Source organism: Achromobacter sp. D10 (assembly GCF_035282245.1).
GTDB lineage: Bacteria > Pseudomonadota > Gammaproteobacteria > Burkholderiales > Burkholderiaceae_B > Achromobacter > Achromobacter insolitus.
In genome coordinates this window covers 109,558-155,323 of sequence record NZ_JAYJLE010000016.1, presented here as the reverse complement: position 1 = coordinate 155,323, position 45,766 = coordinate 109,558, and the positions used below count along the sequence as shown (strand labels likewise).

At 63.6% G+C, this 45,766-nt stretch carries 37 protein-coding genes and 1 tRNA gene; 17 read left to right on the top strand and 21 right to left on the bottom strand.

Annotation, left to right across the window (positions count from 1 at the left end):
- From VCS63_RS28140 to VCS63_RS28115, 6 genes are all read right to left on the bottom strand, one after another.
- Positions 1 to 2,709 (bottom strand): retention module-containing protein (locus VCS63_RS28140; RefSeq protein ID WP_323881675.1); only part of this gene is annotated, 2,709 nt, incomplete at its 3' end.
- Between the two features lie 84 nt (positions 2,710 to 2,793).
- On the bottom strand, positions 2,794 to 3,450 hold the full coding sequence (locus VCS63_RS28135; protein WP_042792886.1) for a helix-turn-helix transcriptional regulator: 657 nt from the start codon (positions 3,448 to 3,450) through the stop codon (positions 2,794 to 2,796).
- A gap of 19 nt (positions 3,451 to 3,469) precedes the next feature.
- Positions 3,470 to 4,891, bottom strand: a complete 1,422-nt coding sequence (locus VCS63_RS28130) for an HlyD family type I secretion periplasmic adaptor subunit (RefSeq protein ID WP_323881673.1) — start codon at positions 4,889 to 4,891, stop codon at positions 3,470 to 3,472.
- A 7-nt stretch (positions 4,892 to 4,898) separates the two neighbouring features.
- Entirely contained in the window at positions 4,899 to 7,064 is a 2,166-nt protein-coding gene (locus VCS63_RS28125) for a type I secretion system permease/ATPase (RefSeq protein ID WP_042792888.1), read from the bottom strand.
- Complete coding sequence (locus tag VCS63_RS28120) at positions 7,048 to 7,260, bottom strand: hypothetical protein (protein WP_042792889.1); 213 nt, start codon at positions 7,258 to 7,260, stop codon at positions 7,048 to 7,050. Before VCS63_RS28120 ends, VCS63_RS28125 begins: the two co-directional genes overlap by 17 nt.
- Before the next feature lie 24 nt (positions 7,261 to 7,284).
- Complete coding sequence (locus VCS63_RS28115) at positions 7,285 to 8,778, bottom strand: TolC family outer membrane protein (RefSeq protein ID WP_112965271.1); 1,494 nt, start codon at positions 8,776 to 8,778, stop codon at positions 7,285 to 7,287.
- A gap of 528 nt (positions 8,779 to 9,306) precedes the next feature.
- Here VCS63_RS28115 and leuC point away from each other — a divergent pair.
- From leuC to VCS63_RS28060, 11 genes are all read left to right on the top strand, one after another.
- Positions 9,307 to 10,710: a 3-isopropylmalate dehydratase large subunit gene (leuC, locus tag VCS63_RS28110; RefSeq protein WP_042796903.1), complete on the top strand. Its 1,404-nt coding sequence runs from the start codon at positions 9,307 to 9,309 to the stop codon at positions 10,708 to 10,710.
- A 25-nt stretch (positions 10,711 to 10,735) separates the two neighbouring features.
- Complete coding sequence (leuD, locus tag VCS63_RS28105; RefSeq protein WP_323881671.1) at positions 10,736 to 11,386, top strand: 3-isopropylmalate dehydratase small subunit; 651 nt, start codon at positions 10,736 to 10,738, stop codon at positions 11,384 to 11,386.
- Between the two features lie 32 nt (positions 11,387 to 11,418).
- Positions 11,419 to 12,495 (top strand): 3-isopropylmalate dehydrogenase, encoded by a 1,077-nt coding sequence (gene leuB, locus VCS63_RS28100; protein WP_042792892.1) that lies wholly within the window; start codon positions 11,419 to 11,421, stop codon positions 12,493 to 12,495.
- Between the two features lie 215 nt (positions 12,496 to 12,710).
- Complete coding sequence (gene asd, locus VCS63_RS28095) at positions 12,711 to 13,841, top strand: aspartate-semialdehyde dehydrogenase (protein WP_042792893.1); 1,131 nt, start codon at positions 12,711 to 12,713, stop codon at positions 13,839 to 13,841.
- A 260-nt stretch (positions 13,842 to 14,101) separates the two neighbouring features.
- A complete protein-coding gene (locus VCS63_RS28090) occupies positions 14,102 to 15,967 on the top strand; it encodes a FimV family protein (protein ID WP_416379215.1) in 1,866 nt (621 codons plus the stop codon).
- Between the two features lie 3 nt (positions 15,968 to 15,970).
- Positions 15,971 to 16,780, top strand: a complete 810-nt coding sequence (gene truA / locus VCS63_RS28085; protein ID WP_042792894.1) for a tRNA pseudouridine(38-40) synthase TruA — start codon at positions 15,971 to 15,973, stop codon at positions 16,778 to 16,780.
- A 51-nt stretch (positions 16,781 to 16,831) separates the two neighbouring features.
- Positions 16,832 to 18,046 (top strand): twin-arginine translocation signal domain-containing protein, encoded by a 1,215-nt coding sequence (locus tag VCS63_RS28080; RefSeq protein ID WP_323881668.1) that lies wholly within the window; start codon positions 16,832 to 16,834, stop codon positions 18,044 to 18,046.
- 57 nt (positions 18,047 to 18,103) lie between these two features.
- Entirely contained in the window at positions 18,104 to 18,778 is a 675-nt protein-coding gene (locus VCS63_RS28075) for a phosphoribosylanthranilate isomerase (RefSeq protein ID WP_076812432.1), read from the top strand.
- 363 nt (positions 18,779 to 19,141) lie between these two features.
- A tRNA-Val gene (locus VCS63_RS28070) sits at positions 19,142 to 19,218 on the top strand.
- Between the two features lie 681 nt (positions 19,219 to 19,899).
- Positions 19,900 to 21,471, top strand: a complete 1,572-nt coding sequence (locus tag VCS63_RS28065; RefSeq protein WP_082900673.1) for a GGDEF domain-containing protein — start codon at positions 19,900 to 19,902, stop codon at positions 21,469 to 21,471.
- Between the two features lie 139 nt (positions 21,472 to 21,610).
- Positions 21,611 to 21,805 (top strand): hypothetical protein, encoded by a 195-nt coding sequence (locus VCS63_RS28060; RefSeq protein WP_042792942.1) that lies wholly within the window; start codon positions 21,611 to 21,613, stop codon positions 21,803 to 21,805.
- 39 nt (positions 21,806 to 21,844) lie between these two features.
- On the opposite strand, the gene VCS63_RS28055 is transcribed toward VCS63_RS28060, so the two are convergent.
- Entirely contained in the window at positions 21,845 to 23,341 is a 1,497-nt protein-coding gene (locus VCS63_RS28055) for a methyl-accepting chemotaxis protein (protein ID WP_164794994.1), read from the bottom strand.
- A 233-nt stretch (positions 23,342 to 23,574) separates the two neighbouring features.
- Between VCS63_RS28055 and VCS63_RS28050 the strand changes: the two genes are divergently transcribed.
- Complete coding sequence (locus tag VCS63_RS28050) at positions 23,575 to 23,970, top strand: YbaN family protein (protein WP_082884576.1); 396 nt, start codon at positions 23,575 to 23,577, stop codon at positions 23,968 to 23,970.
- 7 nt (positions 23,971 to 23,977) lie between these two features.
- Here the strand turns inward: VCS63_RS28050 and VCS63_RS28045 are convergent, their stop codons facing one another.
- Genes VCS63_RS28045 through VCS63_RS28030 form a run of 4 tightly spaced genes read right to left on the bottom strand, consistent with a single transcriptional unit; the run spans position 23,978 to position 28,721 of the window.
- On the bottom strand, positions 23,978 to 25,759 hold the full coding sequence (locus VCS63_RS28045; RefSeq protein WP_063640488.1) for an IlvD/Edd family dehydratase: 1,782 nt from the start codon (positions 25,757 to 25,759) through the stop codon (positions 23,978 to 23,980).
- A 57-nt stretch (positions 25,760 to 25,816) separates the two neighbouring features.
- Entirely contained in the window at positions 25,817 to 26,833 is a 1,017-nt protein-coding gene (locus tag VCS63_RS28040; protein WP_042792944.1) for a TRAP transporter substrate-binding protein, read from the bottom strand.
- Positions 26,834 to 26,855: 22 nt separating this feature from the next.
- On the bottom strand, positions 26,856 to 28,136 hold the full coding sequence (locus VCS63_RS28035) for a TRAP transporter large permease (protein ID WP_042792945.1): 1,281 nt from the start codon (positions 28,134 to 28,136) through the stop codon (positions 26,856 to 26,858).
- A gap of 42 nt (positions 28,137 to 28,178) precedes the next feature.
- Complete coding sequence (locus VCS63_RS28030; RefSeq protein ID WP_063640487.1) at positions 28,179 to 28,721, bottom strand: TRAP transporter small permease; 543 nt, start codon at positions 28,719 to 28,721, stop codon at positions 28,179 to 28,181.
- A 131-nt stretch (positions 28,722 to 28,852) separates the two neighbouring features.
- On the opposite strand from VCS63_RS28030, the gene VCS63_RS28025 reads away from it, so the two are divergent.
- Positions 28,853 to 29,878, top strand: a complete 1,026-nt coding sequence (locus VCS63_RS28025; RefSeq protein ID WP_042792947.1) for a LacI family DNA-binding transcriptional regulator — start codon at positions 28,853 to 28,855, stop codon at positions 29,876 to 29,878.
- Between the two features lie 23 nt (positions 29,879 to 29,901).
- Here the strand turns inward: VCS63_RS28025 and VCS63_RS28020 are convergent, their stop codons facing one another.
- The 8 genes from VCS63_RS28020 to VCS63_RS27985 form a co-directional block, all read right to left on the bottom strand.
- Positions 29,902 to 30,789 (bottom strand): DMT family transporter, encoded by an 888-nt coding sequence (locus VCS63_RS28020; protein WP_063640485.1) that lies wholly within the window; start codon positions 30,787 to 30,789, stop codon positions 29,902 to 29,904.
- 15 nt (positions 30,790 to 30,804) lie between these two features.
- Complete coding sequence (locus VCS63_RS28015) at positions 30,805 to 31,869, bottom strand: histone deacetylase family protein (RefSeq protein WP_323881664.1); 1,065 nt, start codon at positions 31,867 to 31,869, stop codon at positions 30,805 to 30,807.
- A gap of 18 nt (positions 31,870 to 31,887) precedes the next feature.
- Positions 31,888 to 32,178 carry a cupin domain-containing protein gene (locus tag VCS63_RS28010; protein WP_042792950.1) on the bottom strand — a complete coding sequence of 97 codons (291 nt, stop codon included), beginning with the start codon at positions 32,176 to 32,178 and terminating at the stop codon, positions 31,888 to 31,890.
- A 40-nt stretch (positions 32,179 to 32,218) separates the two neighbouring features.
- Entirely contained in the window at positions 32,219 to 33,850 is a 1,632-nt protein-coding gene (locus tag VCS63_RS28005) for an ABC transporter ATP-binding protein (protein WP_323881662.1), read from the bottom strand.
- A gap of 9 nt (positions 33,851 to 33,859) precedes the next feature.
- The gene (locus tag VCS63_RS28000; RefSeq protein ID WP_042792953.1) at positions 33,860 to 34,699 is read right to left on the bottom strand and encodes an ABC transporter permease; all 840 of its coding nucleotides are present in this window, start codon (positions 34,697 to 34,699) and stop codon (positions 33,860 to 33,862) included.
- Positions 34,696 to 35,703 carry an ABC transporter permease gene (locus VCS63_RS27995; RefSeq protein WP_042792954.1) on the bottom strand — a complete coding sequence of 336 codons (1,008 nt, stop codon included), beginning with the start codon at positions 35,701 to 35,703 and terminating at the stop codon, positions 34,696 to 34,698. Before VCS63_RS27995 ends, VCS63_RS28000 begins: the two co-directional genes overlap by 4 nt.
- 102 nt (positions 35,704 to 35,805) lie before the next feature.
- Positions 35,806 to 37,380 carry an ABC transporter substrate-binding protein gene (locus VCS63_RS27990; protein WP_063640482.1) on the bottom strand — a complete coding sequence of 525 codons (1,575 nt, stop codon included), beginning with the start codon at positions 37,378 to 37,380 and terminating at the stop codon, positions 35,806 to 35,808.
- Between the two features lie 140 nt (positions 37,381 to 37,520).
- Positions 37,521 to 38,252, bottom strand: a complete 732-nt coding sequence (locus tag VCS63_RS27985; RefSeq protein ID WP_042792956.1) for a FadR/GntR family transcriptional regulator — start codon at positions 38,250 to 38,252, stop codon at positions 37,521 to 37,523.
- Between the two features lie 314 nt (positions 38,253 to 38,566).
- Between VCS63_RS27985 and VCS63_RS27980 the strand changes: the two genes are divergently transcribed.
- Positions 38,567 to 39,997: a glycosyltransferase family 39 protein gene (locus VCS63_RS27980; RefSeq protein WP_323881660.1), complete on the top strand. Its 1,431-nt coding sequence runs from the start codon at positions 38,567 to 38,569 to the stop codon at positions 39,995 to 39,997.
- 9 nt (positions 39,998 to 40,006) lie between these two features.
- Here the strand turns inward: VCS63_RS27980 and VCS63_RS27975 are convergent, their stop codons facing one another.
- Positions 40,007 to 40,273 carry a hypothetical protein gene (locus VCS63_RS27975; protein ID WP_308022781.1) on the bottom strand — a complete coding sequence of 89 codons (267 nt, stop codon included), beginning with the start codon at positions 40,271 to 40,273 and terminating at the stop codon, positions 40,007 to 40,009.
- Between the two features lie 176 nt (positions 40,274 to 40,449).
- On the opposite strand from VCS63_RS27975, the gene hemN reads away from it, so the two are divergent.
- Positions 40,450 to 41,880, top strand: coding sequence for an oxygen-independent coproporphyrinogen III oxidase (hemN, locus tag VCS63_RS27970; RefSeq protein ID WP_323881658.1), 1,431 nt, complete (start codon positions 40,450 to 40,452; stop codon positions 41,878 to 41,880).
- A gap of 33 nt (positions 41,881 to 41,913) precedes the next feature.
- Here the strand turns inward: hemN and VCS63_RS27965 are convergent, their stop codons facing one another.
- Complete coding sequence (locus VCS63_RS27965; protein WP_238914575.1) at positions 41,914 to 42,654, bottom strand: response regulator transcription factor; 741 nt, start codon at positions 42,652 to 42,654, stop codon at positions 41,914 to 41,916.
- Between the two features lie 527 nt (positions 42,655 to 43,181).
- On the opposite strand from VCS63_RS27965, the gene thrS reads away from it, so the two are divergent.
- Positions 43,182 to 45,134 (top strand): threonine--tRNA ligase, encoded by a 1,953-nt coding sequence (thrS, locus tag VCS63_RS27960; RefSeq protein ID WP_042792961.1) that lies wholly within the window; start codon positions 43,182 to 43,184, stop codon positions 45,132 to 45,134.
- A 20-nt stretch (positions 45,135 to 45,154) separates the two neighbouring features.
- On the top strand, positions 45,155 to 45,706 hold the full coding sequence (gene infC / locus VCS63_RS27955; RefSeq protein WP_076812461.1) for a translation initiation factor IF-3: 552 nt from the start codon (positions 45,155 to 45,157) through the stop codon (positions 45,704 to 45,706).
- The last annotated feature ends 60 nt before the right edge of the window (positions 45,707 to 45,766 follow it).

Sequence of the window (45,766 nt, the reverse complement as noted above, 5' to 3'; positions counted from 1 at the left end):
CGACCAGGTGCCGTCGCCGTTGTCCACGAGCTTGCCGTACTTGGCGTCGCCGGTGTTGATGACAACCGTGCTGGCGTCGGCGCCGAGCGTGTCGTTGGTCAGCACGTTGCCGGTGACCGGAGTGGTGGCGTCTTCCGTGACGGAGGCTGCGTCGTCGGTGGCCACGGGCGCCGTGTCGAGGATCTGGATATCCAGATTGTCGCGATGCGTCTGGCCCGCGAAGTCGGTGACGACCACTTCGAAGAGATCGTGGACCGAGTCGTCGCCGGCCGTGTGGTCGTCGGCGCCGCCCGTCTCCTGGTAGGAGTAGGAGATGGTGCCGGTGGCGGCGTTGTAGCCGGTGACGGTCAGGATGCCCTTGTCGGTGGTGATGACGACCGGGTTGGCGGCGCTGGCGCCGGTGACGTCCTTGCCGCCGACGGTGACGCTGGCGATGCCGGCTTCTGCGGAGACGGTCACGGAACCGGTGATGGTGTCGCCGGAGGCTTCGACCACGCTGTTGTGCGCGCTCGAGACGTTGCCGTCGCTATCCTCGGGAGTGATGACCGGCGGAGCGTCTGTCTGGCCCGTAATGGTGATGGTCAGCGTGGCGGTGCTCGTCGCGCCCTGGGCGTCGGCAACGGTGTAGGTGATCGACGTGGTCGCGGTCTGGCCGTCGTTCAAGTACTGGAATGCGGTGCCCGGATTGAACGTGTACGTGCCGTCGGCGTTGAGCGTGAAGGTGCCGCCATTGGAGCCGGCGACGGGCTTGCCGACATCGGCATCGATGCCATTGACTTGCGAGACATGGAGGGCGTCGCCATCGGGGTCGCTGTCGTTGCCCAGCACGCCTTCGGTACGGTGGTCGACGACCAGGACATTGTCTTCGCTGGTCGTGCCTTGGTCATTGGCGGCGACCGGAGCGGGGTTGCCCACAGTCCAGAGGAAAGTCTGGGAGACGGTCGCACCCGACTTGTCGGTGGCGGTCACCGTGATGAGGTATTCGCCCTTGACGCCCGTATTGGTGTGGTCGGACGCCCAGTTGGCGAACTGGCCGGTGAACGTGCCGGTGGTGGGGTCGAACTTCAGGCCGCCAGGAATATGGTCGACGGAGTAGACCAGGGAGTCGCCGTCGTCGATGTCGCTGAAGAAGCCGGACAGGTTGTAGTTGACGACATCCCCATCCATGTTGTCCTGGTTCTGCAGGGCGACTGCCGTGGGAGCGTCATTGGTGCCGGTAATCTCGACCGTCAGCGTGGCGGAGCTGGTGCCGCCTTCACTGTCCGTAACGGTATAGGTGATCGAGCTGGTTGCCGTCTGGCCGGCAGCCAGGTGCTGGAAGGCGTTGCCGGGGTTGAACGAGTACGAGCCGTCGGCGTTCAAGGTGAACGTGCCACCGTTGGAACCGCCGGTCGCCGTGCCCACATTGCCGCTGGCGCCGTTGACTTCCGAGACCGTCAGTTTGTCGCCGTCCGGGTCGACGTCGTTGGCCAGAACGCCGTTCTGGGCGTCGACGTTGAGCGTGGTGTCCTCGTCCGTGGTGCCGTTATCGTCGGCCGCCGTCGGGGCGGGGTTGGTGACGTCCCAGTTGAATTCCTGGGAGGTCGTGGCGCCGGACGGGTCGGTTGCGGTGACCGTGACGGTGTAGACGCCGTTGTTGCCGCCCTGCGAGGCGGAATGATCGATGGTGCCGGTGATGATACCGGTGTTCGGATCGATGGTCAGGCCGGGCGGCAGGCCCGTCGCGGTAAAGGTGAGCTTGTCGCTGGTATCTGGATCCGAGAAATGGGTGGAGACGTCGTAGCTCACGCCGGTCTGGGCGTCCACGCCCGCCGTGTCGGAAATGGCGGTCGAAACGGGACCGTCGTTGGTGCCGGTGATGGTCACGACCACAGTGGCTGTGGAAGTGGCGCCGCTGGGATCCGTGATGGTGTACGAGATGGTGCTGGTGGCCGTTTCGCCCACGGCCAGATGGCCGTACTCGTTGCCCGGCGTGAAGACATAGCTGCCGTCGGGGAGCACCGTGAAGGTGCCGCCATTGCTGCCGTTGACCGTGACGCCGGCCGGCGTCATCGGACGGCCGCTGACCGAGACGATCGCCAGCGGATCGCCATCGGGATCCGAGTCGTTCGTGAGCAGGTTGCCGCGCACCAGGCTGTTCTGGTCGCCGCGGGCGGCGTCATCCAGCGCATTGGGCGCGTTGTTGACGGTTGTCGGCGTGACCGCATCGTCTTCTTCGCCGGAGGCGCCGGTACCCGACAGGCGGGGCAGCACATCTTCGCCGCGACTGGGGTTCGGGTAGGAGAGGTCCAGCGGAGTGGTGGTTTCCAGAATGCGGGCCAGGCGCACGAAGCTGCTGCCGCCGGCATCGCCGCCGCCCGCCACGATGGCGGCAGTGGGATCCAATTCATCGAACGGGTCGCGGCCGTCACGCAGCGCGGCCAGGAGACGGTCGGAGTCGGTGCCGGAGGGCGGGGCCACCGCGGCTTCGGAGGGGTCGGCCAGGGGCCCCGTCATTTCGCCGTTCACCGCGACTTCGCGGCCTTCGCCGATGACGATCGGCATGCCGTTCTCAACCTGGAGCGAAACCGTGGCGCCCGACGCAGTGACGACGTCGCTGCCTGCGGGGACCTTGCTACCTTGATGCAGTTCGGTCAGAGAGCCGTCGCTATTGCGTATCCACGCGCGACCGGAGATTTCGTTGACGACTGCGGGAGAAGTGTTGGCCATGTTGGTTCCGTTTCAGGGAGTTATCCAAGATGGCCAGATACTAGATTGCGCCGCCGGCGCGGGGTATTGTCCTCAAGGACAGTATCAGGAAGTAATTTTGATTTTGGCGTCGGCGGGAGCGGAAATGCCGTGGACGAGCAGGGCGAGCTGCAGGCGGTCGGTTACACCCAGCTTTTCGAAGACGGCTGACAGGTGGGCCTTGACCGTGCGTTCGGTAATGCCCAGCGCTTCGGCGATCTGCGCATTGGCCTGGCCGCTGGAGGCGTAGCGGGCCACGGTGATTTCGCGGTCGGTCAGCACGCCGCCATCCCACGAGGGCGTGTCCTGGGCGCGTTCCGCAACCAATTTAAGCAGCCGCGATACCAGGGAGCGGCCCATCCAGATGCCGCCGGAGGCGACGACCTCCAGCGCCTGCGACAGCGAAGCCGCCGAGGCATATCCGTGGCAGTAGCCATGCGCGCCGGCACCCAGCACCCGGGTGCCTTGCTCGTCGTTCGGGCTGGGGCTGGCCACGACCAGCTGCAGGTCGGCCAAGGTCGTGGGCCAGATGGGATCCTGCCAGGACGGCAGCCGAGGCAGGTCCGCATCCAGTACCGCCAGCGTGCGGCCCTGTTCGCGCCAGCGCTGCAGGTCGGCCAGGCCGCGCCCGCGGGCCGCCAGCCAGCGCGCCGGGTTCAGGCCGCGCCAATGCTGCCACAACAGGTCGTCGTGCGTAATCAACAGGACAGGAACGGGTTTCATAAAGCCTTGCAGCCCTCCTTTAACGTTCGGTAAAGGCATTCGCCTTGGCGCGCAGTATCGGCTTGAGCAGGTACTGCAGCACCGTGCGCTTGCCAGTCAGGATATGAACCTCCGCCACCATCCCGGGGATGATGGGCAACAGTTTGTCGCCTACCGTGCTGCGGTCGGTACGGACCCGCACTACATAGTAGGAATTGCCTTTCTCATCGGTCACGGTGTCCGCGCCGATCTGTTCCACCTTGCCTTCCAGGCCGCCGTAGATGGCGAAGTCGTAGGCGGTAAATTTCACTTCCGCCTTCTGGTCGGCATGCAGGAAACCGATGTCGCGCGGCAGGATGCGCACTTCGAGGAGTAGCGTGTCGTCCTTCGGCACGATTTCGATGATGTCCTTGCCGGGCTGCACCACGCCGCCAACGGTGTTGTTGAACAAGGTTTTGACGGTGCCCCGGACAGGCGCGCGGACCTCGGCCAGCTTGACCCGGTCGGCCAGCGCCAGCTTGCCCTGGCGCAGCGTCGCCAGTTTCGTGTTCGTTTCCGAAAGTTCGTTGCGGGCCTGGTTGCGGATGTTCAGCTCGGCTTCCTGCAGCTTGCTTTCCGCCTCTTTAATAGAGGCCTGGAAGCGGTCGATCTGTGCCTCGGCGCCTTTTTGCTCACCGCAATAGCGGGCTACGTCGCGTTGCAGGCGCAGCAGGTCCACCTCGGATACCGCGCCGCTCTTGAGCAGCGGCCGGGTCACCTGCAGTTCGCGCGAGGTCAGGCCGCAGCTGGCAGCGGCTTGGTCGCGCTTTGCGATCGTTTCGCGCAAGTCTTCCTGGCGTTGCTTGAGCTGTTCGCGCGCGACGTTGACCGTGGCATTCAGTTCGGTCGTGCGGGCCTGCCACGCATTGCGCTCCATTTCCACGAGCCCCGGCGCCTGTGCCAGGGCTTCTTCCGGCGCGACGAAGGGTTCGCCGGTGGCCAGTGCTTGCAGGCGGGCCGCCTTGGCCAGCAGGGACAGATACTCCGCGTTGTTCTCGCCCAGCGACGAGGCGAATCGCGTGGAGTCGATCTTCAGCAGGATTTCGCCTGCTTCGACTTCCTGTCCCGGACGCACCAGGATTTCCTCGACGATGCCGCCATCGAGGCTCTGGATGATCTGGACCTGACGAGAGGGCACGACCTTGCCTTCGCCACGGACGACTTCGTCGATGCTGCCGGTGCCGGCCCACAGCAGCAGCCCGCCGGTGGCCAGCAAGCTGACCCACAGCAGGATGCGAGAGCCGCGCGCCTGTGATTCATGAATGACCCATTCCGCGTTGCCGACGTAGTCGGAGCGTTGTTGGGGCTTGCCCTTTTCGGTTCCGTCGAGCAGGCGGTCGAAGAAGAACGCGAAGACGCCGCGCAGCTTGCGCCACAGGCTTCCAAACACACCGTGCCGGGTTGCGCCAGGATTGTTCAGCATGGTTTCCTCAGCTTCCCCGTCCGACGCGTCCTTGACGCAGTGCTTCGACCACTTGTTCCTTGGGACCGTCGGCCACGATGTGGCCGTTGTCGATCACGATCAGGCGATCGACCAGGTCCAGGAGGGCAGTGCGGTGCGTGACCAGCAGGATCGTCTTGGTGGCGCTGGCTTCGCCCAGGCGTTTGCGCAGTTGCGCTTCGCTCTGGTGGTCCATATTGCTGCTGGGTTCGTCCAGCAGCAATATGGGCGGATCGTTGATCAAGGCCCGGGCCACAGCCACCGACTGGCGCTGGCCGCCGGACAGGGATTCACCGCGTTCGCCGATCACCATGTCGAAACCGTCAGGGTGCAAATTGGCAAAATCGGTCACGCCCGCCAGGTTGGCGGCCGCCAGGATGCTGGCGTCGTCGGCATAGGGCGCGCCCATCGCGAGGTTGTGTTTCAGGCTGCCATAGAACAGCAAAGGATCCTGCGGCACATGGCCGATGGCGCGGCGCACGTCCGCCGGGTCGATCTGCCGGACGTCGACGCCGTCCAGCAGGACCGCGCCCTCGGTGGGTTGGTACAGCGCCAGCGCCAGCTTTTCCAGGGTGGTCTTGCCAGAGCCGATACGGCCGATGATGCCGACCTTTTCCCCCGGCTTCAGCTTGAAGGACACCTTTTTGAGCACCGGCTGCTTGCTGCCGGGATAGGCGAAGGTCACGTCGCGGAACTCGATGCCGCCATGAAACACCGGGCGGTGGAGGAATTCGGCTTCCGCCGGGCGTTCCACCGGCAGCTTCATGTAATTGTCGATCGACCCCAGCGAGGTGCGCGCGTTCTGGTATTGCATCAGCAGGCCGGCGACCTGGCCCAGCGGCGCCAGGCAGCGGCCCGCGATCATGGAGGCTGCGATGATGCCGCCCATGGAAATGGCGGACTCCTGTGCCTGGTAGACGCCGATAATCACGACCGAGATGGACACCAGTTGCTGGACGGCCTGCACGAACCCGACCGTCGAAGACGAAATCAGCTTCAGCTTGCCCCCGGTCAGGGCAATGTATTCGGTGGCGCGTTCCCAGTTGCGCTGGATGGAGCCCTGGGCATTGAGCGTCTTGACGGATTCCAGGCCGGTCAGCGCCTCGACCAGCGTCGCATTGCGCTGCGACGAAGCCTGGAACGAGGCCATGGTCAGGGATTCCATGCGGGCCTGCGCCGCAAGCGACACCAGCAGGATCAGTACGATGGCGACCAGGGGAGGCAGCACCATCCAGGGCGAGATCCAGGCCAGTGCCAGCAGGAACAGCAGGATGAAGGGCAGGTCGACCAGTGTAGTGATGGTGGCCGATGCGATGAAGTCGCGGATGGATTCGAATGAGCGCAGGTTGGCGGCGAAGGAGCCCACCGATACCGGCCGGCCTTCCAGGCGCAGGTCCAGCACGCGCTCCATGATCTGCGCCGACAGGCGTACGTCGACCCGCTTGCTGGCGCTGTCCACCACATGGGACCGCGCGGTGCTCAGGATCATGTTGAAAATCACGACCAGCGTGATGCCGATGGCCAGCACCCACAGCGTTTCGACGGCGTTGTTCGGCACGACGCGGTCATACACGTTCATGGTGAACAACGGCATCGCCATGGCGAACAGGTTGATCAACAGGGCGGCGATCAGGGCATCGCGGTACAGGCGCCGGTTTTCCATGATGGCGGCCCAGAACCAATGGCGCTCGCGCACCTTGGCGACTTCGGGCGCGCGCGCGTCGAAGCGGAACTGCGGGCGCACAAAACACACCAAGCCGGTGTATTGCGCCGACAACTCGGCTGCGCTCATCTCCATTGAGCTGCCGCCAAGTTCGGGATGGCTGACGACATAGGTGTCGCCGTCTTTCTTCAGCAACAGGCAGGCGCGTTCGCCGTGGAGCAGCAGGATCGCGGGCAGCAGATCCTGAGAAATGCCCTCCAGCGTGCGCCGCACCACGCGCGCGGACAGCTGCGCGCGCGCGGCGGCGCGCGGCAGCAGGGCCGGGGTGAGACGGTGTTCTTCCAGCGGCAGGCCGGCCGAGAGGGCCTGGGCCGTTGCCGTCACGCCGTGCAACCGGGTGATTTCCACCAGGCAGTCCAGCAGCGGATCGTCATGCGCCGCGCGCGCATCAGCGCGCCACTCCCGGGCCGCCATTTCAGATAACTTGTCCATCTTCGTCATCCAGCAGGTCCAGGTGTTCGGAGAGGCGCGCGCGCTGTTGCTTGCGCTGGGTCAGCTTTTGTTGAGCCTGTATAGGCAGGTCGGTCATACGCAAGGTGCCATTGGCGATCAGCGCGTCGATCAAGTCTTCCAGGACGCGGACAAAGTCCGCGTCCAGTTGTGAGAAGTCGTTGCCCTGTTTCTGCATATGGTCTCCTTGCGCTTGCGTCACCTAGGGTTTGGCCTTGGGCGAGTTTACCGGGATGAACGTGGGCGGCAGATTGCCCTCGTTGTATTGCACGCGCACCGGCGCCAGGCGGGCCGAGTCGGGGACCGTCGAATTGCAGAGCTTGATCACTTCGTCGGACACTTCGAGCTTGCCGTTTTCCTCGGGCATTTCGTTGCGGGCGGGCTGCAGCGAAAGCGCCGGCAGCAAGGTGTGAGACAACGACAGCCAGCGGTATTGCGCGAGCTGCAGGTCATACAGCGCGTTGGTCAAGGCGCGGCGCGATTCGAACAGTTCATTCTCGGTGTCCAGCAAGTCCAGCAGCGAACGCTGGCCGATCTGGAACTGTTGGCGATAGGCTTCGCGCACCTTCGTCGTGGCCACTTCGTGGTCGCGCAGGAACGGCAGCTTCTGGTTCAGGCTGGCGACGTTGTTCCAGGCGACGGCCAGGTCCTGCTGCACGTTGCGGCAGGTGTAGTCGCGGATGTCGCGCGCGGCGTAGGACTGCGCGGAGGTCTGGCGCACCCGGGCGGAGTCGGCGCCGCCGCGGTACAGGTTGTAGCTCATGACGACCTGGACGCTGGAGCTCTGGATGTCGCGGTTTTGCGGCGTGGGGTCGTTCTGGTCGCGTCCGGTGGAAGCCACGAACTCGAACTTGGGCGAGAAAGCGCCCTTGGACGAAGCGACGCCGGCCTGCGCGGCCTGCAGTCCGGCCTGCTTGGACAGGAAGCTGGGATTGCGGCGCAGGGATTCGTTGAAGTCGGCCGGCTTGACCGGCAGCTTGCTGGTGACGTCGGGAGTGGGCTGCATCGAATCGGGAGGCAGGGCGCCCGTCACGCGTTGGAAACGCTGCTGCACGTCCAGCAGGTTGGCGGTCTCGGTCATCAGATTGGTCTGGGCCAGAGCCAGGCGCCCGCCGGCCTGTTCCAGGTCGACGCGGCGGCCCACGCCGGATTCGGCACGCTCGTTGATCTGTTTGAGCGTTTCTTCGTGCAGGGTGTAGTTCTGGCGGGCCAGCAATTCCATGTCGCGGTAACGCTGCAGGTCGATATAGGCCTGCACCGCATTGAACGCGGTGGTGTCGCTGGTGGCCAGCAGATCGTAGAAGCGCGCGAGTTTGTCGAAACCCGCTTGCTTGACGTCATTGCTCGTACGGAAGCCGTCGAAAATCAGCTGGCGCAATTCCACGCTATAGCCAGGGCGGCTCCAGTTCTGCGACCCGACGCCGGGCACGTTGTTGCGGTATTCGCGGCCCACATAACCTTGCGCGTTGATCTGCGGGAAAAACGCGCCGCGAGCGACGGCCTGGCCTTCCAGCGAAGCTTGGAAATCGTGGTACTTGGCCTGGATTTCAGGGTTGCTGAGCAGGGTCTGCTCGACGATCTGGTTCAGCGTGACCGCTGGTTGCCCGGCTGTGGGAGCCGATGACTGTGCAAATGCCGCAGGAACGAATGCCAGGGCAAGAACCGAAGTCGTGCTTTTGAGCAAAAACGAAGCCATAGTGATTATTCGCGAGTCGAGTTTAGGAATATGTGGCCGCCATATTGTGTGGAAATGTCAGATTTGACGAGTCAATATTTGTTAATTGTTGACGAAGTTTTCCATTCGGCAATTTGGGGTTCTTCGCGCATCATCTCTTAATTAGCTTGAATTTGCACTAATTTCGCTATATTCCAGATTTGTGATCTGGTTTAATGCTGGATAAATGCGGTTTATTGCGCTTTATTTCGCATATTGGGTGGCCGTGCCGAACAATGATTATATCGGTTTGATAATTTTGTATCTGTTTTAAATCGCCGAATTTGTATCTGTAACTGTTTGGCGACAGAAAATTTGAATGCCGGAAACGGGGCGGATTGACGTCTTGCGATAGTCCAGCATGGTAGTTTTAGTACTAGTATGTAAGGTGCGGTTGTACTAGGTTGAGACCGTGTGCATAATGCGTTCATGCCGCAGTGGCCGGCGCAGCGGATCGGCTTTTCCTCCGCGCGCGGCACGAGCCGGATTGTCTATTTGCAGAGCGCATCCATGGCCCAAACTCTTTACGACAAACTCTGGGACGCCCACGTCGTCCACCAGGAATCAGACGGCACCTGTCTGCTCTATATCGACCGCCACCTGGTGCATGAAGTCACCAGCCCGCAGGCGTTCGAGGGACTGGCAATGGCCGGCCGCAAGCCGTGGCGCACCAGCGCCAACCTGGCGGTCGCGGATCACAACGTGCCGACGCTGAATCGCGCCCAGGGCATCGATGATCCGATTTCCCGCCTGCAGGTAGATACGCTGGACGCCAACTGCGAGAAGTACGGCATCACCGAGTTCCGCATGAATGACCTGCGCCAGGGCATCGTGCACGTGATCGGCCCGGAGCAGGGCGCGACCCTGCCTGGCATGACCGTCGTCTGTGGCGACTCCCACACCAGCACGCACGGCGCGCTGGGCGCGCTGGCCTTCGGTATCGGCACTTCTGAAGTCGAACACGTGCTGGCGACCCAGACGCTGCTCATGAAGAAAGCCAAGAGCATGCTGATCAAGGTCGAAGGCGAGATGCCTTTCGGCTGTACGGCCAAGGACGTGGTCCTGCACATTATCGGCATCATCGGCACCGCCGGCGGCACGGGCTACGCCATCGAGTTTGCCGGCAGCACGATCCGCGCCCTGTCCGTGGAAGGCCGCATGACGGTCTGCAACATGGCTATTGAAGCCGGCGCCCGTTCCGGCATGGTGGCGGTGGACGACAAGACCATCGAATATTTCCGCGGCCGTCCCTTCGCGCCCACGGGCGTGCTCTGGGATCAGGCAGTGGGCTACTGGCGTACCCTGCACACGGACGAGGGCGCCAAGTTCGATGCCGTGGTTGAAGTCAATGCCCGCGATATCAAGCCGCAAGTGACCTGGGGCACGTCCCCCGAAATGGTGCTGCCGGTGGATTCCCGCGTGCCGGACCCCGATCGCGAAAAGGACGATGTCCGTCGCAGCGGCATGGAGCGCGCCCTGCAGTACATGGGTTTGAAGCCCAACACGCCGCTGACGGATATTCGCGTGGATCGCGTGTTCATCGGCTCGTGCACCAATTCACGCATCGAAGACCTGCGCGCAGCTGCCGCCGTCGCGCGCGGCAAGCGCGTGGCATCCAATGTGCGCCAGGCCATGGTGGTGCCGGGCTCGGGCCTGGTCAAGCAACAGGCCGAGCGTGAAGGGCTGGACAAGATCTTCATCGAAGCGGGCTTTGAATGGCGCGAGCCGGGCTGCTCCATGTGCCTGGCCATGAACGCCGACCGCCTCGAACCGGGCGAGCGTTGCGCGTCCACCTCGAATCGCAACTTCGAAGGTCGGCAGGGGCAGGGCGGGCGCACCCATCTGGTCAGCCCCGCCATGGCCGCCGCCGCAGCCGTCGCCGGCCATTTCGTCGACGTCCGCACTTTCCGTTAAGCGTCAAGCACCGAGTATCGACATCATGCAAGCATTTACCACTCACGAAGGCCTGGTGGCTCCGCTCGATCGCGAAAACGTCGACACGGACCTCATCATCCCCAAGCAATTCCTCAAGTCCATCAAGCGCACCGGCTTCGGCCCGAATCTCTTCGACGAACTGCGCTACCTGGACCACGGCGAACCCGGCATGGACAACAGCAAGCGTCCGCTGAATCCGGATTTCGTGCTGAACCAGCCGCGCTACCAAGGCGCTTCGGTGCTGCTGGCGCGCAAGAACTTCGGCTGCGGGTCCAGCCGCGAGCACGCGCCCTGGGCGCTGACTCAGTTTGGCTTCCGCGCCATCATCGCGCCGTCCTACGCCGACATTTTCTTCAACAACAGCTTCAAGAACGGACTGTTGCCCATCATCCTGTCCGAGCTGGAAGTCGCCCGCCTGTTCGACGAAGTCAAGGCCTTTCCCGGCTACAAGCTGCGCGTCGATCTCGACCGCCAGGTCGTGGTGGCGGCCGACGGGCGCGAAATGGGCTTCGACATCGAGCCCTTCCGCAAGTACTGTCTGCTCAACGGCTTCGACGATATCGGGCTGACCCTGCGCCAGTCGGACAAGATCCGCGCCTTCGAGGCGGAACGCCTGGCTCGCCATCCCTGGCTGGAAAGCCGCCCCATCGCCTGACGCCCCATCTCTGACTACAGGATCGTTTTCGTATGACTCACAACATTGCAGTCTTGCCGGGTGACGGCATTGGCCCCGAAATCGTCGAACAGGCCGTGCGTGTCCTGAAGGCGCTGGATGTTTCCTTCGACATCAAGCAAGCGCCCGTGGGCGGCGCCGCGTTCGACGCGTTCGAGCATCCGCTGCCGCCGGCCACGCTGAACCTGGCCAAGGAATCGGACGCCGTGCTGTTCGGCGCCGTCGGCGACTGGAAGTACGACAGCCTGCCGCGCGAATTCCGTCCGGAACAGGCCATCCTGGGCTTGCGCAAGGCGCTGGGCCTGTTTGCCAACCTGCGTCCGGCCATTCTGTATCCGGAACTGGCCAGCGCATCGTCGCTGAAGCCCGAGATCGTCTCCGGCCTGGATATCCTGATCATCCGCGAACTGACGGGCGACATCTATTTTGGTACCCCGCGTGGCGTGCGTTCGTCGCCTGACGGCGCTTTCGCCGGCGAGCGCGAGGGCTACGACACCATGCGCTACGCCGAATCCGAAGTGCGCCGCATTGCGCGCATCGGTTTCGAATCGGCCCGCAAGCGCAACAAGAAGCTGTGCAGCGTGGACAAAGCCAACGTGCTGGAGACCTCGCAGTTCTGGCGCGACATCGTCATCGAAGTCGCGCGCGAATACCCCGACGTGGAACTGTCGCACATGTATGTCGATAATGCCGCCATGCAGCTGGTGCGCAATCCGCGTCAATTCGACGTCATCGTGACCGGCAACCTGTTTGGCGACATCCTGTCCGACGAAGCCGCCATGCTGACGGGCTCGATCGGCATGCTGCCTTCGGCTTCGCTGAATGCGGGCGGCCAAGGGCTGTACGAACCCAGCCATGGTTCCGCGCCCGACATCGCAGGCCAGGGCATCGCGAATCCGCTGGCGACCATCCTGTCCGCCGCCATGCTGCTGCGTTATTCGCTGAACCTGGCGCCGCAAGCCGACCGCATCGAGGCCGCCGTGCGGCGCGTGCTGGCCGACGGGCTGCGCACCGCGGACATCTTCGAGCCGGGCACGACCAAGGTCGGCACGGCCCAGATGGGCGACGCGGTCCTGAAGGCGCTGGCCTGACGTTTTCGGGTTCTGTCTGCCTACTCAAGGGGTGGCCCGGCCGGGCCACCCCTTGTCCATTGTTGCAGCAGCGCCTCGAAAGCATTTTGCACCCCTTGCGGCCCCTATTTTTTATAGCTGCGCCGCAACATCCGCCCGTGCATTCTGATAAATTGTTGAATTGCACGGCTTTTTCCCTTGGACCCTGGTCTCCACACCTTTAAAGAGCGATTGAAATGAATCAAGCAGTAGGCCTTGTCGGCTGGCGCGGTATGGTCGGCTCGGTGCTCATGCAACGCATGCGCGACGAGAACGACTTCGCACTGATCGAACCGGTGTTTTTCTCCACCAGCAACGCTGGCGGCGCCGCGCCCACTTGGGCAAATGGTGCTGGTCCGCTGCAAGATGCCTACAACATTGACGCTCTGAAAAAACTGCCGATCATCGTGACGGCGCAAGGCGGCGACTACACGTCCGAGGTCTACCCGAAGTTGCGCGGCGCGGGCTGGAACGGCATCTGGATCGACGCCGCAAGCACCCTGCGCATGGCCGACGACGCCATCATCGTGCTGGATCCGGTCAACCGTCCGGTCATCGACGCAGCCCTCAAGCGCGGCGTGCGCAACTTCATCGGCGGCAACTGCACCGTCAGCTGCATGCTGATGGGGCTGGCCGGCCTGTTCAACAACGACCTGGTCGAGTGGATGACCTCCATGACGTATCAGGCCGCTTCCGGCGGCGGCGCACAGCACATGCGCGAACTGCTGACCCAGTTCGGTGAAATCAACCAGTCGGTCAAGTCCCTGCTGGATGATCCCGCGTCGGCCATTCTGGAAATCGATCGCGGCGTGCTGGCCAAGCAAAAGGATTCCGCCCTGCCTCACGAGCACTTCGGCGTGCCGCTGGGCGGCAACCTGATCCCTTGGATCGACAAGGATCTGGGCAACGGCATGTCCAAGGAAGAGTGGAAGGGCGAAGTCGAGACCAACAAGATCCTGGGCCGCGGCGCTGCCTTTGGCACGCCAGCCACCCCGATCGACGGCCTGTGCGTGCGCATCGGCGCGATGCGTTGCCACAGCCAGGCGCTGACCATCAAGCTCAAGCGCGATGTGCCGCTGGACGAGATCGAATCCCTGATCGCCGAAGGCACGCAATGGGCCAAGGTCGTGCCCAACACCAAGGAAGCCACGGTTTCCGCGCTGACTCCGGTCGCCGTCACCGGCACGCTGGATATTCCGGTCGGCCGTCTGCGCAAGCTGTCGATGGGCTCGCAGTACCTGGGTGCATTCACCGTGGGCGACCAACTGCTGTGGGGCGCCGCCGAGCCGCTGCGCCGCATGCTGCGCATCGCTCTGGCCGAAGCCTGAGGCCAGAGCGGGCGGCGTCCGGCGCCGCCTGATCAAGCACGCTAGGCAATCAAGGGCACCTTCGGGTGCCCTTGCCGTTTGCGCGGCGTGGGCCCCGTGTCGGCGGAAAGGCGCGCGCAGCAGGCGCGTCCGGGGCCTTTCAGGTTTGTGAAATGCGCATGATCCATTACACTTTTCCCGTGAATTGATGCCTGTTCTCACCTATATGGCGTGAGCCGGCTCCAGCCCGCAAGTCGACTACAAGAACGGAATTCCAGCTTATGACCCAGCGTTCGCGCCAAGTGAAGCATGCCCGCCGTTTAAAAGCCCTTCAATGGGCGATTGCGCTGGCGATTGGCTCAAGCGTATGCAGTTCCGCCTTGGCCATGCGCGTGGGACATTCGCGGGTGGTTTCCGTGCCGGGCGCGCCGCTGCAGGCGGTGGTGGGGCTGCAGGAACTGACGCCTGACGAGATCGCTTCGCTCAAAGTGACGGTGGCGGACGAAGCCGCCTGGCAGCGCGCGGGCCTGAAGCCGCCGGTGCCTTTGGCCAGCATGGTGGTCCGGGTCGAAGACGGCATGGACGCGTCGCGCAAGAATCTGCGGGTACGGGCCTCGCAGCCGCCGACAAGCGGCGCGGTGGATCTGTTGCTGGACATTAGTTCCAGCTCGGGGCAGCGCCAGGTGCAGGTCAGCATCCTGGTGCCGTTGCGCGGCACCAGCGCGGACGTGACGCCGGCAGCGGTCGGCACGCCCGGCCGCTCGGCCGGTTCGCGTTCGGTGAACGTGAAGTCCGGCGACAACCTTTTCGCCATCGCCCAACGCAATGCCGTACCCAACGCATCGGTGTATCAGATGCTGGTGGCCTTGTGGCGCGCCAATCCCGAGGCGTTCATCCAGAACAATATGAATCTGGTTAAAGCGGGGCAGCGCCTGACAATCCCTGACGCAGCCACCGTGCGTGCGGTGGACCCGGCGGAAGCGCGCCGCATCTTCAATGAACATGCAGAGGCATTCGCCAAGTACCGCGCGCGCCTCGGGGCGGCGGCGGGCGCGAACCCGTCCGTGGTCCAGGGGCAGGGCGGAGCGTCGGGCACTGTCGCACCGCCCGTTGACGCTGGCGTGGCAAGCGCCTCGCAGCCGCAGGATCGCGTGCGGCTCTCATCGGGGCAGGCGCAGGACGGCGCGTCCGCGCAAGCGGAGGCGGCAGCGGATGCCCGAACGTCCACCGAGCGCGCGATGGCGGACGTCCAGGGACGCGTGAGCCAGCTGCAAAGCAATGTCGACGATTTGAACAAGGCGGTGGCCCAGCGAGGCGCTTCGGGCGCCGCGGGGTCTTCCGGCACGGCTGGCGCCCCGGATTCGGCCAGTACCACGGGCACGCAAGGCGCGGCGGGCGCTTCGGGTGGCACGGGCCCGGCAGGAACTGCGGGCGCGGCGGGTGCCGCCGGCGCGGCGGGGGCTGCTGGTACGGCCGGTGCCGCGGGCGCGGCGGGCGCTCCGGGTACGGCAAGCGCCACGGGCGCGGCAGGCGCCACGGGTACGACAGGCGCCACGGGTACGACAGGCGCCACGGGTACGACAGGTGCTACGGGTACGACAGGCGCCACGGGTGCGGCAGGTGCCCCGGGTGCGGCAGGCACCACGGGCGCGGCAGGTGCCACGGGAGCAGCAGGCGCCCCGGGCGTGGCAGGAACTGCGGGTGCAGGAGGTGCCCCGGGCACGGCAGGACCTACGGGCGCGCCAGGCACGACGGGCGCAACTGGAGCGACTGGATCAACGGGTGCAGCAGCTGGGGGGGCTTCGCCCTCGGCCGCGTCGCCTGCCGAAGGCGCTTCAGCCGCGTCCTCGCCGGGCCAGGCTGCCGGTGCGTCCGCCGAAAAGGATCCCGCCTCGGACATGCCCGCCTGGCTGGCCGATAATCTACTCGTTATCGTTACCGCCGTGCTGGCGCTGATTGCGTTTGCCATCGCATGGCTGCTGCGCAGAGCTGGCGCCCGACGCGGAGACGATGATGAGGAAACCTATGAATTCAACGAGCCAGCGCTGGATACGGCGGCGCTGAACCGCAAGCTCGGTAGCATCAATCTCGACCTGGACGAACCGCCCACGGACGAACCGCGCCGTGTCGGCGGGCCACGGGTTTGATACATGTCTAGAGTTGCATTGGGGCTGGCGTATGACGGCTCCGCCTGGCAGGGTTGGCAGACACAGCCGCATCGGCAGACGGTGCAGGATACGCTGGAGGCCGCCCTGGCGAGTTTTTGCGGGGTAGAGGGGCCGGTGGCGACGATTTGCGCCGGCCGTACGGATACTGGCGTGCATGGCGCGATGCAGGTCGTCCACCTGGACACCTCGCTGGATAGACGGATGGAGTCCTGGGTCCGTGGCGTGAACGCCTTCCTTCCCTCCAGTATTTCGGTTCAGTGGGCGCAGCCGGTATCGGACGAATTCCATGCACGATTCTCGGCGCGTGCCCGGACCTACGTCTATTTGCTGTGGCGCGGCCGGGTACGGCCCGCGTTGTGGGCGGGCCGCGCAGGCTGGTGTTTTCAGCCGCTGGACGTCGAAGCCATGCGTGCCGCCGCGAATGTCCTGTTGGGCGAGCATGATTTTTCCAGCTTCCGCTCGTCGCAATGCCAGGCCAAGCATCCGGTGCGGCATCTATACCGGCTGGACATCGATGAGCGCGGGCCCTTCCTTGTCTTCACGCTGAAGGCGAACGCGTTCCTGCATCACATGGTGCGCAACATCATGGGCGCGCTATTGCAGATCGGGCAAGGACGCGAATCGGTGGACTGGATGGGACAGTTGCTATCCTGGCGAGACCGTAAGCGCGGCGCGCCGACATTCGCGCCGGATGGGTTGTACCTGTCCGCCATCGATTATCCGGAAGTGTTCGGACTGGCTGAACTCGATGGGGGATCGCAGTTGTTGTCGCCGTTTACTCAAACCTATTAGGGATGCCGCCGGCAACGGCGCGCCGGTCCTCATCCGATGGAGGCCTTTGCCATGCAACGCCGCGCGTTTTTGAAGCATACCGCCCTCGGCGGCGCCGCCCTGGTCGCCCCGGCGCTCGCGCAGGAAGCCCCGGTAGCCGAAGAAAACGCCAATCCGAATTCGCCGGAATCTCCGGTCGGTACGCCTGAGACGCCGCCTATCGCGCCGCAGGCCCCGGCAGCGGCCGCGCCGCAAGCGCCGGAGGTGGTGAGTGCGCCACCCAAGATCGCGTGGCGCCTGGCGTCCAGCTTCCCCAATGAGTCACCGACTTTGTTCGCCGGCGCCGAGGACGTGGCGCGTTATGTGAGCGAAGTCACGGATGGGCGCTTCAGCATCGAGATCTTTCCGGCCGGCGATCTGGTGCAGCCCGGCCAGGTGCTGGAGGCCGTGCAGCACCGCGTGGTTGAATGCGGCCATACGGCGTCGACGCGTTACTTCGATATCGACCCCGCGCTGTGCTTTGACGCCGGCGTGCCGTTTGGCTTGAACACGCGGCAGATGAATGCATGGATGACGCAAGGCGAAGGTTTGGCGCTCACGCGTGTGCTGTTCGACAAGTACAACATCCTCAATTTTCCTTGCGGCTATACCGGCGCGCAGATGGGCGGCTGGTTTCGCGGAGAGATCAAGACCGTGGACGATCTGCGCGGGCTCAAGGTGAAGGCCGGCGGTTTCGCTCGCCATGTATTGGGGCGAATGGGCGCTACACCGGTCGAGGTGCCGGTGGCCGAAACCTATGCCGCGTTGGAGCAGGGCGTGGTGGACGCCGTGGCGTGGATAGGTCCGTATGAAGATGAAAACCTGGCGCTCTACAAAGTGGCCCGGAACTATTACTTTCCGGGCTGGTGGGCGGGCACGCTGCAATTGTCTTTGTATGTGAACCAGGATGCCTACGACGAACTGCCCAAGCAATATCAGTCCGCGCTGGCGCTGGCGTGCCGCATGGCATGCGCCAATATGATCGCCAAGTACGATGCCGGGAATCCGGACGCGCTACGCCGCCTCGTATCTCGGGGCGCACAGTTGAAGGCGTTTCCCAAGCCGGTCCTGCAGGCCAGCTACGAGGCATCTCTGGCCGCCTACACGGAAATGAGCGCCAAGGATCCCATGTTCAAGAAATTGTACGAAAGCATGTCGGCGTTTCGCGACAAGGAAACCCCATGGTTCCGCCTGGCCGAGGGCAGCTTCGACAATCTCGTGGCCACTTTGGGCCAGCCCACCGCGTAGTTGCGTTCTGGTTGGCGGATATACTGATTCCACCGGCCGCAGAGGGCGGCCAGGCAAATGAAGAGTGTCATGCGCACACGCATCAAGATCTGTGGGTTGACCCGTGAACAGGACATCGACGCCGCCGTTGCGGCTGGCGTCGATGCGATCGGCTTTGTGTTTTACGCCAAGAGCAAGCGTTGCCTGACGCCCATGCGCGCTGCCCAGTTGCGGCGTATGGTGCCTGCGTTTGTCGATGTGGTGGCCTTGTTCGTGAACCCGGAAGAGGCCGAGGTGCGGGCTGTGCTGGACCAGGTCAAGCCGGAGCTGCTGCAGTTCCATGGCGATGAAACGCCGCAGGACTGCGCCCGCTATGGCCACCGCTTTTTGCGCGCCTTCCGTGCTGGCGCGCCCGGCCTGGAAACCGCGGAAGCCCTGGCCTCCACATGCCGCGCCTATGGCGAGGCCGCTGGCTGGCTGTTCGACAGTTATAGCGCCGGCTACGGTGGCAGCGGCCACGGTTTCGACTACTCCCTGCTCGACGAAGTGAGGGCCGATCCGGTCTCGCGGCCCCTGATCCTGTCGGGCGGATTGACCGCCGAAAACGTCGGTCAGGCAGTGCAGTCGGTCCGGCCTTGGGCGGTCGATGTGAGTAGCGGCGTCGAGCTTGAGCAAGGAATTAAAAGTTCTGATAGAATCTCGTTCTTCGTTGCTGCAGCGCAAGCGGCAGACGCGAAGTTGAAGGGAAATTAAGTAGTAGTGTGGTCGCGAGTGTGTTGCGGTTGAAGCAGATCGGCAAAGCTTAAAAGCGGTAAAGCTTAGAGGCAGCGTCAAGAACTCTTCCAGCGCGGTACGCGAAGAAGTTTTCAGTATTGAAGCTTGTGGTATTGAAGCTTGTGGTATTGAAGCTTGTGGTATTGAAGCTTGTGGGATGAAAGCCCGTGGGTTAAGGCTTGCAAAAAGCAAAGTGCATCAGCACGGCGCTCAGGCAAAGCTAAGACTCCCAGGTACCTGAATCCCAGCACCGAAAACTTCGAAGCGAAATAAAAAATGCAAAAAATCTTCTAAGACGATTTGCATAGTTTAAAAAAGCACTATATAATTCTTCTTCTTTGCAGGCGGTTAGCTCAGCTGGTTAGAGCGCCACGTTGACATCGTGGAGGTCGTTGGTTCGATTCCAATACCGCCTACCAAATTCCTGCAAAGTAGTGCCAAGCACTACCTGAAAAGCCGCGTAAGTCTTAGACTTTCGCGGCTTTTTGCTTTTCGTTTGCGCGCTGCTGCGACGTGGCGTCCAAACCTTTAAGCGACCACTCCGCGCGTATCGAAGGCCTGGAAGGCTGGACCGTGGTCTGGCTGCGCCTGGATAATTTATCCGCAGTTATAAACGCATTAGTTTTAGGGGCTTGGGGCGGAATGTTTTGGTGGCGCATAACGGCGTGGGTGTGTGGGGCTTGGCGCAATGGGGGAGCAGCCGCGTGTATCGCGCTTGCATACCTGTTGGCCGCGTACCAGATATTGAGAACCGTTGATGCTTACGAGCATGTTTGCGGATTCTTGGCCGAGTACGAACATTACGAGCTGGATGAGCTCTTCCTATTGGCGGCAATGGCTTTTCCTTTTTTTTGTGTCGCGCTATGGGTGCAGTCACGTCGTTTGCGCCGCGAAGTCCTGCGGCGCCAAGTACTGGACGGATACTTAAGTCAGCTACCTGGCCGAGAAAGATAATGGACGCGCGCATCACGCGTGCGGCACGGAATCCATGTAAGCGAGGGAATTGCGGGTCGGTAAATCACCAGAATTAAGTTGAAATAAGCCGCGTGAAATGGAAATATGGCGGCTGGTTTCGATCAGGGGACGGTGTGAGCGACGTAATGCCGCGGCAAGATCGACGTGGATGGCAGACGCGGTCTATCGTGCGTTGGGTGACGCTCGGGATAGTGGTGGGCTGGTTCGCATTGGTGGCCGGTGTTGCGCGATGGATGTCTCAAGGGATAGAGGTGTCGCGGCTTGACGGCCTGGCCGCCAGCGCCGAATACGAAGCCAAGATTACCGCGCGCGTCATGGATCGGCTGTTTATCGAAATGGTCAGCGTGGCGAACATGGTGGCGCGGCAGGGCCAGGTGATCCAGCTCGCCATTCGATACCGCATGGATCCGCCTGGCGCGGCCGAATTGACCCGGGAGCAACGCGCGGCCCTTTTTACACGCGATCCCTTGGTGCGCAGAGTGGGCGACTTCATGAATGAACTCGCGAACGATCTGCGATACGCCCGCATTTACATGAACAATATGTCCGACGACACGGTGACGGCCAGCAACTGGGCGGAACCCGATAGTATCGTGGGCATGATTTACTCGGGCCGCGCCTATCTTGCCGACGCATTGAGCAGAGGCACCGGAAGTTATTTTGGTATTGCCCGGCTTAACAAGAGCCCCTCATATTTCGTCGCCAGCCGTATCGAAGATTCAAACGACGTGCCGCAGGGCTCGGTAACAGTTAAATTCGATGCGCCGGATGTGGCGTTGTATCTGGCTGGACGCCACGTCGCGCTGGTCGTGAATCGCCAGGGAAGAGTTACCACGACGTCGTCCGCCCCCTTCATGTTGCGTAATGTGGCGGCGCTATTGCCCCCAGGCACGGTGTTGCCCTCCGATGGCGATGAAGATCCGGGCGAACCCATGGAAGTGCGTGCCATTTCCGGTTCTCGCCATGCAGATCAATGGCTTATCGATGGCAGACCGTACCTGGTGCGGAGCCAGCCGTTGTCCAATACCCAATACCAGTTGATTACGCTGGCGTCGCTGGATTTCCTGGCGCCGATGCGCAGGCAACATTTCATGGCGGCGGGACTGGTGGCCATGGTCGGCCTGGTCCTGCTCCTGCTTTCCGGCCACGTCGTCGGACAAATGGTGAGCCGCCGCCGGGACGAACGCCATGCCGCCAACCACGACGCGTTGACCGGCCTGCCTAACCGGCGAGCGGTGATGGCCGAACTGGAGCGATATTTCTCATTGGCGAAGCGATCGCAACGCTCGGTTCTGGTGGCGTTTATCGATCTGGACGGTTTCAAGGCCATTAACGACACCTATGGCCACGACATCGGCGACAAATTCTTGATCGAAGTCGGGCGGCGCCTGTCGGATGGCTTGCGCGCAGATGACACCTTGGGGCGATGGGGCGGCGATGAGTTCGTTGTGATCGGGCTGGGAGCGGCGCCGCCATCCGATGAGCCGAAGGATGCGGTTGATGCTTTGCGCGCGCGGCTCGCGCCGTTGCTGAGCGGGACGTACACCTTGGATGACTGCAGTTTTTATTATCCCGGAGCGAGCTTCGGGATCGTGAGTGCGGATCCGGCCGTGAGCGCGCTGCACACTGTGCTCAAGGAAGCAGATCAGCTGATGTACGCGGACAAGCAGGCGCGGCGCGACATGCAGATGGCGTAGCGAGTGCCGAACGCCGGGCGCCAGGTGTGAAGCACGGCGGCGTTGAAATCCACCTCCCCAGGCAATATACTGTATAAATATACAGTATATTGCGAGCGAAGCACATTCGGCCCCGGTTCTGGCCGAGAGGGGACGGAGGATGACCGACGTGGAATGGACACAACGGGACAACTATTACTGGCAGGGCCCATCGGGCTGGACGATTTCCCGCGTCTTCGTGGACGGAATGTGGCAGTACGAGCTGTGGTTCAGCCGCGGCAGCGGCGGCACCATTTACGGCATGCGCGCCTCTTTGGAGGGCGCGCAGGAGCTGTACCAGCAAAAGTTGCGCTAGCACTGCCCCCGTTTCACGGCCGGCCGGAAAGGGTCTGGATCAGCCACCCGCCAACGCCAGCGGCGCGACGCGTCCCGGGGGGATATCGCGTGGGGCGGAAGGCGGGCCCGGCTGTCTTTCATCCTGCAGGCGAAACACGCTTACCGCCTGGAGCAACTGCGCCGCTTGCGTCTGCAGCGCCGCCGATGCGCCGGAGGCCTGCGCGACGCGGGCCGCATTCTGCCGCGTCAGCTCTTCCATCTTGGTCACGGCCTGGTTGACTTCGTCGATGTCCGTAGTCTGGGCGCGTCCCGCATTGCCGATCTGGCTGACGATGCCGGCGACGCGCTCGATGCTGGTCACCACTTCACGTATCACGCTGGCCGCGTGGTCGGCTTGGCGAGAGCCGCTATCGGTCTTTTCCAGCGAGCCTTCGATCAGCCCGCGAATCTCGCGCGCAGCGCTTGCGCTACGCTGGGCCAACGCGCGTACCTCGGTGGCCACCACCGCGAACCCACGCCCGCTTTCCCCGGCACGGGCCGCTTCTACCGCTGCGTTCAAGGCCAGGATGTTGGTCTGGAACGCGATGCTGTCGATCAAACCGGTGATTTCGGAAATCTTTCGGGCTTCCTGCTGGATCTCGCCCATTACGGCTGCCACGCCAGCGACCGCCGAGCTGCCCGTATCGGCGACGCGCCGCGCGTCGTCGGTCAATTCCTGGGCGTGCAGCGCATTGGTGGCGTTGTCGTGCACGTTTGCCGCCAGGTCTCGCATCGATGCCACGGTACGCTCCAGGGAGCCGGCCTGCGTCCGTGTCCGTTCTTCCAGTTGCTGGTTGTCTTGCATGATGTCGCGCGATGCGGCCGACAGGGCGGTTGCCGTACTACGGACTCCGCTCATGGTCCGGTGCACGGCGTCCATCGTGGCCTTGAAGCTGCGCCCCAGGCTGCTATCCATGCTGAGGCCTCCGAAGCGCAGGTCGAACACGCCGGCCTCGCGGCCGATGTGCGCACTGAGGCGGGCCAGTTCCTCGGCCGCGACCGCCGCCCGTTCCATCTTCCATGCCAGCCAACCCAGGGCGACGGCCTGCACCACGACATAAGCCGCATGCAGCAGCACCATGGGCAGGCTGGGTTCCGTGAAGCAGATCGTCCCGTAGCCCCACTGTTGGAGGAAATTGAAGGACAGGTGATGCAGCGCGATGACTACGGCCGCGCACAGGATCGTCCGCCAATCCCGATAAGCCAGAAGCAGGGAGAGCAGCACGAAGATGCCGAAATGTATTTCGGCCATGCCGGACATCAGATGGATGTGGAGGGCGGCCAGCACCATCAGGCCACAGGCCACGGCAAGGCGCGTGCTGAGCCGGCCGGGCCGCCAGAGTATCAACAGCGACGGGATGCCCGCGCCGGCCAGGCCGACGCCGATGGCGGCGCTCCATCGCCCGTATTGCGGCGCCATGCATAGTCCGACGACAAACAGCAGCCAGAGCAGGGGCAGCATGGCCCGGTCGGTCCGGCGGTAAGAGTCTTCCAGTAAATCGCTTGCGTTGCGCATGGCCTGTCCTTGCGACGGAAGCGCGGGGCTCCGCGCACGCTCGATTTTTATTCAATAATTCCAATTTGTGAATATATATTCCAAATTATTCTTCTATATTTCTCGCTTCCTCGGTTGGTCGGGTCCCGATCGCCCATTGGCTCTTGGCCATCGTGGAACGTTGTCCCGCCAGAAAGGGAATTGCGCGGCCCGTTTGAAGCGAGCCGATTTCCTGGGATATCCTGCTGCCCATCATGATGAGAGTACTTTGGCTCTGCCTGGGTTGCCTGATGCTGGCGTTGGGTGTGATCGGCGCGTTTCTGCCCGTCATGCCGACGACCATATTCCTGATCCTGGCGGTGGCCTGCTTTTCGCGCTCCTCGCCGCGGCTGGAGAAGTGGCTGCTGGACAGCCCGACCTACGGCCCCGCGCTGCGCGCGTGGCGCGACCAGAGGGCCGTGTCGCGCAAGGGCAAAACTTATGCTTGCCTGGGCATGGCGGCGGGATATGTATTGTTCTGGTGGGGCGCGCATCCGTCGTGGATGCTGGCCGCCGCCGTTGCCGTTTTTTTCCTGGCAAGCGCCGCCTACGTCGTGACGCGGCCGGCGCCGCAGGAACCAGATTCAGGCGGCGGGCAGGTCCGGCAATAGGCGGGCGCTAGTGCGAATGCCGGGGATCGCCCCGCGTTTCCACGACCTTCAAGTACAACGTGGCGGGTTCCAGGCAGCCGCCGGTTGAAAGCTGGCCGACCAGTTGCCGGTACAGCTCTTGCCAGGGCGTTTGGGATTCCGGCGCCTGGTAGGGTGGCTCCAGCTTGCGGCGTTCCATTTCGGTTTCGTCCACCAGGGCTATCACCGTGCGCTGATTCAAGTCGATGCGGATGCGGTCGCCCGTGCGCAAGAGCGCCAGGCCGCCGCCCACCGCGGCTTCCGGAGACATGTTCAGGATGGAAGGACTGGCCGAGGTGCCGCTTTGGCGGCCGTCGCCCAGACAGGGCAGCGAGTCGATGCCCCGTTTGAGCAGATGCGAAGGCGGAGCCATGTTGACCACTTCCGCGCTGCCTGGGTAGCCCACGGTGCCGGCACCGCGGATCACGAGTATGCAATGTTCGTCGATATTCAGGGCGGGGTCCTCGATGCGTGCGTGGTAGTCCTCGGGGCCATCGAAGACGATGGCGCGCGCTTCGAAGGCGTTCTCCGAGCCCGGTTCCGACAGGTACGCGCGGCGGAAGGCCTCGCCCACGACCGACATCTTGATGATCGCGCTATCGAAGAAGTTGCCCGACAGCACGATGAATCCCGCGCGGTGCTTGAGCGGCGCGTCGCAACTGCGGATAACGTCCCGGTTATTCGTTTTGGCCGTGGCGGCGATCTCGCCGATGGTTTTGCCCGAGACGGTAGCGCACGCGGTATGCAGCCGGCCGGCGGTCGCCAGCTCGTGCAGCACCGCGGGGACGCCGCCCGCGCGGTGGAAGCCTTCGCCCAGATGTTCGCCCGCCGGCACGCAATTGACCAGCAACGGGACGTCTTCGCCCAGCCGTTGCCAGTCGTCCAGGCTCAAGTCGATGCCGGCGTGGCGAGCCATGGCGATGAGGTGCGGCGGGCAATTGGTGGAAGCTCCCAGCGCCGAGGCCACGACGATGGCATTCTCGAAAGCCTGCCGCGTGAGGATGTGCGACGGGCGCAGGTCCTCGCGCACCATGTCGCAGATGCGCAAGCCGGTGGCGTAGGCCATCTGGCCGCGTTCCCGGTAAGGGGCGGGAATACTGGCGCAGGTGGGCAATGACATGCCCAGCGCCTCGGCCAGCGAGTTCATCGACAGCGCCGTGCCCATGGTGTTGCAGTGACCGATGGACGGCGACGAGGCGGTGGCCAGGGTCATGAAACCTTCATAGTCCAGCTTGCCCGCGGCCATCAGGTTGCGCGCATGCCAGATGACCGTGCCGGAGCCGACGCGCTGGCCGTCATGCCAGCCGTCCAGCATGGGCCCGCCGGACAGCACGATCGCGGGAATGTCGACCGTGGCGGCGGCCATGAGGCAGGCCGGCGTGGTCTTGTCGCAACCCGTCGTCAGTACAACGCCGTCCAGCGGATAGCCGTGCAGGATCTCCACTAGCCCGAGATAGGCCAGGTTGCGATCCAGCGCGGCAGTGGGGCGCCGGCCTTGTTCGGCCAGCGGGTGCACGGGAAACTCCATGGGGATGCCGCCCGCGTCGCGGATGCCTGCCTTGACGCGCTCGGCCAGCGCCAGATGGTGCCGGTTGCAAGGCGCCAGGTCGCTGCCCGTCTGGGCGATGCCGATGATCGGCCGTCCCGACTGCAATTCCTGGCGCGTCAGGCCGTAGTTGAGATAGCGCTCTACATAAATGGCCGTCATGTCGGCATGAGCCGGGTCATCGAACCATTTCTGGCTGCGCAGCTTGCGGGGAGTCTGTGACATGGGATTCTCGTTTACAGCGGTTGCGTGGCGGCCCGGCGCGTGTCCGGGCCGCTAGGGCTAGTTGCGCGCCTTCTGGATCTCGTCGTTGAGCTGCTTGACCAGGTCGGGCCCGAGTTCTTGCGTGTACTTGTCGACCACGGGCTGTACCTTCTGACGCATGCGAGCCACTTCTTCGGGCGAGACGGTGTTGATCTTCATGCCGGCTTTTTCAAGCGTGGTCATGGCCTTCTGCGAGTCGGCGCGGCTGTCCTGGCGTTCAAAGTCGCGTGACGAGGCGGCCGCCTGGCGGATCAGCTTCTGTTCGTCCGCAGACAGGGTGTCCCACCATTTCTTGGACGCCATCACCACCCAGGGCGTGTACACGTGCCGGGTGATGGTCAGGTAAGGCTGCACTTCATAGAACTTGCTGCTCTGGATGGTGGTGATGGGGTTCTCCTGGCCGTCCACCGTGCGCGTCTCCAGGGCGGTGAACAGCTCGGAGAACGGCATCGGCACGGCATTCGCTCCCAGCGTGTTGAAGACGCCCAGCGCGATCTGGTTCTGCATGACGCGCAGCTTGATGCCTTGCAGGTCTTCCGCGCGCGCAATGGGACGCTTGGAGTTGGTCATGTTGCGAAAGCCGTTTTCCCAATAGACCAGGCCGACGAGGCCTTTGGCTTCCAGCTTCTTCAGCATGTCCTGGCCAAGCGGGCCATCCAGCACCGCGTCGGCTTCCTTTTCGCTGTTGAACAGGAAAGGCAGGTCGAATACGCCGAACTCCTTGACCATGCCGGCCAGCGGCGCGGTGGATCCCACCATCATTTCCTGCACGCCGCCGACCAGCGCGCCTTGCATCTGTTCGTCCGAGCCCAGGTTGGCCGAGCCGAAGGTCTTCATCTTGAGCTTGCCGCCACTGACTTTCTCGAGCTCCTGCGCCAGGTAGCGCGCGGCGCGTCCCTGGACGCTTTCCTCGTTCAGGCCATAGCCGAAACGGATCAGGCGCGGTTTGACGTCGGCGGCGGACGCGACGCCAGCAACGGCGCAGGACAGCGCCGTTGCCAGGATGAGTATGCGGGTCTTGAAACGGGTGATCATGGTGCTCCTCCTTGGGGTTTTTTTAATGCATCCAGCGTGCGGGTACGGTGATCAGCTCGGGGAAGATCACCAGCAGGACCAGCAGCAGCGTGTAGGCGACGACATAGCGCCACACGCCTCTGCAGATGGTTTCCATATTGATGCGGGCAACGCCGCAGACTACATTGAGCACGGTGCCCACAGGCGGTGTCAGCAGGCCCACGCAGCCGACCATGACGAACATCACGCCGAAGTAGACGGGGTCGATGCCCGCCTTGGTGACGACCGGCATCAGCACCGGCGCCAGGATCAGGATGGTGGGAGTCAGGTCCATCACCGTGCCCACCAGCGTCAGCAGCACCAGCAACGCGAACATCAGCAGCTTGGGTTGGTCCAGGACGGGTTCCAGCAGCGCAATCAGGTCCTGCGGCATGTCGGCCAGCGTGATCATGTAGGACGAAACCATGGCGGCCGCCACCAGGAACATGACGATGGCCGTGGTGCTGGCGGCGTTGATGAAGAGCGGCGCCAGGTCGCGCACGCTGATTTCGCGGTAGACGAACAAGCTGACCAAGAGGGCGTAGACGGCGGCGACCACGGCCGCCTCGGTCGGCGTGAAGATGCCGCCGCGCAAGCCGCCGATGATGATCACGGGCAGCATCAGCGCCCAGAGTGACTCGCGCAGCGCCTTCCAGCGCTTGCTCCAGGGTTCACGCGGCGAGGGCTTGATGCTGCCGTGCTTGCGCGCCACCCACGTCCATACCGCGACCAATGTCAGCCCCATCATCAGTCCGGGCGCGATGCCGGCGAAGAACAGCTTGGTGATCGACACGTTGGTGGCGACACCGAAAATAATGAACGAAATCGATGGCGGGATAATGGGCGCGATGATGCCGCCCGCGGCGATCAGCCCGGAGGCCTGGCCTGCGTCATAGCCTTTCTCGCGTAGCATGGGGATGAGCAGGGAGCCCAGCGCGGCGGCGTCGGCGACGGCGGAGCCGGATAGCGCGGCCAGCAGCACGCTGGCGAAGATGGCCACATAGCCCAGGCCGCCCTGGATGTGTCCCACGAACGTGCTGGCCAGCGCGACGATTCGGCGTGAAATGCCGCCGGCGTTCATCAGCTCGCCTGCCAGCATGAACAGGGGCACCGCCATGAGGGTAAAGCTGTTGGCGCCAGACAGCATGTTCTGCGCCAGGATCTGGGTATCGAAAAAGTCGAGCTGGAACATCATGGCGATCGCGCTGAGCAACAACGCGAAGGCGATAGGCATGCCCAGGGCGATCAGCCCCAGCAGCACAAGCAGGAAGACGGTCAGGATCATTGAGGACGTCCAGGCGGGGGAGGGGGATTGGAGGCGGCGCCGTCAGACCAGCGGGTCTTCAGGACTGGATTCCGCCGGCAAGGGCCCGCCCGCAAGGACGCGCACCAGGTCGACCAGGGTCAGAATGGCCATGGCGGCAGCGGCATAGAGCGCCGCGGCGTTGAATACCGCCAGCGACATGCCGGTGACGGGCAGCACGGTATCCAGGCCGATGATGGTCTGCGTCCAGCTGCCTTCGGCCATCAGCCACAAGACCCACAGGGTCAGCAGCTGGCAAAACACATGCGAGACGCGGCGGGCGGCGGGGCCGAAGCGTTCGACCAGCATGGAGACGCCGATATGCTGATGTGAGCGCAGCGCGATCACCGAGCCCAGGAAGATCATCCAGACGAAGGCCAGCCGCGAGATTTCGTCGGAGACATTGATACCGGAATTGAACAGGTAGCGCAGGGCGACGTTGCCGAACAGCAGCACCACCATGACGGCCAGACAGGCCACCATCAACCAGGTCTGCAACGCGAAGCACCAATCGGCGGCGCGGGCCAGCGACGACCCGCCGGGCCGCCCGGGTGGGGAAGCATGCATGTTTGTCTCCTATCCGTTTTCCGGAATTTTTAGGTTTATGCTTTGAGAAATGTTAGCGCTAACATTTTGCGTTTGGCAACCCCCTGTTTTTTGCGTCAGACTACGCGCTCACCAACCGATGCCGAGGGCCAATGTCCATCCGTAAACCCCGCAGTTCACGCGCCGGCCGTGTCACCATGCAGGACGTCGCGCGCCGCGTGGGCGTCAGCGCCATCACGGTATCGCGCGCGCTGCGCACGCCGGACAAGGTGGCGGAAGAACTGCGCCAGCGCATCGCGCGGGTGTGCCAGGAACTCGGTTACGTGCCCAACCATGCCGCCAGCGCGCTGGCATCGGCGCGCTCGCAGACCATCGTGGCGCTGATCCCGTCCTTGAGCAACGTGGTGTTCGTGGACATCATCGCGGGGATCAAGGAAGAGCTGGACCGCCACGGCTATCACATGCTGATCGGCGTTACCGGCTACTCGCCGGACGAAGAAGAATCCTTGCTGCGCAAATATCTGCAGCATGCGCCGGACGGCCTGATCCTGACCGGCATCGACCACAATCCGGGCGTCTGGGAATTGCTGCAGACGCAGGGCATCCCTACCGTGCATACGATCGAGACGCTGGATGGCGGCGAGCACATGAGCGTGGGTTTTTCGCAGTTCGATTCCGGCTATGCCGCCGGCCGCCATCTGGTGGAGCGGGGCTACCGCCGCATCGGCATCGTCGGCGCGCAGCTGGACCCACGTTCGCTGCGCCGCTGCGAAGGCTGCCGTCAGGCCTTACGCGACGCGGGCCTGTATGACCCGGCGCTGGAGATCATGACGCCGGAGAAGTCATCCATCGGCCTGGGAGCGTCGCTTCTTGAAGAGCTGCGGGCGCGCCATCCCGATTGCGATGCACTTTTCTTTTGCAACGACGACCTGGCCCAGGGGGCGGTGTTCCAGTGCGGACGACTGGGCGTGCCCGTGCCCGCAAGCATGGCGATCGTGGGTTTTCACGACGTGGCGGGCACGGCTTGGACTACGCCGCCGCTGTCGACGATCGCCACGCCGCGCTACCAGATCGGCGTATCGGCTGCTCGTCTGCTGATGCGGCATCTGGCTGGCGAGCCCGTCGCCGAACGCCATGTGGACCTGGGCTTTACGTTGGTGCAACGCGAGACCAGCTAGGCGGCGCCGTGTCGGGGGGGGTATCAGGCCCGGCGCAGTGCCAGGAACACGCCCGACGCAATGATCAGGGCCATGCCCGCCAGGGCCAGTCCGTCCGGCGGCCGCTGGAACCAGAATGTGCTGAACACCACCGCCAGCAACAGCTGAAAGTAGTTCAGAGGGGCGAGGGTGGCGGCGGATACGCGCTGAAAAGCCGAAATCAACAAGATCTGCGCCAGCCCGCTACAGGCGCCCAGGCCCGTGATGAACAGCATGTCCGACCAATCGGGCCATGGGTCCGGCAGGAAAAATGGCGCTGGCAGCCCCGTGACGATCAAGCAGATGAAGGCGGTATAGGCATACTGGACCGGGCCTGGCACCCGCCCGGAGAGCTTGCGCGTCAGGACCTGGAACACGGCATAGCTGACGGCGGACACCGCCATCAGCAGCGTGCCCAGCCAGGGCAGGTTCGAGCCGGGCCGTACGATCAGCAGCATGCCGCCGAAGCCGGCCGCCACCGCTGTCCACTGCGCCATCCGCACTCGCTCGCCCAACAACCAGGGCGACAGCGCCACCATGATCAGGGGCGAGGTGAAGTAGATGGCCGTGGCTTCCGACAGCGGCATCCAGATCAGCGCCGTCATGAAACAGGTGCCCACGGTGGCCAGCAGCAGTCCGCGCAGCACCAGCAGCGGTTTTTCGGGCGCATCGCGCAGGCGCGGGCCGCCCCGGTGTCGCCACAGCAATACCACCGCCAGCACGGCCACTGCCGAGTAGCGCATGATGTTCAGGAACGGGGCGGGGTAGCGTGCCAACATGTGCTTGGAACCCGCGTCGAAGGTGGCAAAGGCCACCAGCGCGGCGAAGAACAGCAGGATGCCGGCCTGGCGCGCGGCGGTCGGGGAGGGCAAGGCGATTTGCGCGGAACTCATGTCGGCGTCCTGGCTTTACGCCGCAGCCTTGCCCACGCCCTGCAGGAACGCATCCAACGCGGGACCGATCGCCTCGACCATGTAGCCGCCTTCCTGCACGATTACGGTTGGCAAGCCCAGCCCGGCGATGCGCGCGCCGATGTCGCGATAGGCGTCTATGTCCAGTTTGAGCACGCTGATGGGATCGTCCTTGTAGGTGTCGAAGCCCAGGGCCAGGACCAGCGCCTGCGGCGCATAGCCGGCCAAGGCAGCGAGAGCCGTGTCCAGCGCTTGCAGGAAGACGTCGTTGCCGGAACCGTGCGGCAAAGGCAGGTTCAGGTTGCAGCCTTCGCCCGCGCCGTGGCCGCGTTCATGCGCATAGCCGGTATAGAAAGGGTAGTAGCCAGTGGGGTCTGCGTGCAGCGACACCGTCATGACGTCGGCGCGTTGATAAAAGATGTTTTGCGTGCCGTCGCCATGGTGGGCGTCCACATCCAGCACTGCGACCCTGGACCAGGTTTGCAACAGCCGGCTGGCAGCCGCTGCGCTGCTGTTCAGATAGCAGAAGCCACCCGCGCGATCGCGATGGGCATGGTGGCCCGACGGCCGGCACAAGGCATAGGCCATGCCCCCGGTGCTGGCGACATGATCGGCGGCCGCCACTGCGCTATGGGTCGACCGCAACGCCGAACGCCACGTCTGTGGCCCGATGGGACAGGACAGATCGCTGAGGTAATAGCCCGTTTGCGCCACGATGGACGGCGACGGGCAGGGGCCGCGGCCGGCCTGTTCGACCTGGCCGTTGTAGTAAGGCGAGAGGTTGGGCAGCACTTCCGGACCTGGATCCGCGGTGGGTGAACGCAGGGCCTGCCAGCGGGCATACGCCGTTTCCAGGTAGTCCAGGTAGTGCTCGCTGTGGACGCCTTGTAGCGGCTTGCGGCCATAATCGGCGGGTGCCTCCACGCTGATGCCGCGCGCCGCAAGGGCGCTTTGCAGGCTTTCCGCGCGCGAGGGCAGGTCGGTCGGGGCGCTGATCCGGCCCAGCCGCATGAATTGCTGCGGCGAATGCAGCAGCTGTTCTTCCGAGAAATACGCCTTCATTGCTGCCCCCCGCCGGCGTTATGCGCGCTTGAGCTCGATTTCCACGAACACGAATTCGGTGTCGCTGGGATTGATCACATTGTGCTCAACGCCGACCGGGCGGTAGTAGGCCACGCCGGTGGTGAGCTGGCTGGTGATCTCGCCGTCCGGCGTATCCAGCAGGAGCGGGCCGGTGGTCTGCGGGACGACCACGTAATTCATGCCGTGGCGGTGCCATCCGGTTTCGCCGCCGGGCGGAAAGCGCCATTCGGTGACGGTGACCAGCTCATTGTCGATCTGCACGGTCGGTATGGCGGCAGGGCGTTGCATGGGGCGTACTCCTTGGTTGGTATGAATATTCTTGGACACTTCAGGCCGCTTGAGCCTGGGTAGGATCCCAATGCTGGCCGGGAACCGCGGCGATCAGTTGCCGCGTGTAGGCGTGTTGCGGGTTGTCGAAGATCTGCGCGGGCGAGCCGTACTCGACCACCTTGCCGCGATGCATGACCAAAACGGAATTGCAGATCTGGGCTGCCACGCGCAAATCGTGGGTAATGAAGACCAGCGCAATCTTCAAGCGTTGCTGCAAATCGTGCAGCAGCTTGAGCACTTGCGCCTGGACCGACACGTCCAGCGCCGACACGGATTCGTCGGCCACGAGCACTTTGGGTTCCAGCGCCAGCGCGCGGGCGATGCCGATGCGCTGGCGTTGCCCGCCCGAGAACTGGTTGGGATAGCGGTCGAAGGCAGATGGGTCCAGTCCGACCAGCGATAGCAGCTCGCGCACGCGCGCTTCGGCCTGGGCGCGTGGCACGCCGTTGGCGACAGGGCCGTCGCTGATGATGCGGCCCACGGTATGGCGCGGGTTGAGCGATGCGAACGGGTCCTGGAAGATCATCTGGATGTCGTGGCGCAGCGGGCGGAAGCGCGACTCCGGCATGGCCGCAATGTCCTGGCCACTGAAGATCAATTGGCCACCATTGATGCCCACCAGCTTGAGCAGGCACTTGCCGATCGTGGACTTGCCCGAGCCCGACTCACCCACGATGCCTAGCGTCTCGCCGCGCCGCACGCTGAAGCTGACGCCGTCCACGGCGCGTACCTCGCGCCTGCCGCTCAGCCAGCCGCGGCCCACTACGTAGGTCTTCCGCAGGTCCCGCACTTCCAGCACGGGGGAATCGTCGGCGGCGGGCGTCCGGTCTTCGCTGCGGCGGTGCGGTACGGCGGCAATCAGGCGTTGCGTGTACGGATGACGGGGGCGGTTCAGCACTTCCTCGGCCGGCCCTTGTTCGACCAGGATGCCTTTCTCCATGACGGCGACCCGGTGGGCGATCTCGGCCACCACGCCGAAGTCGTGGGTGACGAACATCACGCCCATGCCTTTCTCTTTCTGGATACGGGCAATCAACGCCAGGATCTGCGCCTGGGTAGTGACGTCCAGCGCGGTGGTGGGCTCGTCGGCAATCAAGAGCGCGGGCTCGAGCGCCAAGGCCATGGCGATCATCACGCGTTGGCGCTGTCCGCCGGACAGGCGGAATGGGTACACGTGGTAGAGCGTGGCGGGGTCGGGCAGGCCCACGAAGGCCAGCAACTCCAGCGTGCGGGCCATGCGCTGGGCGCCCGGGTAAGCGTTGTGCACGCGCATGACTTCGCTGATCTGCTCGCCGACCGTCATCAACGGATTGAGCGCCGACAGGGGCTCCTGGAAGATCATCGCCATGTCCTTGCCGCGCATGGCCTGCAAGGTGGCCTCGTCCTCCTGCAGCAAGTCCTGGCCGCGGAATACGATGCGGCCCTGTTGCGGCGTCAAATAGTCCGGCAGGAGCCCCATGATGGCATTGGCGCTCATGGATTTGCCAGAGCCGGATTCACCCACGATGCAGAGGATCTCGCCCGCGCGGATGTCATAGGACACGTCCTGGACGGCATAGGGGCGGTCGCCGCCCTTGGGCAGGGCAATGCTCAGGTTCTGGATTGATAGCAGAGGGGGGGATGCATTCATGCCGTCCTCCTATTCGCCGCGCTTGCGCAGCTGCGGGTTGAGGGCGTCGTTCAGGCCTTCACCGATAAGGTTGATGGCCAGCACGGTCAGCAGGATGGCCACGCCGGGCCAGACGCTCATCCACCAGGCCTCGCGGATCATGGTGCGCGCCGCGCCGATCATGAAGCCCCAGCTCATCAGGTTGCGGTCGCCCAGGCCCAGGAAGGACAGCGACGACTCCGTCAGGATGGCGGTGGCGACCATGAAAGATGCCGAGACGATGATGGGCGACATGGCGTTGGGCAGGATCTGGGTGCTGACGATGCGCGCCGGCGTCTGCCCGATGACGATGGCGGCCTGCACGAACTCGCGCTGCTTGAGCGTCATGAATTCAGAGCGGACCAGGCGCGCAGCCGGCGGCCACGACACGACTGCGATGGCGCCCATGATGGAATAGACGGACGGGCTCAGGATCGCCACCAGCACCACGGCCATTGCCAGTTGCGGAATGGTCTGGAAGAACTCGGTGAAGCGCATCAGCGCGTCGTCCACCCGGCCGCCGCAGTAACCCGCCACCGAGCCGACCACGATACCGAAGACCAGCGCCACGGCTGTCGATAGCAGGCCCACCATCAGCGAGACCCGAGCGCCCCAGACCAGCCCGGCCGTGATGTCGCGGCCCAGCATGTCGGTGCCGAACGGGTAGTCGGCATTGGTGAATGGAGGGATCAGCGGGTCGGCCACCATCATCCAGGGGGACTCTTCATACAGCAGCGGGGCGGCGAGCGCCACGACGACCACGACCAGCATGATCGCCAGTCCGGCCACCGCTCCATAGTTGCGCATGTAGCGCCGGGCAAATGACTTCATGCGGCGGCTCCTTGCTGCGCGCCCGCGCCGATGCGCGGATCGATCAGTCGATACAGCACGTCGGTCAGCAGGTTGAAGACCACCACCATGATGGAGGTGACCAGGAAGATTCCCAGCAGCAACTGGTAGTCGCGCTGCAGCAGGGCGTCGAACATCAGCCGGCCGATGCCGGGCCAGGCGAACACGGTTTCGGTCAGCACGGCGCCGCCCGCCATCTGTCCCAACTGAATGCCGGCGAATGTAATGACGGGCAGCAGGGCATTGCGCAAAACGTGGGCGCGGATCACGCGGCCGGGACTGACCCCTTTGGCGCGCGCCGTCTTGACGAAATCCATGCCTATCACTTCCAGCATGGAGGCGCGCGTCAGTCGTACGTACACCGCCATGAAAAAGCAGCCCAGCGTCACAGTGGGCAGGATCAGGTGCTGGGCGATATCGAGCGCGCGCGCCCAGCCGCTCAGGTTGGCGCCCACGGTCTCCATGCCGAAGGCCGGCAGCCATCCCAGCACGACCGAGAACAGCAGGATGCCCATCAGCGAAAGCCAGAACAGCGGCGTGGCGTATAGAACCAGAGCGCCCGTCATGACCGAGCTGTCGATCCAGCGCCGCTTGTTGCGGTATCGCGCCTTGGCGGCGACGACGCCCAGGAAAACGCCCAACACGATGGAAAACACGAAGGCGCAGGACATCAGCAGGAACGTGGCGGGCAGGCGTTCGAGGATCAGGTCCAGCACCGGCACATGGTTGCGGTACGAAAAACCCAGATCCAGCTGGACGACGCCCTTCAGGTACAGCATCAGCTGGGTCAGGATCGGCTTGTCCAGGCCGAAGGCCACGCGCAGCTGTTCGACGTAGGCGGCATCGCCCGCGCCGGCCTGGCCCGCCAGCACGGCGGCGGGGTCCCCGGGGGCCAGTCGGATCAGAAAGAAATTGATGATCACCACGCCCAGCACGACCACCAGGGCCTTGCCGATGCGTGAAGCGAGAAAAGACAGGAATTTCATGCTCGGGGTCCTCTCGGGTCAGGCGCGGCCTGCTTGGCGCAGCCGCTGCCCGGCCAGCGTCCGCCGCCGCGGCAGGCATGCCGCGGCGGCGTCCTGCGGCGCTTACTTCTCGATGTACACGTCGTCGAAGGTCTCGTTCAAGCCGATGGCGGTCTTGACCAGGTTCTTCACATTGCCGCGGTAGAGCGTGGGGAATTCCATGTCGACCAGAAAGCCGTTGGCGATCTCGTTGACCAGCGTGGTTTGCAGCTTGGTGTAGAGCTCCTGGCGCTTGGCGGGGTCCACCTCGGATGCCGCGGCTTCCCATTGCTTGTCGGTCTCGGGGTTGCTGTAGCCCTGCACGTTGGCGAAAGGCGAGCCCTTGACGATGTTCGACGAGATATAGAGCCGCTGGACGCCCAGGGCGGGATCGCCGTACTGGTAGGTGAAGGTGGTCGTCATGTCGAAGTCCCAGTTGCCCGTGCGGCTGGCCCAGCCGCCCGCGTCGGTGGCTTCCAGGTTGACCTTGAAGCCCAATTGCTCCAACGCCTGCTTGGTGTATTCGCCCAGGCGGTCCCAAGTGGAGCCGTAGGGGAAGCTCAACTGGCGGATGGTGTAGTCCTCGGGCTTGATGCCGGACTCCTTGATCAGCGCGCGTGCCTTCTTCATGTCGTACGTCAACGGAGGCATATTCTTGTCATAGAACATCTCGGTGGTGACGAACGGGCTGGTGGATACTTTGCCCAGGCCGAAGAAGATATTGTTGACCACCATGTTGCGGTTGATGGCCGCCATGACTGCCTGGCGCACCTTCAGGTTGTCGAAGGGCGGCTTGCGCATGTTGAAGATCAGGTAGGCCTGGGGCGAGAACATCTCCCAGCCCGCCGTGGTGTATTCGACCTTGGGCAGGGCGCGCAGGCGCTTGATGTCGACGTTGTCCACGTCGCCGCCGCGCAGCACGTCCACGCTGCCGCGCTCGAAGGCGACTGCGCGCGAGGCCGAATCGGGAATGATGTTGAACACCAATTCGTCCAGATACGGTTTGCCTGGCTTCCAGTAGTCGGGGTTGCGGGTCAACTTGATGTACTCGCCGCGCTTCCATTCCTTGAACATGAAGGGGCCGGTGCCCACGGGCTTCTGGTTGGCCGGATTGGTCATGTAGTCGGTGCCCGCATACAGATGCTTGGGCATCATGGGAGCAAAGCCCGGCTCGAACATCAGCATGAATGCGGGGAAGGGGGTCTTCAGCTTGACCACGACGGTCTTCGCGTCAGGCGCCTGCACCGATTCCACGAACTTATTCAGGATCACGCGGGCCCGCGCGTGGGTCTTGGGCAACATGTCGGCCAGCGAGAACACCACGTCTTCGGAGGTGAATGGCTTGCCGTCGTGCCACTTGACGTTGTCCTGCAGATGGAAGGTGTAGGTCAGTCCGTCGGCGGAGGCATCCCAGGACTTGGCCAGGCCGGGCTGGGGCTTCAGGTCAGTGGAGTAAGTCAGCAGGCTCTCGTAGATCTTGCCGGCGACGAACTGCGTGGGGCCTTGCTGGTTGATGGCCGTGACGATCACCGGCGGTTCGGGCTGGACGATCATGTTCAGCGTTCCGCCCTTGGTCTGGGCGAGGGCCTGCGTGGCGGGCAGCGCGGCCGCGAGGACCAGTGCGCCGATGCTTAGGGAGAACCATTTCTTCGATTTCACTGCGAGCCTCCGGGCTGGAAAGAGTCTGACAGGTGTCCGCGTCGCGGATGCCGTGGACTGGCAAGCAAACCTCATGCCACCTGTGTTTTCAGGGGTACTACGGGTGGAGCCGCTACAACAATGCTTCGTACAGGTGCTCTTCAGCGCGCCGCGCACCATTGCGGCGCGCCGTTGTCGTCGCCAAAGTCCTCGCGCAAGCGCGCCAGGATGCCCAGCAGGTGTGCATGCATGGCGTGCCGCGCGCGGATGGGATCGCGCGCCTGGATGGCCGTCAGGATGCGTTGGTGCTCGGCATGGGCGACCGCCCAGACCTCGGTGTCGACGAAGTAATCCTCCATGCGGCTGTATACCGGGCTGGCCTGCGTCAATTCCCACAGGTGCGCCACCGAGGCTGCTACCGCCGCATTGCCGCAAGCCGAGGCGATGGCGTTATGGAAGGCGCGGTCGTGGCGCCCGGGCGAGTTGCCCAGGGACATGCCTTCATGGGCATCGCGGATGGCGGCAATCTGGGCGGGCGATCCATGCTGCGCGGCCATGCCGGCGCATTCGGGTTCGATGAGCATGCGCGCTTCCAGCAGGTCGAACGGGCCGATGCCGTCTTGTCCGGCCGCAGGGTAGCCGGCGGCGGCCGCTTCCCGGGCCGCCGTGACGAACACGCCGGTGCCCACGCGTACATCGACATAGCCTTCGATTTCCAGCGCGATCAGGGCCTCGCGTATCGAGGCGCGGCTGACCTGCAGTTGCTCGGCCAACTCCCGTTCGGACGGAAGGCGTGCGCCGCGGGGGAATTCGCCGGCCCGGATACGGCCGGCAATCCGGTCGGCAATGACGCGGTACAGGCGTGTGACGGCGGTGGCTTGGAGGGTGTTCATCGGCGGGTGAGGCAGGAACTCTGGGCCAAGTGGTCAGGCCACAAATATAGGCATGCCGCCGTTGAATTAGAAGGAGAATTTCACATTTCGAGGGAAAACGATCACAGGGATTTCACCTCTTTCTTTAAGGTGGTCAGGCCAGCTAGGCAGGCGCCGCCGGCTTTACAGTTTCCAGACAATTCCCGCACAGAATCCCCGCTGTTGCCGGTATGGTCCATCCCATACTCGCTCCCGCTCGACGACGGGCAAGGAGAGAAGCGTTGAAGGTAGGGATGCGGGGATGTTGGTCCGAGGCCACACGGATTGGCATGGGCATGGCGGTGTTCGCTTTGGCCTGGTTATTGCTATTGGACCGGGCGGCCTTGGCGCCACCAACGGACAACATCGAGCAACTGACCTGGGTGCGCAGCCTGGAATGGGGCTATTACAAGCATCCGCCGTTGCCGACCTGGCTGTTATGGCCCGCCGTGCGGCTGCTGGGATGGTCGGCCTGGACGAGCTACCTGCTTGGCGCGTTGTGCACGCTGGGGGCCTTCGCGCTGCTCTGGCGGTGGCTGCGAGCCATGCGCGGCAGCGGCTATGCGCGGGTGGCCCTGTTGGCAGGCTTGTGCATCACTTTCTATAACGGGCGCCTGCATTTCTACAACCACGAGATCGTGTTAATTCCGCTGGCGGTGGGTTGTGCCGCGGCGTGCTGGAAGGCCTGGACCACGCGCCGCATGGGGTGGTGGATTCTGGTGGGCGCATGCCTGGGACTGGGCGCCTTGTCCAAGTATCAGAGCGCGGTGGCGGGCGCCGCCGTACTGGTCTTCTGGGTCAGCCAGCGTGGCTGGCGCGACCCCACGCACCGGTTCGGCCTGCAAATCGCCGCGCTGACCGCGCTGGCGGTGTTCGCTCCCCACCTCTGCTGGCTGGCCTACAACGATTTCGAGCCGCTGCACTACGCCATGTCTTCATCGCTGGCCGCCGGCCTGCCTCTGGGCGGCAGGGGCGCTGAAGTGGAGCGGTGGTGGGCAGACCAATTGCTGAATCGCGCGTTGCCGGCGTGGGTGCTGCTGGGCATCTTGTGGTGGCAGATGCGCCGTCGCGATGGTGCTCCCACCGTGGCGGCCGAGCCTCGTCCGTGCGCCGCGGGCCGTGCGATCCTGCTGTCGTTCGGCTTCACGCCGTTAGCGTTCGTCAGCGCCATGACGCTGGTCGGTGGTTCGCACATCCAACTGCATTGGGGCACGCCTTATCTCTTGTTCGTCGTGCCGGCGATGATGGAACTGGCGCGCGCCGGAGCATGGGAGCGAGTGCGGCCGCGCGATGCCGTGCTGGCCTTCCTGCTGCTGCAGGGCTTGCTTATGGCGCGGGTTTGGCTGATGTCACCAGGCGGGGCAGGCCTTGCGCGCAAGGCGGCGGACTGGCGCTACTTCGATTCGCAGGCGTTGGCCGAGGTCTTGCACGAACGTGCCAAGGCCTCGCTGGGCGGGCCGGTCAGACTGATATCGGGGCCTCCTGCCGAGGCCGGGGCGTTGGCGCTACGTCTGCCGGAGCAACCATTGGTGCTGATAGACGGGCAGCTGCGCTTCAGCCCCTGGGTGCCAGTTGGCCTGGCCAAGGCGTGTGGCGTACTGGAGCTGGAGCTGAATGGGCGCGCCCCGGGATTCGCCGCGCTCGGCAGGGAGTTTCCAGGTCTGCATTGGCGCGCGACGCCACCTACAGCCCGCTGTGACGAGTCTTTCGCGACGTCGGGGCCCTAGAGTGCGCCATTATTCTGCCTCGCCGCCTGGTTCGGGCATCTGCGTGAAGGCCCGTACCAGCCGCGCGATGCCATCCAGTTCGTCATGCGCACCCAACACCCATTCCGGCTTCTCGAACGGACTGTCCGAGGGCGCGTTGTCCATGCCCGCCTTCAGATCATTGAGCAGCTCCAGCGCCATCTCGGTGGCCTGGGGACTGCTACGGGTCGATAGGGCGATGGCGATCGCCAGCGCCTGGCGCATGGCAAGCAGGCGGCCGTCCAGTTCAGTGCCCATGATGGTTTCCTTTGTTGTGCAACGTTGATGGGCGCATTTTACGGGGGCGGGGCGCCCGCGCCGTCCGGCGCTTTCGGCGCTTTGGGCGGGAACGACGGTCCCGCCCCAGGCAGCAAGAGCGCATCGTTTGCGCAAGATCAAGCCTCGGTCGCCGGCACAGGCGAATAATTCCAGGTATGCAAGCCGCCCTACGCCCATCACAGACAGAATTCCGCGCGCCTTCCTCCGCCGGCCCCTTGTTTCCGCCCCAGTTGCTGGCGCGACTCGACAAGAATGGACCCCGCTACACCTCGTATCCCACGGCGGACCGGTATCACGGCGGCTTTGGTCAGCAGGACTACCGGCTGGCGCTGCAGCAGCGCCGGGCTGCGTCGCAGGCGGAGCCCATGTCGCTCTACGTGCATATCCCGTTCTGCGAATCCGTCTGTTACTACTGTGCCTGTAACAAGGTGGTGACCCGTCACCACGATCGCGCGGCGCGCTATCTGGATGCGCTGGGTGCCGAGATCGAACTTCATGTGGCGGAACTGGGCGAGGGTGTGCCCGTGTCGCAGCTGCACTTTGGCGGCGGCACGCCGACCTTCCTGTCAGACGAGGAATTGTCCCGCCTGATGGCGAACCTGCGTCGCGCTTTCCGCTTCGAACCGGATGCGGAAATTTCGATTGAGGTGGATCCGCGCACGGCGACTCCCGCGCGTCTTGCCCATATGCGCGAATTGGGTTTTAACCGCCTGAGTTTTGGAGTGCAGGATTTCGACCCCCGGGTGCAGGCGGCGGTGCACCGGCTGCAGTCGTTCGAGGATGTGCGCGCGCTGATGGAGAGCGCCCGGGCGCTGGGCTATGCCTCTGTCAACATGGATCTCATCTATGGCCTGCCCCTGCAGACCACGGAGTCCTTTGCCCGCACGATTTCCCAGGTTATCGCGTTGCGGCCTGACCGTATCGCACTGTATGCCTACGCTCATCTGCCCGCGCGCTTCAAGCCGCAACGCCGCATCAATGAGGTGGATCTGCCGGACAGGGAAACGCGCGTCGGCTTGCTCAGCGCGGCCATCGACGGATTCCTCAAGCAGGGCTACGCCTACATCGGCATGGACCACTTTGCGCTGGAGACCGATGCGCTGGCGATCGCCAAGCAGAAAGGGGAATTGCATCGCAATTTCCAGGGATACAGCACGCAGCCCGACCGCGACCTGATTGCCCTGGGCGTGTCGGCGATTGGCCGCATCGGTAATACCTACAGTCAGAACGCCAAGGTCCTGGATGAGTACTATGCGGCGATCGAAGCGGGGCGCTTTGCCGTCGAACGAGGGCTCGCGCTGAACGCCGACGATCTTGTGCGGCGCGAAATCATCATGGACATCATGTGCCAGGGGCGCGTGGACTTTGCCCGGATCGAAGCGCGCCACGGCTTGCGGTTCGCGGACCGCTTCGGTCGAGAGCTGCTGCAGATGGCCAACCTGGCCGAACTGGGTCTGGTCAATCTGCGCTCGGGCGAGCTGCAGGTAACTGGCCTGGGCTGGTACTTCGTGCGGGCCGTCGCCATGGTGTTTGATGGTTACCTGCAGGCGCCGGGTACCGCGGCCAGTTATTCCCGGATCATCTGAACCGGCGGGTGCCGGCCGGGCCCGGCACGGCCTTCATTGGGCGAACTTCTCGCGCAGATAAAGCGCAAGAGACAGGTCGTCGGACAAATGCAGCTTCTGCATCGCCCGGCGCTTGTGAGTGCTGATGGTTTTCTTGCTGCGCATCAGTCGCGCCGAAATCTGCGTGACGGACAGCCCAAGGCTGATGTGGCGCAGGATTTCCATTTCAGAGGCCGTGAGCGTCGAATGCGGGTGGGTCGGCTGCTGGGGAAGTACCTTGCCGTCCTGGACCATCAGGAAGCCCTCGTTGCCATTCACGACGCCGCGGATCATTTCCGGCAGCAGGACCATGCCGCATTCCTTGGCGAAGTAGCCATTCGCTCCGCCGCGGAAGGCGGCATACTGGGTCTCCTGGCGGTTGCCCGCTGAAAACGTGATGAGCGCCATCGAGGGGTGGTAGCGGCGAAGCCGCCGCAGATAGTTCACGCCATCCCAAGGTTCCTGGGGAAGGTAAAAATCGACCAGGGCGACTTCGCAGGGCGCGTGGGACAGTTTTTCCAGCAGCGAGCGCGCCGACGTTTCCCTGTGCACCACCTGGAAACCTGGGCGGCTGTCCAAATAGGCGCCTACTCCGAGGGCAACCACGGGGTGGTCGTCCAGGATGGCTACCTTGATCACGCGGGGCGGGCGCGACAGCAGCAGATGGCGGCGCGCGTTCGTGCGTTCTGTCGGGGTGTGGGCTTCGCGTGGCGACAGCAGGTGCGCCTGGGTCAGGGGCATTGAATAGGTTTTCATCGGTACTCCGCAAACAGAAAAGGGAAAACGCCCGCGACCGTTTGCGCAGGCTACGTGTAGTCCTAGATTTGTGAGTGCAGATTACGTTTTCATCTGTCTTGAGGGGGATGAATTGCCTCAAAATCAGACCGTTGCACCGCCGACCCGGCGGACTCCGACGCCAGACGCGGTGGCGGAGCAGGCTGTGGCGCTTTTGCCACGGAAAAGGAGCAAATAGTGCTACAATCGTGAAAGATAAGCGCAGCTTCTGTTGCGCAATTTGCTGTCCGTTGACGCTTTGCTGTTTGTTGATCCTTGCCGCTACGGCAAGCACCCTCAGGTCCAGATATCATGTTTTTCCCGTTGGCACGAACTACGACCCGGAACTTTCGCCCTATGTCGCGTTAATTTTTCGTGCGTCGGGTTTCACCGTGTCAGGTCAGCGGTAGGACTCAGCAAGACAATCCAGGAAACGCGGCTCTCAGGCCGCGTTTTTCGTTTCCGTATTTTTGTTTTTCGTTCCCAGAACCCCCCAGGAAGCACTCCCGATGGTACAGATCACATTGCCCGATGGTTCGCAGCGCCAATATCCGGGGCCGGTAACGGTTGCCGAAGTGGCGCAATCGATCGGCACGGGCCTGGCGAAAGCCGCCTTGGGCGGCCGCGTGACATTTGAGGGCTCGGAGTCCAAGCTGGTCGACACCAGCTTCCGCATCGAGGGCGACGCTCGCCTGGCCATCGTGACCGCCAAGGACGCCGACGGCCTGGACCTGATCCGGCACTCCACGGCACACTTGCTGGCCTATGCCGTCAAGGAGCTGTTTCCGGACGCCCAGGTCACCATCGGCCCCGTGATCGACAACGGCTTCTACTACGACTTCTCGTACAAGCGTCCTTTCACGCCCGAGGATCTGGCCGCCATCGAAAAGAAGATGGCCGAACTGGCCAAGAAGGACGAAGTCGTCACGCGCGAGGAATGGTCCCGCGACGACGCCGTCGAGTTCTTCAAGAGCATCGGTGAAAAGTACAAGGCCGAGATCATCGCCTCGATTCCGTCGAACGAACCGCTCAGCCTCTACCGCGAAGGCGACTTCATCGATCTGTGCCGCGGCCCCCACGTGCCGTCCACGGGCAAGCTGAAGGTCTTCAAGCTCATGAAGGTGGCCGGCGCCTACTGGCGCGGCGACAGCAAGAACGAGATGCTCCAGCGCATCTACGGCACGGCCTGGGCGACCAAGGACGAGCAGGAAGCGTACCTGCACATGCTGGAAGAGGCCGAACGCCGCGACCATCGCAAGATCGGCCGCGAGCTGGACCTGTTCCACTTCCAGGACGAAGCCCCCGGGCTGATTTTCTGGCACCCCAAGGGTTGGGCGCTGTGGCAGCAGGTGGAGCAGTACATGCGCTCCGTCTACCGCGACAACGGCTATCAGGAAGTGAAGGCGCCGCAGATCCTCGACATTTCGCTCTGGAAAAAGACCGGCCACTGGGACAACTACCGTGAAAACATGTTCACGACCGAGTCCGAAAACCGCGTCTACGGCCTGAAGCCCATGAACTGCCCGGGCCACGTGCAGATTTTCAATGCCGGCCTGCATTCCTATCGCGAACTGCCCCTGCGCTACGGCGAATTCGGCCAGTGCCATCGCAACGAACCCTCGGGTTCGCTGCACGGCATGATGCGCGTGCGCGGCTTTACGCAGGATGACGGCCACATTTTCTGTACCGAAGAACAGCTGCAGGACGAATGCGCCGACTTCACGGCGTTGCTGCAGAAGGTTTACCGCGACTTCGGCTTCACCGAGGTGCTGTACAAGGTTGCCACGCGCCCTGAAAAGCGCATCGGCACGGACGAGGTCTGGGATACGGCCGAAGCCGCCCTGATGGAAAGCCTGCGCCGCACGGGCTGCGAATTCGAGATTTCGCCGGGCGAGGGCGCGTTCTACGGTCCCAAGGTGGAATACACCCTGAAGGACGCCATCGGACGCCACTGGCAGTGCGGTACGATCCAGGTCGACTTCTCCATGCCCGTGCGTCTGGGCGCCGAGTATGTGGACCAGAATGACCAGCGTCGTCCGCCAGTCATGCTGCACCGCGCGATCCTCGGTTCGCTGGAGCGTTTTATCGGCATGCTGATCGAAAACCACGCCGGCGCCATGCCTCCCTGGCTGGCTCCGGTGCAGGCTGTCGTATGCTGCATTTCCGAACCTTCGGCCGATTATGCGGCTGAAATCACGCAAAGCCTGAAAAAACAAGGCTTTAGAGTAGAGTCCGATTTGCGTGGTGAAAAAATCACTCGTAAAATTCGGGAGCACAGCCTGCAAAAGGTGCCGTACATCCTCGTCGTCGGCGACAAGGAAAAGCAAAATGGCACCGTAGCCGTACGTGGACTGGGCGGATTGGACCTCGGAGCCATCGCATACGACGAATTCGTCGCGCGCTTGTCCGAGGACGTTTCCACCCGTCGCGACGTCAATCAACCTGATGGCAGCGCTGCTTAACATTTCTAGGAGCTTTCAACATCGCCACTGAAAAAGCCAATCGCATCAACGGTGAAATCCGCGTCCCCGAGGTGCGCCTGATAGGTCTGGACGGAGAACAGCTTGGTATCGTCAAGATCGCCGACGCCTTCCGTCTTTCCGAGCAAAACGACGTGGATCTGGTGGAAATCGCGCCGAACGCCGAACCGCCGGTCTGCCGTTTGATGGACTACGGCAAATTCAAGTACCAAGAGCAGAAGCGCCAAGCGGAAGCTCGTTCCAAGCAGAAGGTCATCCAGGTCAAGGAAGTCAAATTCCGGCCGGCCACCGACGAGGGCGACTACCAAGTCAAGCTGCGCAACCTGCGCCGCTTCCTCGAGGAAGGCGACAAGGCCAAGGTGACGCTGCGTTTCCGTGGCCGCGAAATGGCTCACCAGGAACTCGGTATGCGGGTGCTTGAACGTGTGCGCGACGATCTGCTGGAACTTGCCCAGGTCGAAGCCATGCCGAAGCTCGAAGGCCGTCAGATGGTCATGGTGCTGGCGCCGAAGAAGAAGGCTGTGCCTGCGGGCAAGCCTGAATCGGCTGCCTGAGTTCCTGCCGTAGCCTCCCCAGGGAGGCTGCGCCGCTCTTACTACCCGCCCGCGATTGCG

Excerpts from the sequence above, each read along its gene's own strand:
- leuB (WP_042792892.1), top strand. The coding sequence starts at position 11,419 with ATGACTCACAACATTGCAGTCTTGCCGGGTGACGGCATTGGCCCCGAA.
- VCS63_RS28000 (WP_042792953.1), bottom strand. The coding sequence starts at position 34,699 with ATGAAGTCATTTGCCCGGCGCTACATGCGCAACTATGGAGCGGTGGCC.
- VCS63_RS28075 (WP_076812432.1), top strand. The coding sequence starts at position 18,104 with ATGAAGAGTGTCATGCGCACACGCATCAAGATCTGTGGGTTGACCCGT.
- VCS63_RS28055 (WP_164794994.1), bottom strand. The coding sequence starts at position 23,341 with ATGCGCAACGCAAGCGATTTACTGGAAGACTCTTACCGCCGGACCGAC.
- VCS63_RS28120 (WP_042792889.1), bottom strand. The coding sequence starts at position 7,260 with ATGCAGAAACAGGGCAACGACTTCTCACAACTGGACGCGGACTTTGTC.
- hemN (WP_323881658.1), top strand. The coding sequence starts at position 40,450 with ATGCAAGCCGCCCTACGCCCATCACAGACAGAATTCCGCGCGCCTTCC.
- VCS63_RS28125 (WP_042792888.1), bottom strand. The coding sequence starts at position 7,064 with ATGGACAAGTTATCTGAAATGGCGGCCCGGGAGTGGCGCGCTGATGCG.
- truA (WP_042792894.1), top strand. The coding sequence starts at position 15,971 with ATGTCTAGAGTTGCATTGGGGCTGGCGTATGACGGCTCCGCCTGGCAG.
- VCS63_RS27965 (WP_238914575.1), bottom strand. The coding sequence starts at position 42,654 with ATGAAAACCTATTCAATGCCCCTGACCCAGGCGCACCTGCTGTCGCCA.
- VCS63_RS28025 (WP_042792947.1), top strand. The coding sequence starts at position 28,853 with ATGTCCATCCGTAAACCCCGCAGTTCACGCGCCGGCCGTGTCACCATG.
- VCS63_RS28005 (WP_323881662.1), bottom strand. The coding sequence starts at position 33,850 with ATGAATGCATCCCCCCCTCTGCTATCAATCCAGAACCTGAGCATTGCC.
- VCS63_RS28130 (WP_323881673.1), bottom strand. The coding sequence starts at position 4,891 with ATGCTGAACAATCCTGGCGCAACCCGGCACGGTGTGTTTGGAAGCCTG.
- VCS63_RS28020 (WP_063640485.1), bottom strand. The coding sequence starts at position 30,789 with ATGAGTTCCGCGCAAATCGCCTTGCCCTCCCCGACCGCCGCGCGCCAG.
- VCS63_RS27995 (WP_042792954.1), bottom strand. The coding sequence starts at position 35,703 with ATGAAATTCCTGTCTTTTCTCGCTTCACGCATCGGCAAGGCCCTGGTG.
- VCS63_RS28040 (WP_042792944.1), bottom strand. The coding sequence starts at position 26,833 with ATGATCACCCGTTTCAAGACCCGCATACTCATCCTGGCAACGGCGCTG.
- VCS63_RS28090 (WP_416379215.1), top strand. The coding sequence starts at position 14,102 with ATGACCCAGCGTTCGCGCCAAGTGAAGCATGCCCGCCGTTTAAAAGCC.
- thrS (WP_042792961.1), top strand. The coding sequence starts at position 43,182 with ATGGTACAGATCACATTGCCCGATGGTTCGCAGCGCCAATATCCGGGG.
- VCS63_RS28080 (WP_323881668.1), top strand. The coding sequence starts at position 16,832 with ATGCAACGCCGCGCGTTTTTGAAGCATACCGCCCTCGGCGGCGCCGCC.
- VCS63_RS28115 (WP_112965271.1), bottom strand. The coding sequence starts at position 8,778 with ATGGCTTCGTTTTTGCTCAAAAGCACGACTTCGGTTCTTGCCCTGGCA.
- VCS63_RS28060 (WP_042792942.1), top strand. The coding sequence starts at position 21,611 with ATGACCGACGTGGAATGGACACAACGGGACAACTATTACTGGCAGGGC.
- VCS63_RS27975 (WP_308022781.1), bottom strand. The coding sequence starts at position 40,273 with ATGGGCACTGAACTGGACGGCCGCCTGCTTGCCATGCGCCAGGCGCTG.
- leuC (WP_042796903.1), top strand. The coding sequence starts at position 9,307 with ATGGCCCAAACTCTTTACGACAAACTCTGGGACGCCCACGTCGTCCAC.
- VCS63_RS28015 (WP_323881664.1), bottom strand. The coding sequence starts at position 31,869 with ATGAAGGCGTATTTCTCGGAAGAACAGCTGCTGCATTCGCCGCAGCAA.
- VCS63_RS28065 (WP_082900673.1), top strand. The coding sequence starts at position 19,900 with ATGCCGCGGCAAGATCGACGTGGATGGCAGACGCGGTCTATCGTGCGT.
- VCS63_RS28050 (WP_082884576.1), top strand. The coding sequence starts at position 23,575 with ATGATGAGAGTACTTTGGCTCTGCCTGGGTTGCCTGATGCTGGCGTTG.
- VCS63_RS28035 (WP_042792945.1), bottom strand. The coding sequence starts at position 28,136 with ATGATCCTGACCGTCTTCCTGCTTGTGCTGCTGGGGCTGATCGCCCTG.
- VCS63_RS27980 (WP_323881660.1), top strand. The coding sequence starts at position 38,567 with ATGGCGGTGTTCGCTTTGGCCTGGTTATTGCTATTGGACCGGGCGGCC.
- leuD (WP_323881671.1), top strand. The coding sequence starts at position 10,736 with ATGCAAGCATTTACCACTCACGAAGGCCTGGTGGCTCCGCTCGATCGC.
- VCS63_RS27985 (WP_042792956.1), bottom strand. The coding sequence starts at position 38,252 with ATGAACACCCTCCAAGCCACCGCCGTCACACGCCTGTACCGCGTCATT.
- VCS63_RS28135 (WP_042792886.1), bottom strand. The coding sequence starts at position 3,450 with ATGAAACCCGTTCCTGTCCTGTTGATTACGCACGACGACCTGTTGTGG.
- asd (WP_042792893.1), top strand. The coding sequence starts at position 12,711 with ATGAATCAAGCAGTAGGCCTTGTCGGCTGGCGCGGTATGGTCGGCTCG.
- VCS63_RS28045 (WP_063640488.1), bottom strand. The coding sequence starts at position 25,759 with ATGTCACAGACTCCCCGCAAGCTGCGCAGCCAGAAATGGTTCGATGAC.
- VCS63_RS28010 (WP_042792950.1), bottom strand. The coding sequence starts at position 32,178 with ATGCAACGCCCTGCCGCCATACCGACCGTGCAGATCGACAATGAGCTG.
- VCS63_RS28030 (WP_063640487.1), bottom strand. The coding sequence starts at position 28,721 with ATGCATGCTTCCCCACCCGGGCGGCCCGGCGGGTCGTCGCTGGCCCGC.